This is a genomic window from Chryseobacterium gregarium DSM 19109 (genome assembly GCF_000430845.1).
In the GTDB taxonomy this organism is placed as follows: domain Bacteria; phylum Bacteroidota; class Bacteroidia; order Flavobacteriales; family Weeksellaceae; genus Chryseobacterium; species Chryseobacterium gregarium.
The window spans coordinates 1-57671 of record NZ_AUMU01000002.1 but is presented as its reverse complement, the minus strand read 5'-3'; the positions used below and the strand labels follow the sequence as shown (position 1 = coordinate 57671).

Genomic DNA, 57671 nt, shown 5'->3' with positions numbered 1-57671 from the left:
ATATTTTACTTTTCTGCTGCAGGGACATATGACGGAAGGAAACAAAAAAGAAATGTATGACTGTTCTGCAGGAACACTGCTCTACCATCATTGGGAAGATGCGCATTACAATATCAGGCCGGATATTTTCACGAGAGGATTCCATCTTGAACTTACGGAAGACTGGTTTAAACAGTTTGATATTTCAAAAGACTCCCTGGAAGGAAGCTTCAATGTAAAAGACCCTGTTATAAAATTGCTTATGCACCAGATTTTCAGGGAAACAAAAATGAATGCTCCAGGGATTGAACTGCCTGTTCATGAACTTTTACTCAATATTTTCAGTCAGTTATCCGGCAAGGCCAAAAATGCTGATAAAAAACCGCAATGGGTAAGTAAGATCGATGAAATACTCCACGGAAGTTTCACGGAAAAATTAAGCCTGACCGAGCTTTCAAAGACACTGGACGTTCATCCTGTTCATCTGAGCAGGGATTTTCAGAAGCATTTTCACTGCACTTTAGGAACATACATCCGGAAACTGAAGATCAGCAGATCCTTAACCCTTCTCAACACCCATAGGTCTTTAACGGAAATAGCACTGGAATGCGGTTTTGCAGATCAAAGCCACTTTATCAGGTCATTCAGAGAGAATATGGGAATTGCTCCGCTTCAATACAAAAACCTTCTGAAGAAATAAAAATGTTAATTTCATTCTATTTTTTATACCATCAGAGGCCTACTTTTGTTCAGATAAAATTTAACATGAAAACAATTCTTTTATCCGTTCTGATTTTTATTTCCGGTTTCTCTTTAAGCCAAAATCTGGTTGAGCCTGAAAAGATTGAAAATCCTGTTCAGAAAAACCATCTGAACAAAATTTTATTTTTAGATCAAATGATTCCTCTGGAAAATACGAAGGAAACCGATTTTCTGAAAACAATGACATTTCAGGAAGATAAAGACCTTGACCTCCGCATTTTTCTGGATAACTCACTGGTCAATTATTTACATCAGCTTGACTCCAGTTTATCGGCGGATGAATTGCTTAAAAAAGGAAATTACCAATTCAGTTTTTACATTGACGGAAAATTAATTTATACGGAGGACCTGAATCCGGGAGCCGGAACAGCGGAAAGCAAAAAGCTGAAAACCAATTTCAGAATTCCTTTATTAAGTTCAAAAAATGAAGATTCCTGGGGAAAATATATGTGGACAAGGTTTTATATGGCCCATGGCGGAATTGACGCCATGAGTGAAGGAAATCATGTGTTAAAGATTGAAATCAGACCTTATTTAAAAACTTCGTCAGTAAAAGTCGGAAATACCATGGCTTCCGGTGAAATTCACTTAACCGTTCCTCACAAAGACATTTCGGAGGATCAGATGGCTGTGCAGAAGATTCAGCCCGACAGCGGATGGAAAGTGTCTGATGAAAAATTTGATCAGGAAAAAATCAGGCTTTTAAATACAAAAATTGCAGAGAACAGGTTCAGGGATATTACCGGTATTGTAATCATCAAAAATGAAAAGCTTCTTTTGGAGGAATATTTCAGCCGGTCGGGAAGAGATTCCCTGCAGGACACGCGTTCGGTCGGGAAATCTTTTGCCTCCGCTCTGATGGGAATCGCCATCCAAGACGGTTATTTTAAAAGTGAAAACCGGATGCTGAAAGAGTTTTATGACCTGAAACAGTTCAAAAATTATTCGTCCCGCAAAGACAGCATTACCATTAGAAGCCTGCTGACGATGAGCTCGGGATTTGACGGAAATGATGCTGATGAAAGCTCTTCCGGAAATGAGGAAAATATGTACCCTACAGAGAATTGGGTGAAGTTTGCTCTGGATCTGCCTGCTACGGAAAACAAGCCCGGGAAAACCTGGAGCTATTTTACGGCAGGGGTTGTATTGACAGGCGATATTTTAGATAAAACAGTTCCCGAAGGTCTGGAAAAATATGCTGGTAAAAAGCTTTTTCAACCGCTCGGAATCACGAATTATCAATGGCAGTTTACCCCGCAGCAGAAGCCTTCACTGGCCGGAGGACTTCGGATGAAAGCGCTGGATTTTGCCAAATTCGGACAGCTTTATAAAAATAACGGAATATGGAAAGGCCGGAAAATGATCGACAAAAACTGGATAAAAAGATCTTTCACCAACTATTTCACCAGTGACCAGGATTTTGAATGGTACGGCTATCTATTCTGGAGGAAAGTTTATAAAGCGGGAAATCAAAGTTTTGAGGCCTATCAATCCAGTGGAAACGGCGGAAACAAAATTATTGTATTCACGGAAATTCCTGTCGTGATCGTGATCACAGCAAAAGCTTACAATAAATCCTATGCCCACTTACAGGCGGAAAAGATAGTGGAGGAGTATTTGCTTCCGGCGATTAATAAATGATAAGCAATGAATAATGTGTAATAAAAGATGAGTGATTCATGATATCGTCACTCATCTTTTTTACTAAAAGGCTTGGTTATTATAGTACTTTATATTTTTCAAAAAAATGTATCTTTAATAAAAATAAACCATGAGGATTTCACTTGTACTGTCGCTTTTCATTTTATCATCCTGCTATAGTCCTAAAACAGAGGTGGAAGAAGACAGGCATCCTGAAATTCCGGAATTTCCTAATTTTTCGGATAAAACAGTTGTTTTGGAGAAGGTCATGGAGCTTCCGCTTTCACAGAAAGACAACTGCAGCTATCTGGTGAAAGACCATTATTTTTTTATCTACAATTACCCGGTAACAGATTCCCATGAGAACCATACCAACAGGATTTTTATAATGCGTGAGGGCAGGCTGGCCATTGCTGAACAATGGAACAACAGGCCGAATATCAATAATCTTGCTTTCATAGATGATACAGGTAACCTGTATGCCAATGACCGGAAATATATCGCTCCGGATTTCCGTCATAAAAAAATTCTGCCTTTCTATGATCCGGATGATATCACGAAAAAATACGAGCACCTCTTTCACACGGGAGAACCTGAAAAAGATTCTGCATTAATAAAAAAAATAGCCGATGAGAAATCTGCTTTTCAACAAACCATTTTGAATAAGACGGATCGGATTCTGTTAATCCCCGATGAAGCGAGAACCGGAATTTTGAATTATGCAGCGTATGGTGACAATTACCTGGGTAACCCTGATCAGAAAGATCCTTATTTTATTTCTTCAAATCTTCTGAAATCCTTTGAAAAATTCTCTGAAAAAGATGATCCTTTATATATAACGCTTCATCCTAAGATACAGCTGTTGCGGAAAGGGAATGTCTTTTCAGCCGAAATCCGGAAAGAAAACAGGGATACCGTATTTTTTCAGGTGAAGGATAAGATTGTCTCAGGCAACCAATGGTTCAGCACCGGGAACCATTTTGTAGCATCGTTCGGCTATCATCCTGTGCATATGTATTATTATGATATAAAACTCGGCAGTAAAACGATTTCCACCAAAGAGGACCATAATAAACTAGCCGTCTCTGATCCTGTAAGAACCAAAGCGGGAAAATATTTTTTAGTAAGTAATATAAAGGAGGGAAAATTTCAGATCTATTATCTGAAAAACTGATGATGATTATTCATCTTTTTTAGAAGGAACCAGATAAACATCAATGAGTCCTTCAGGAAGAATCATTTTGATGAACCTTTCATCCCGGTCGACTTCAAGAACCCAGTCTTTGATCATAGGAATAACCACTTCCTTACCGTCCAGATTCGTTACGAAATACACCTGGGCCGTCTGATCATTTACCGAACGGATCACGCCACAGTCCTGACCGTTTTCGTCAAGGATGCTGTACCCGATGATCTCATGGTAATAGAATTGTTTGCCGGAAAGTTTCGGTAATGTAGCCAGCGGTAAATATACGTTTTTACCCAGTGACTGGTCTACCAGAGCCTCAGTAGAATTTTTAAAGGCAATATTCAGAGCGTCCAATTTGCTCCATGATGACTTTTCAATAAAAAAAGGAACCAATAATCCGTTGATTTCAACGAATATTGATTCCAGTTTATTGTAAAGCTCGGGCTGGTCGGTATCCAGTTTAAGGATAACGTTACCCGCAAGTCCGTGTCTGCGTGTGATTTTTCCTAATAAATAGCAATCTTCTTTACGCATACCGGGTTGTTTTTAAGCTTCAGTGTTTTCTTCAGTTTCAGCAGCAGGTGCTTCTCCTTCAGTCGTTTCTTCAGCCGGTGCGTTAGCAGCTTCTTCAGCAGCTTTAGCATCCGCTTCAACTTGTGCAGCAGCAGCAATTCTGGCTTCGTTTACTTTAGCTTCAGCATCCAGAGCAGCTTTCTTAGCGTCAGACTGAGCTTTGGTTAAACCTTCAACTTTACCTTGTACTTTTGAATCTTTAGCTTCTACCCATGCATTGAATCTTTTTTCAGCCTCAGCCTCATCAAAAGCTCCTTTAGCAACACCACCTTGTAAGTGTTTTTTGTAAAGTGCCCCTTTGTAAGAAAGGATCGCTCTTGCCGTATCAGTGGGTTGAGCACCGTTGTTTAACCACTTTACAGCAGAATCAACGTTTAAATCAATTGTTGCAGGGTTAGTAATTGGGTTGTATGTTCCTAGTTTTTCGATGAATCTACCATCTCTTCTTGCTCTAGAATCTGCAACCACGATGTGGAAGAAAGGCTTACCTTTTTTACCGTGTCTTTGTAATCTGATTTTTACTGACATAATGTTTGAATTTTACGGGAACTCGTCCCAGTTAAATATTTTAAGAGTGCAAAGATAGTAAAAAACTTTAAAGTAAAAAGATACGAACTAAAGTTTTGCAATAATACTTTTATTCCAGATTACCCATATAGAACAATCCGAGGCATTTCTGGTTTTCTTCAATGGTTAAAGATGCTTTCAGATGATCAACCAGTTTCGGAGAACTCCAGTAACACCCGATGCCGTTGGCAGTGCAGGTCAGGTACATATTCTGAACGGCCATAGAAACGGCTGCGATTTCCTCCCATTCGGGAAGCATTCCGCTGAAATTAACCACGATGGAAACCACCGTATCCGCTTTGTTGATCTTAAAACCAATGTCATTGTATTTTTTTTCCAGGAACAGGTTTTCAGGCTGGGAAGCTTTGTAGATTGCCTGCATTTCCGAGGCCAGAGCAGCCTTCTCCTGCCCTCTGAATATTTTAAAACGCCAGGGTTTTGTCCGTTTGTGATTGGGAGCGAATGTCGCCGAATTCAGAATCTCATCAATGATTTCCTGAGAAATTTCTGCTTCGGTATAATCTTTCGGAAAGATACTTCTCCTCTGTTCTATAATCTCTTTTAAAATGTCTGCTTTATTCATGATGCAAATTTACGGCATGTAATTCATTTATCATGCAGGACATTAAGTATTCAGTATTAATTTCTGACTTTTGTATGCCCTGTAATTACTTACTGCAAAAGTAGCCAGAACCATTAAAGCCAATACTCCCGAAAGCCATTTTGCATAAACACTTTCATTGACAGCTCCTAAAAGACAGAGCGCTATAAAGCAGATGGCATAAACGATTCCTGCATTGACCCATATGCGTGCGGGATCGGGAAACTCATTCATAACGGATCTTGTATCATAATTAATAACCGGCAGCAATTTGTGTTTGTCCCAAATCAGGAGCATCAGCACCGCGAACATCATTAAAGAAGTAATGATCCAGGTCCCCTTAAATGACAGGCTAAGGGTAATCATCCAGATATTCGTCAGGATCGCAAAAAACATCAGTGCGCCCAAAGTAGCGTAACGCTGGGTAATCAGCAGTATTCCGGCGATCACCTGTACCCAGCCCAGAAAATTCCAGTACATCCCCGACTGATATAAAGCTTCAAAGAAATAGCCGACCGGATTATCGGTCTGGATGGCGGTGAACCGTTCACCCATTACTTTGATCAGTCCGGACGGGATAAAGGCAAAGCCTACCAGATAACGGAGATGAATGATGATCCACTGATTAATTCTGTTTGTTCGTAACTGCTGAAATTTCATAAGTAAGTATTTTGCATTGCAAGGTACTGAATAAAAATAAAACTCCAAATTTAATTTGGAGTTTGTGATCAGAAATTATAAAACCTCTACGATTTTCTGGTAAATGTTATTGAGGGTAAACTCGTCGCCGGATTTCATGCCCATCATTTTTTTTGCCATCGGGCTTTCGGGGGAAATGGCGTAAAAGCGGTCGCCTTCAAAAAAGAATTCCCCCAAAGAAACCGAAATATAAAAGCGCGCTTTGTTGGTGATCACCAGAGATCCCAGCTGAACCCTTTCAGTGGAACCGTTTAATACTTTCGCCATATTCCTCTTCAGATCATTCAAGGCTGCCAGCTGCCGCTGCATCTGGTAAATTTCTTCCTGCATTTCCTCCCGCATGCTGTCGTATTTCGGAGTCTTTTTAATATCGCGGCTCGCTTCCAGGGTAAATTCCATAAAATTTTTAAGTTTCTGAATTTTTTCAGCGATGGCGGTTTTTACATAATTTCTTATATTATTTTTTTCAAATATGATCTTCTCCATGAATCTATTCTTTATATAAAGATAATATTTTTTAAATAATCTATACTTTTGCTTTTTAAAAAACAGCGGTCATATTTTAAAAATCTTTCTCTTTTAAAGAGCATCCACGAAAAAATTATAACGGAACCGGTAAAATATTTTATTTATTTCTCAACCAATGCTTTCAGATTGTCCAGGCCTTCTTCATAAGATTTTCCCATCTGGTAATCCATAACGGGCCTCATTATTTTGATCATGGCATCCTGTTCCGTATCCATAGTCCAGGTTACTTTCGTAGCATTTCCCTGAGGAGACAAGATAATTTCAGAAGCGGCTTCGCCTTCAAAAGGTTTTATAAAGGTCATTTCTGTTTTTTGCTTCTGATATAAAATCAATTCCTTGATTTCCTGGCATCCCGCTCCGGCATCGTCATTTTTACTGTCCCAGCAATACTTATCCCCTGCTTCCCCGGAATTTCCGGTATAGGTAATTTTCATGGCCGCATCCAATTTCATCCACGGATTCCATCGATTAAAAGCTTTCATCGAGCTTAGGTGCGGCCATATTTTTTCTTTGGAGGCATTCAGAACCACCGATTTTTCATAATGATAGTCTTTACTGAAGGCCAGTATGGCTACTACAGCATACCCAATCATTAAAAGGATAATGACACCAAGGATTTTGAATATTGTTTTCATCGTTTAATTGTTTTTACGTTAACACTTTGCTTTAGAGAATTTTACCGCTTACCGCCAAAATTAATCATTTGGATCTCCCCTTTGCTTTTCCTATGACAAGATTTATCAGGATCCATCATTTTGTCACATGTTTGTGCCGGGGCATTATTTTTGAGCCATTGAACGGTCGGATCATCTTGATTTATTACATTTACAATTATTAAAACCTGAAAAAAATGAATATTTTAACGCAACCCTTTACCACACCATATCATTCAGCACCGTTTACTTCCGTCAACAATGAAGATTATCTTCCGGCTTTTCAGGAACTGATCCGGAAATCGGAGGAAGAAATCGATGCCATTGTCAGCAATCCTGCAGAACCTGCTTTTGAAAATGTAATCGAAGCATTGGCCTATTCGGGAGAGCAGCTGGACCGGGCATCCAATATCTTTTTCAATCTGAATTCTGCAGAAACCAGCGATGAACTTCAGCAGATTGCTCAGGAAGTTTCTCCGATCCTAACGGAATATTCTTCGAAAATCTCTCAGAACGAAGCCCTTTTTAATAAAATCAAAAAAGTCTATGACCAAAAAGATCAATATGACCTGAACGAAGAGCAACAGATGCTTTTAAATGAGACCTATAAAGGTTTTGTGAGGAGCGGCGCGTTATTAAATGAAGAAGACAAAGAAAAACTAAAGAAAATCAGCATGGATTTATCTTTAAAGTCTCTTCAGTTCGGACAGAATGTACTAGCCTCGACCAATAATTATTTTAAGCATATCACCCATAAAGAAGATCTGGCAGGAATTCCCGATGCCATACTTGAGCAGTACGCCGAAGACGCTAAGGAAAGAAACCTGGAAGGCTGGGTGGTGACCCTGCAGTATCCGAGCTATATCCCTTTTATGACCTATGCGGAAAACCGCGAACTGAGAAAGGAGCTGGCCCTGGCCAACGGCAGAAAATCTTTTGACGGCGGCGAGTTTGACAACCAGAACCTCATCAAAGAACTGCTCCGGCTAAAACAGCAGAAAGCAGAATTATTAGGGTATAAAAATTATGCGGATTATGTTTTGGAAGAAAGAATGGCCAAATCCCCGACAAAAGTGATCGACTTTTTAAATGAGCTGCTGGTAAAAGCAAAGCCTTATGCTGAAAAAGAAATCGAAGAACTGAAATCTCTGGCAAAAAATGACGGAATTGATGATATGCAGGCGTACGACCATGCCTTCTATGCAGAAAAACTCCGGAAAGCCAAATATGACCTGAATGATGAAGAACTGAAACCGTATTTCCCTTTGAACCAGGTTCAGGATGCGGTGTTCGGGTTGGCAAAAACCTTATTCGGATTGACTTTTGAAGAAAGAAATGATATCCCGAAATACCATGAGGATGTGAAAGTATATGAGGTTTTTGAGGATGGAAACGGGAAAACGGAAGACGAAAGCGAACATCCTGAAAAAATATTCAAGGCTTTACTGTATGTAGATTATTTCCCGAGAAAAGGCAAAAGAGCGGGAGCATGGATGACGAGCTATAAAAGCCAGTATACAAGGTCAGGTGAAAATTCCCGTCCGCATATTTCTATCGTCTGCAATTTCAGCAAACCGACCAAAGATACGCCGAGCTTACTGACGTTTCAGGAAGTGACGACTTTATTCCATGAATTCGGCCACGCCCTTCACGGCATGCTGGCAGACACACAATACCCCAACCTTTCCGGGACTTCCGTGAAATGGGATTTTGTGGAACTGCCTTCCCAATTCCTGGAAAACTTCTGTTACGAACCGGAATTTCTGAAAACATTTGCCCGACATTATAAGACCGGTGAAATTTTACCGGATGATAAAATTGAAAAAATTGCCCAGTCTAAAAACTTTATGGAAGGGTACCAGACGATGAGACAGATTGGTTTCGGACTGCTGGATATGAATTACCACACGAAAGCTGAAGAACTGGAAGGTAAAAGCGTAAAGGAATTTGAAGATGATTATACCCAAGCAACGCAATTATATCCGGCCAATCCCGAAACGGCGATGAGCCCGAGCTTTTCGCATATTTTCCAGGGCGGATACGCTGCCGGATACTATTCTTACAAATGGGCGGAAGTTCTGGATGCCGATGCCTTCCAGTATTTCAGGGAAAACAGCATTTTCAATCCTGAGATTGCTTCAAAATTTAAAACTTTGCTTTCTTCCGGCGGTACAAAAGACCCGATGGAATTATATAAGAACTTCAGGGGAAGCGAACCGAAAGTGGAGAGCCTGCTGAAAAGGGCATTCGGATAAATTATAAAGCTTCTGAGGTTTCAGAAGCTTTTTTTGATATTTATTAATTTAATGCGATGGATGGGGTATTTTTTGTATTAAGAATCTGATGATTAATTATAAATTTATAAAATGGTAAAAAGAATTATTTTATTCGTATTGCTGTATGCTCTGTTCATTACGATTGTTACCCTGACCCTGTCGCAGGCCGGTGACATTTATTTTATTGTCATTGCCGTTTCAGGCCCCCTTTTAGGACTTGTGATTCTTCGTGAAATTTACAAAAAATACTATGTACCACTGCCTTTAAACCAAAATGTAAAGTACAGCCATTTAAGTTCCGAAGGCTTACAGAAGATTTCAGGAAGGCCGTTTTTATTGGGTCTTGAAAAAAAAGTGGTTTCTGCAGATGACTTTTATTTTGACCAGGAGTATTTTTATGCCGTCAATAAGAATAACCAGACCGCAAAGTTCAGTTTAAAAGACATTAAGGAACTCAGCAAAACGGCTTATCAGATCAATAACAGCAGGATTTGGCAGGTTAAGATCAATGATCAGGGGGAAGAAGTGGTTTTCAATTTTGCCCATAATTATTCTATCTGGAACAAGAATTTCCTCACCTTTTATCATAAATTAAAAGAAGTGAATCCTTCCGTAATCCAATCCAAATGGAGTGTCTGGAGTATGTAATTTGTATGTTTAAAGCATCAATAATATGATTAAAAAATTTAAAAATTTCACAGATACTTTTTTTACGTTTTTAGGATTTATATGTATTGCTGCTTTGGTGGTCTTTTGTGTATTTATAGAAAACCCTGTATCCTATTTTTTATATGCTTTTTTTATAACCGTTGCTGTGAATTTTAAGGGTTTAAGATATTTGAAAACCGGATTTCGTTATGTAATCAGAGATTTTTCAATAATTCTAAGTGCCGTTTATCTGGTGCTTATTACCATGATGTCTCTTTCTCCTTTTCTCAGCATTCAGGAATTCAAAATATCCCACTGGAACTGGAAAACGATTGATGCCAAAGAAATAAAAGCACTACCTTCCTGGGACAGCGGTTACAAACGGATGGGAAATTCCTATACTGATGTGTATTACGCCTATCAACCGGGCAGGACATTATACACGAAAACAGAATCCGAAGCTTTAAAAAAATATTACCCATTCTGGAACAGCCAGAAACGTGATGAGCTTGTTAATGAGTTTTCCCAATCGGTTTCAGAGAAAATCGAAAAGAAAGATTTTGTCGTTTTCTACCATCCGGGAAACCAGGAGAAAAGCAAACTGTTCCTGTCTACGGATCTGTTTTACTTTCAGGGCTCTTTATTTTACAATTTCATAACAAGCTTCGCCATGATGATCTTAGCTATGTTAGGGTTAGTATCGGCCATTGTATTATTTTCACTAGTAAAAAATCGAGATAAAAAACAAAAACAATGAGAGAAATAACCATGGTAGGGAAATAATCAGGTATCAGGCTGATCTTTTATTTTAAGGATATTAAAACGTTTCTATCACCACCCGTCAAAGCAATCCTATCACCTTAAAAAAACCGGCAGAGAACTTAATTTCTTCAGTATCGATAACAGTTAATCATTGTAATCGGAAAGCAGCTGAATCCGATCCTGGCACTATCACTCCTTAATTAAATTGTAAATTGCAGAATCAATTTTTTAATTTTAAACAATGAATACCATTACGAAACGATTAGAAAACGTAAAAAAACTCCAGGCCAAAAGGTGGGACAATGAAGATCACTGGGATGCGATCAATGATCTTTTGATTAAGGAACTGGATGAAATTCTGCTTATCGAGCCTCAGAATACGGCAGCTTTAATCAATATCGGGGCGATTTATTCGGATATGGGAGAAAATGAAACGGCCCTGAAATATTTAAAGACCGCATTAAGCCTGGGCTCAGAAGACAAAAACCTGTTGATCAACCTGTCCATCGTGATGGTCTATATGGAAAAGCACCCGGAAGAATACCATGAATACCTCGAAACATCCGAAGGCAAAACAGAAGACCCTCTGACTTTTAAAGCCTACTTCGATCCGCAGTCGCAGTAAATAGTACTTGAAAGCCACTACCGGATCATCGGTAATAGAAAAATTAAATATTAGATCAAATGCAATCCAGAAAAGGATTATGAATGCAAGAATGAAGTAATGGTATTCCTTTGATGTTCATGGTATAAATTGGTTTTTGCCTGTTAATTCATTAAAAAATTACATATAAAATAATTATATCACTTTTATGTTGAATTTTTCGTTACCTTAGTAGGGACAATACCAAAACCGAATCGTTCACATCATATTATGGCAGAAAAGCTTTATTTCATAAAAATTAATCCTGTTGCCGCAAAGATCAATTTGTATAACAAGCTCTGCCGTGAAGAGGATCAGGTACTGGAATTTCTTGAGGAAGATAAAAAGACCAGCCTGGAACTTATCCGGAAAAAAGTTCAGGAAGATATCCAAACCCTTTCAAAAGAGGAGCTTCTGTGTATTTTCAGTTGGTTCAATACCCAATATGCTTCAGATCCTGAGGAAATAAAAACCCAGCTTTTTGTACATGGCATTGACCTATTTTATGAAATTACCTCTTCTGTGCCTATTGAAAATATACGGCAGATCATGTCAGACTATGAAAAACATGCACCCGTAAAGATCAGCCGGATTACCGATTCGGAAAATTTCAACCAGTTTCTTATTTACGGAATATTCTTTACCAGTTTAATGAATAAAACAACCAACGGAGATTATCTGTTTGACGCTCTGAAATCCCAGCATGCAAAAATATATTCATTGGCAGAAAATGAATACCATGCAAAGAATTCAGAACCGCCTATTTCTAAAGACACTTATGAGGATTTCAAGGATTTATTTGACTGTACCAGATTCTATAAAGGACCTATCATTGAGCTTTACAGCAGTAAATAGATGGCCTGCGGCTTTCACCTAATATGTATAGGGTGCTAAAACATCGATAAAATTATCCGTCTGATAAGGTTCGCCGATGGCACGGAATTTCCAGTCGCCGTTGTGACGGTATACTTCCGCAAAAACCATCGAGCACATCCCGTTCAAACCGACATCCCCGGAAAGGCTGAACTTTGTAATTTCCCTCCCTCCCGCATCCACTGCTCGGATAAAGGCATTTTCAATCATCCCGAAATGCTGCCTGTTTATATTCCCCTTATAAATTGACACGACAAAAACAATTTTCTGATAGCGTTCATCCAACTGGTCTAATTTCACAATAATCTGCTCATCGTCACCATCCCCTGCACCGGTTCTATTGTCGCCGGTCAGCCATATTTTCCCGCTGGGATGCCGCATCGAATTGAAATAGACAACATCACTCTGATACAGCACCAGGTCCATGCCGGAAGCTGAAGGCACCGTTTTCCCCATATTGGCTACTTTTCCGTTCTTATCCAGAAGGAAGGCAATGGCATCCAGGTCATATTCAGGATCATTGTTTCCGTTAAGTATCCTGTTCCAGAAACCTCCCTGTCTGCGGACATCCCATCCCAAACCGATGGTTACGCTCGAAAGATCATAGACATTGTCTCCACGCTCATTTTTACGGAGGTTAATGGTCTGCCCTTTTTGTAAATTGATTGCCATAGGATTTATTTAATAATTTGACCTTTATAATATTTTTCAAGAAAGAAAGACAGGTCTGCACGGTAACCGATTCCGGAAGCTTCAAATTTCCAGCTTCCGTTCTTTTTATACAACCTTCCGAATTCTACGCCTGTTTCAATAGAAAAATCCTCATCCAGCTCATATTTCGCAATTTCCTGATGACTGATATTATCGATAATTCTGATGTATGAATTTCTTACCTGCCCGAAATTCTGTTTTCTTCTTTCGAAATCTTCGATGGTTACTACAAAAAGGATTTCAACCACCTTCTCGTCCACTTTATCAAGATCAACAATAATGGCTTCATCATCGTCACCATCGCTGTTTTTTCCGCTCGGATCATCACCGGTATGGGTAAGTGCTCCATCGGGAGAATGTAAATTATTGTAAAAAACAAAGTAATCTTCACTCACCAGCTTGCGGTCTCCATCAATCATAATTGCGGAAGCATCAAGGTCAAAATCATATCCTCTTCCTTCATTCGGATCCCAGCCGAGACCAATGGTCATTTTTGAAAATCCGATTTCTATTCTTTGTCCTTTCTGTAAATTAATTGCCATAATAATGTTCTGTATTGTATTGCTTCCTCTAAGTTATGGCTGTTTTAGAAATTTTCCAACATATTTTATAACGAATAATGATGTAAACGGTAAATCAATCATGAAGACTACCGGGAGTTACCGATCCGGTACGGGATGTATTCTGTCCATAAAAAAATCCGGCCTCACGGCCGGATGTTATACTGAGAGATTAAAAATATTTGTATAAATTTATTTTTCCGCCATCTTTCGGTTTCTTGCTTTCGCCAGCATAGGAATAGAAATCAGCCCCATCGTAAGCATGATAATAATCTGCAGCGGCAAAGAAATGAACGAATAGGTCAGGCCTATCTCGCCTCCCAGTTCACCGCTTTTTCCCATAGAAATAAACAGGGCCATAAAGCCGTATTTCATGGCCAGGTTAAAAGCTCCGATCCCGCCGCTGGCCGGAACGATCATGCCCAGGGTTCCGACAACAAGAATAAGGAAGCCGTCATCAAACGTAAATCCTGAAGTTTCAGGCAGGGCAAAACATACCAGATAGGCGGCAAAGTAATAGGAAATCCAGATTCCCGCTGTATATACTATGAATTTACCTTTCTGTTTCAATTTAAATATGGAGGTCAGGCCCTGAAGAATTCCATCAATAAAACTAATCACTTTATCCAGAACCGGTACTCTGGCTAACTTTTTCTTAAACAGGAAAAATAAAACAGCCCCTGCGGTTAAAATTAAAAGAATGATAAGGATTTTATTAGGATTAAAATCGATTCCTGAATTTTTATAAAAAGAATAAATGACTTCACCTTTAAAGATAATCGTCAGTCCCAAGAAAATGATCATACACATTAAATCCACGACCCTCTCCAGAATAATGGTCCCGAAAGACCGGTCAACAGGAACTTTCTCAACTCCGTACAAGGCCGTTGCCCTGGCCACTTCCCCGCTTCTGGGAATGGTAAGGTTCATTAAATATCCGAAAGATATGGACCACAGTGAGTTGGAGTTGGAAATATGATGCCCCATCGGCTCCAGCATCAGGTTCCAGCGGATGGCCCTGAACCAGTAGGCCGATATCCCGAAACATGCAGCCAGCAGTACCCACCAGTAATTTGCCCTGGATATGGATTTATGAAAAGATGCGTAGTCAAAATCCTTTAGGGCCAGCCATAAAAAAAAGCCTGCAAAAGCAAGCGAAATTACTATTGTAAGAATTGATTTTAACGGGTTATTGTTTTTCTTCTCCATTGAATTATGTCAGAAGATTGGTTGTTTCATCAGGAAAAACAATTTTCGGCTGGAAATTCCGGGCTTCTTCAGGCGTCATCTGGGCATAGGCAATGACTATAATAATATCATCCCGCTGCACTTTTCTGGCAGCCGGCCCATTCAGGCAAACTTCTCCGGACTTTCTTTTTCCTTTGATGACATAGGTGTCAAAACGCTCTCCGTTATTTACATTCACTATATAAACCCTTTCTCCTACTACCAGGCCGGCGGCATCAATAAGGTCTTCATCTATGGTGATACTTCCGATATAATTAAGGTCAGAAGCCGTAACTCTCACCCTGTGAATCTTGGACTTAAAAACTTCTATTAACATAGTGCAAATTTATTAATAAAAATTTATAAAACAGATTTTTGCAGGAAATTTAAAACTCACAGAAACACAGTCATTTAATTTTATAAACCGTAATATTTAAAGGCTTTATTTACTAAATTTATAATATATAATGGGAAGCCTTAATAATTTAAACAAAATTCAGGATTTAATAAATATAAAAAATAATTCACAATTATTGCTAAAGTCAATGATCATAAGCATTTGGCATGATTTTAGTAACCGGTAACGTAGATTTTACGTTATATTCTGAATTATCATATTTTAACTGATTTCGCCAAAAAACAAAAAAATTATTTATTTTTTTTCATTAAAATTGCACATTTACAAAATAGTATTATATTTGCTATAATTACGAACTAACTTTAATATTAAAAAAATTATGAACAAGTCTGAATTAATCGACGCAATTGCTAAAGATGCGGGAATATCTAAAGTTGCGGCCAAAGCTGCTTTAGAATCATTTATTGATAACGTAATGACTACGTTAAAAAAGAAAGACGGAAAAGTATCTTTAGTAGGATTCGGTACTTTCTCAGTAGCAGAGAGAGCTGCAAGACAGGGTATCAATCCTGCCACTAAAAAGCCGATCAACATCGAAGCTAAAACTGTTGCCAAGTTCAAAGCTGGTGCTGATCTTTCAGCTGCCGTTGCTTCGGCCAATACGCCTGCAGCTGCACCCGGAAAAAAGAAAAAATAATCAAACACCGATTATAAAAAAGGCTGTTTCCATTGAAACAGCCTTTTTTATGCCTATGAAATGATCTTCTACTGTAAAATCAGTCTGTATTTTATGACAGAGAGATTGAATGGTTAAATTCAAGCTTCCTCAAATCTCGGTTAAGGCGCCAGTCGGGATATTTTCCAGTCGATACCGTTCACCAGCTGATAGACCATCCTGTCATGAAGACGGTTGGGCCTGCCTTGCCAGAATTCAATCTCATAAGGCTTTGCGATATATCCGCCCCAATTCGCGGGCCTCGGCACTTCAGTATTTTCATACTGTTCTTCCATCTGTTTCAGCTTTTTCTCTAAAAATGCCCTGTCGGGGATTTCCCGGCTTTGCGGGGAAACCGCGGCACCCAGCTGGCTGCCCTTCGGCCTGGAATGAAAATACCCGTCACTCAGATTTTCCGCAATACGCTCAAGACGGGCCTTGATAATAATCTGCCGCTCTAAATTCGGCCAGAAAAAATGAAGACATGCCGTATGGGTCTTCTCAATTGATTTCCCTTTTTTGCTTTCGTAATTGGTGTAAAAAATAAACCCTTCATGTGTATAGGCTTTAAGCAGAACCATCCGGGTACGCGGACATCCGTCTTCTTCTACTGTAGAAACCGACATGGCATTCGCTTCGGAAATATCAGGATTTTCACCGGCTTCCAGGAACCAGTCCCGGAACTGCTCGATCGGATTTTGTTTTATCTCACTTTCAATAAGTTGGGATTTCTCATACACTTTTCTTTTATCGTGCAGGTTTTCCATAAATATTTTTTATTAAATTTGAGTATGAATTACTCATACAAAGGTAAAATATTAATTTCCACACCTGACATTTCCGGTGATATTTTTTCCAGATCGGTTGTATTGGTTGTTGAACATAATGAACAGGGCGCATTTGGTCTGATATTAAACAAAAAAAACGGCCAGATGAGTAGTAAGTTCAAAGATTTTTTCGATTTCAAAATTGAGGTCTATGACGGCGGGCCGGTAGAGAATGAAAAGGTTTTCTTTATTGTAAAAGGAAAAAAAGTGACTGAGGCTTTTACCGAAATCAACCATGAATTTTATCTTACCGAGGATATTGAAAATATCATCAGTGCAGTCCTCAACGGTGAACTTAACATTATGGATGTGAAAATATTCTCAGGCTATTCCGGCTGGTCTCCTCTACAGCTTGATGATGAGATCCAGAAAAAAGTATGGACCGTAGTGGATGTGTATAATCTGGATTATACTTTACCCAATGACCAGACCTTATGGAAATCAATCATGCAGAACCTTGGCGGAGAATATTTGCTCTGGGCCAATTCTCCTGAAGATATCTCCTTAAACTAAACATACCGTTAATAAATTTTAAAAATCTTAACAATATTTAAGAGACTATTAACTTTATTTAATCCTGCGATTACCTTTCTTTGTTAAACCAAAAATTAACAATATGAAAGCAATACAATTTTTTGCCTTAGCTGTTTTTTCTGCAGCTTTTTTATCCTTCACCCCTCTCCATAAAAAGCTGATTATTATTGATGCCGGGCATGGCGGAAACGATATGGGAGCCAGACGGGATGCGTTAACTGAAAAGGAAATCACCTTACAGATTGCGAAAGAAATTCAAAAATACAATCAAGGTCAGGATGCTTTTGAAATCGTTTTAACAAGGGATTCCGATAAAGACCTGAGCTTACCGGAGCGGGTTGCAAAAATTAATGAACTGCAGCCGGAAATGATGATTTCTTTACATATCAACAGCAGCCCGAAGCCTGAAACCCCGAATACAGGACCTGAAATTTATATCCAAAATTCAGAAGGATCAAAAAAACTCGCTCAAAAAATTTCTGAAAAATTCGATGTCCGCAGCATTCAGGAAAAAAATCTTCACATTTTAAGGGAATCAAAAGTTCCGGCTGTTCTTGTGGAGCTTGGGTTTATCAACAACACAAATGACAGGGAATATATGGTCAGCGAAAAAGGCCAAAAAGAAATCGCGCAGAAATTTGCAGAGGTTTTCACAACCTACAAATAATCAATACGGTACAATTTCTGATGTATTCATAATAAAACCCGGTAAAGGACTTGAAATTGTTGTTTACCGGGTTTGTCAATTTATGAGAAGCTGTTTTTCCAGCTGTGTGTCAGTTCAGGGAAACGGGTGTTTCCGAAAGTTTTATTCCTGATTTTACCTACCGAGAAAAGGCCTTTTTCATCGGAAACCAGCATGATTTCTTCAGCTTTCTGGGATTCAAAAGCGATGATTTCATGTTCCTGGATATCAGCCAGGCTGTTTTTATGCAGGAATGTGACAAAATTCTCCAGCAGCGGCGAAATATAGGCTCCCTCAGACTGTTTCGGAACTTTGATGACACTTCCTTCCAGAAACAGCAGGTTGCCGGATGTAGCACGGGCAATTCTTTTGTTCGGATTCAGGAGGATTACGTCGTCCAGATCATTTTCCTGTGCATAGATCCCTCCGTAGATATTTTCCGGGCTGTGAACCCGGATGTTGCTCAGAAGATTGTTATTCACATTGATTTCTTTGATCAGGTCTAATTCCAACGGCCTGGAATGAATGGCCAGAAAATCTTCCATTTCCGTCACTTCATAGAAGTATGATACGGAAGATTTTGATAAGGTGGCAGCATCCGAATTCCGGAAGACCTGAAAATTGATAATTCCGTTGCTGATTCCTTTTGTCTCAATCACATCCTTCCTAAAAAGGGACTGAAAAAACTCCAGCGTATAAGACAGAGGAATATTCATCCTCATCTTTCTCATGGAGGCCATCAGGAAGAAATAACATTCTTCGTCCATGATCAGTTCAGCATTTGTGATAAAAAAGGAAACCTTTACGGCGTCGCCCATTAAAAATGCCCGGTTCCTTACCTGTATTTCTTCCGATGTGAAATATTGATTTTCCAATGTTAACCTGATTTATTTATAAAAAAATAATGAACGATAAATCGTTCATCAGTTTTATCATTCAGCACGGCTTACGTTTAAGCGGCACCTAATTTTATTCTAAGATTTTCAATAAGATTCTCCCAGTACAGGGCATTTTCCTCTTCATCCCCTTCTTCACAGAAATCCGTAATATTCAAGGCCAGATCTTCCGTAATATCATCAATGGTGATGGTCATTTCAAAAAAGTTTTTGGTCCCTTCGTCTTCCTCCCATCTGAAACGCACGAAACCTTCAGGCTTATACCTGATCAAAGTCGCTTTCTCGGCAGGACCGCCACCCCAACTGAAAAAGAAATCATCGCCCTTTTCTGTTACATCATCCGCAAACCATTCAGACAATCCTTCCGCAGTAGCCAGATATTCATATAAAATCTCTGATAAACAGTGCATTGGAAATTCGTAATGGACTTTATGTTTCGCCATATAATCTTTGTTTTATCGTCCCGCAATATATAAATTAATTTTTTTATTACACAAAATTGTATTTATTTTTTTGCATAATCTTTATGATATTTATCAGAGATTTTTAAATACGTGTTTAATTATAATTTTCATGAACTATTCCTCTACTCAGAACAAAAACTCTTCGGAATGAAGGGTTTATGATGCTTTAAATTAATTTCCAATTTTTTAAGATCAATAGTCCTTATTCCTGAGCAGATATGTACAGTTTCAAAGATCATTCAATGCCTCAAGGATAATTTTACAACCTTCTGTAATTTCATCCTTTGAAATGGTCAGCGGAGGAGAAATTCTCAGGTATTCATTCCGGTACAGCTGCCAGAAAACGATCAGCCCTTTTTCCATACATCTTTTTGCCACTTCCAGAGTATATTCCAGTGAGCCGAGGTTAACTGCCAGCATCAACCCTTTGCCGTTGATATTTTTTATTTTAGGATGAACCAGAAGTTCACGGTATAATTTTTCTTTTTCATTGATCTCCTCCATCAGTCCGCTTTCCAGGACTTCTTTTAAAGTAGCATAGCTGGAAGCCGCAATCAGGGGATTCCCTCCGAATGTGGTAATATGGCCCAGCTTAGGGGAATGCGCCAGTGTTTCCATGATTTTTTTTGAGCTCATGAAGGCCCCTACCGGCACGCCGCCCCCCATTCCTTTACCCATCACCAGAATATCGGGAACTATTCCGTAATGTTCAAAAGAGAACAGTTTTCCGGTTCTTCCGAATCCGGGCTGAATTTCATCAAGGATCAGCAACGCACCGACTTCTTCACATCTTGTTTTCAATCTAATTAAATAACCATCATCAGGCACCAAGAAACCGGCTGCTCCCTGAATGGTTTCAAGAATTACACAGGCCGTCTTTTCAGTAATTTTATCAAAATCATTTTCGTCATTGAATTCAATGAAAGAGACCATCGGCAGCAGCGGGCGGAATTCTCTTTTATGAGCTTCGTTTCCTGAAACACTCAAAGCGCCATGGGTATTCCCGTGGTAAGAATTTTTAAAAGAGACGATTTCTTCTCTCCCTGTATATCGTTTGGCCAGCTTCAGGCTTCCGTCGATAGCTTCCGCTCCGCTGTTCACCAGGTACGTAATTTCCAGAGGATCGGGAATAGCTTCAGCAAGCAGCTTGCATAAAGCCACCGGCTTTTCCTGGGCATACTCTCCGTATACCATGACATGAAGATACTTTTCTGCCTGTTCTTTGATTGCGTTTACAATTTTCGGATGGGAATGGCCTAAGGTATTGGCTGAAACGCCTGCCACGAAATCCAGATATTTCCTTCCATCAGTTCCATAAATATAACTGCCCTCCGCTCTTTCCACTTCAAAGCCTGCCGCAAACCGTGTAGTCTGCGCCTGGTATATAAAAAAGTCTTTTTGCATGTCCATCTTCTTTAAATTTCAGCAAAACTAAAAAACATTCGGCAGACTCCGAAATTAAACCGATAGAATAAAAAAATCGCTTACAGTAAATCTGTAAGCGATACCACCAAATCACAAAATATTAATATAATTTCAATATTACACAGTAAATATATACAAAAAATTTAATCAAAATGCACATTCGGCAAACAAAACCAGAATATTGTGATTTTATCCTCAGCCAATTCAATAACTGTTGAATATTTAACACCATAGAAAATCAATTCTAATAAGGATTCCGCATTCACTACATATTGAAAAAATATTCCGAAAAAAATATTTTATTTTTAGAAAAATGCCTGGGATTAACATTACTAAATGATAGGATAAAAAAAATTCACCATTTCTGCATTGGAAATGGTGAGTAATATCTTTTTAAAACTTGATGTAAACAGGGAATTATCTTCTTACCCGTTTAGGCTTTTTGGCTTCTTCTTTGGCTTTTTCCTTTTCTACCACTTCTTTAGCCTTATCATACAGCGTGGTATCCGATTCATATTGTATCTCCGGATAATTCGGGGTATCAACCAGAATGTCCTGCCATTTCAGAATCCGGTCTTTTGTATTCCAGTTAAAATCGGGAAATTTACGCCTTTCAGGTTCTATTTTGCTCATCGGATAGGTATCCGAAGTGGCACCGATATTACAGGCAACAATATACAGGGCCTTTTCTTCAAAAAGCGCATCAATAATTCCGCAAGATGTTAGTGAAATCCCTATTCTTTCTTTCTTTTTTGTCTGGATATTGACATCGTCAGAATATGTAATCGCCTGTGCATTCCCAATCACCTTTGCTTCTTTAATGCTGTTATCTTCACCGTAATAAATGGTCATCAGCTTCCCTTTCACCTGGTTGAATTCATCTTTCATGTCAAGAGAATCCACTTTGCTGATGGCAAAAGCATTTCCTATGACTTTCAGAGAATCGATATTCTCTGTCTGGGTGTTGAAATAGGCCTCTATTTTATCACCGGTCACCTGTTTCCCGTTGCTCCAGAGAACAGGCTTGGTATACATATGAAGTACGCCGTCCGTTTCATTGAAAGCAATAGAATCCGCCCTTCCCTGTGCATTGGATTTATAAAGCCTGCCTTTTTTAAATGCCCGGAGAAAACTTTTCTTCACGGTTATATTTCCCGGATCTGCTTTCTGGTAAGAAATAATTTTTTCTGCCGCAAAATACATCGAGTCTTTTTCCAGAGCTTTTACCGCATAAGGATTTTTGGTCATCATTGCAGAATCCTTTTTTTCAAAAATCTCTCCGTATCCGCCTTTGATCCATCTCCTTTCCTTCGGGTCATCCAGGGTTACATTGCCTGTGGCCTTTCCGAAGCCGGACAGCTGGTTGAAATACATCTCATCACCGGTCAGGATTTTATCATTATAATGAACACTTGAATTCTTATACAGAAAGGCTTCTTTGGAATTCATATTATAATTTCCCTTTTCGGTAAAGATGTAATTTTTCGGATTTTTTTTGTTGGTGATGGTCGTCGGCCCGTTGATGTCGACAATATTCGTATTCTGGTTCTGGATCACATTCCTTCCTTCCAGCGTATAATCTTTATCTTCAATTTTCACATTTCCCGTAAGGTCAATGGTCCGAGTTGTAAGAAAATAAGTAGCCGCTTTGGCGTAGGTTGTACTTTTGCCGTCATTAATGGTTCCTCCTGTATTGTAATAGGCCTGGTTCGAAACCCTGTCATAATACATGGTTTCGGTTTTAATGACCGTTCCTTTCGGATCGGTAAGCACCACATTTTTCCTGGCAATCCCCCGTTGTGTATTGCCGTCATATTCCATTTCTTCTGCCGTGATAACAGAGCCGTCCGCATTCTGAAGCTTTACATTCCCGACTGCCTTTACAAAGTTCTGGCCTTCATAAACAATCACCAGATCCGCATTTAACAATGACCCCTGATGCTCGAACTGAACATTCCCTGAAAAGTAATTGTTCCCGTCATACTTTTCATCTTTCCGCAGTTCATCAGAATGGATATGTTTTACTTTTTCTGCAGGAGGGGCGTTCTTTTTAGGAACTGCCGAAGGTGTAAAATACGGATCTTTCTGCATAGGTTTCGGTTTATCCTGTGCAAAAACAAACGTAGAAATAAAGACCAATACAACAAAAACCAGTCTCATGGATGATTGTTTAGTCATTCTTCGTGCCATAGAAATACAGCGAATGGGAATCGATCTTTACACCGAATGCCTCTTCAATGCCCTCCTTAATTCCCTGGATCCTGGGATCACAAAACTCAATGATCTCCTCTATTTCCTTATCTGAACCCTTTTTATAAATCACCAGATGATCATGCTGTTTATCGAAATAAGACTTCTCATACGATGAAGAAGTAAGGGTTTTTTCACCGAACTGATGCTTACGGATTAATCCTGCATCAAGAAAAATCTCAATGGTATTGTAAATGGTAGCCTTTGAAACATGGTATTTTTTCTGCAGCATCAGCAGGTACAGATCATCTACATTGAAGTGATGATCCATACTGTAAATTTCCTCCAGTATGGTATATCGCTCGGGCGTATTCCTGAAACCTTTCTCCAATAAGTAGTTTCTTAAAACGTCCTTTATCAGTGTAATATTCTTTTCTTTTTGTATTGTATCCATCAAAAAAATTATCTACAAATTTATTGATTTTTATTTAAATACGTATTGTACCTCACTGTTAAAGAATTTAACTGTTATGACGGATATATTCGCATTGCTGAATTTTAGATTTGCCTACACAATCTTCTGTCATAGGCGCAGATTCCACCACTACATTGTGTGAAGTAATTCCCCATGCCTTGAAGTCATCACTTCCTACATATTTAACAAAATTATAGATATTGAGGATTATTTTCTCTTTTACGGTAAGCAATATATCGTTAATATAGGTATTATCGATAATGACATACTTCAGATCGGGCGGAATATTATGGGCTCTCAGTGAAGGATGGCTGCTTCGTGAAGGGATGGTTCCGTCTGCCATTAAATCCCGCAGTACCATGTCGAAATAATCATTGATCCTCCTGTCCATTTTGAATCCCAACATGAAATTAACCTTATAAATGGTACCCGGAAGCACTTCATCCACTGAATATTTGAAGGTATATGGATCTTCCTGATTGGTAATGCTCAGAATAAAATAATGGTCGGCTCTCTTAGGCTGTTTTTTAATAATGGAATAAATAATTTTTGATTCTATTTCATCATTTCTTTTTGCCCTGCTCAGATAAGCCAGGTTGGTTGCATATTTAGGAATGGTTTCATCAAGCTTCATATCCTTTATAATCGGGATATAATTCTCCAGCTTAATGAATTTGATGAACTTTGTTTTGATCGATCTGCCATTGTACCAGGCGTACATACATACTCCGATGAAACCTGCCAGGATAACCGTAATCCAGCCCCCTTCAAAGAATTTGATAATATTGGCACTGAAAAACCCAAGTTCAATGGCCATATAAACCAAAGCAAAAAACAGAATGACTACTTTGTTGACCCTTCGCTTCAGCAGCCAGAAAACCAAAAGAATAGTGGTCATCAACATTGTTACCGTAATGGAAAGACCATAAGCCGCTTCCATTTTACCCGATTCCCTGAAATGGAGAACGACGACGATGCACAACAGCAAAAGCCCCCAATTGATTCTCGGAATATACATCTGGCCTTTTACCCCTGACGGATAATCAATCTTCTGATTCGGCCACAGGTTAAGCGACATCGCTTCAGAGAAAATGGTAAACGAGCCGGTAATCAATGCCTGGCTCGCAATGATGGCAGCCGCGGTGGCCAGGATAACTCCCGGAATAACCATCCATTCTTCCATGATTCCGAAGAAGGGGTTAACTACAGAAAAACCGGGCGTATTGTAGTTCGTCAGCAGCCACGCACCCTGCCCAAGATAGTTCAGAATCAGCATGATCTTTACGAATGCCCAGCTTACCCTGATGTTTTTCGCCCCGCAGTGACCCAGATCGGAATACAGTGCTTCCGCTCCGGTTGTACAGAGGAAAACAGCTCCCAGGATGACAATGGCACTCGGTGAATTGGCAATCAGCTTATAGCCGTAATAGGGATTGAAAGATCGTAAAATCTCAAAGTTTTCGCTCAGATGCGACAGGCCTAATCCGCCTAACACCAGGAACCAGATCACCATCACCGGCCCGAAGAACTTTCCGATAAAACTGGTCCCGAACTGCTGAACCACGAAAATAACGATTAAGATGGCAATCGTAATAGGGACTACCGGTGTATGCGGATTATATATTTCCAAACCTTCAATTGCCGACATCACGGTAAGCGAAGGGGTAATTACACCATCGGCAACCAGTGCTGCCGCCCCTATGATAGCGATAAGGTAAAGCCATCCTTTTTTAAGATTCTTGACCAAAGAAAACAAAGCTAAAATTCCGCCTTCGCCCTTGTTGTCTGCCCTGAGGGCAATGATCACATATTTAATGGTCGTCTGGAGGGTCAGCGTCCAGATAATACAGGAAAGTGCTCCCTCTATATATTCATTGAAAGGCATCGTGCTTCCGCTTTCTCTGGCGTTGACGATTGCTTTCATTACATAAAGCGGTGAAGTACCTATATCTCCGAAAACGATCCCAAGAGAAACCAAAATTCCAATGAAAGAAAGCTTCTTAATGTCAATATGATGACCGCCTTCTATACCTTCTGCCATATCAGCTAATTTTATTTTTGAAAGCGCAAATTTAAATCAAATTTACAACCCCGTGAACTATTCTTCATGAATAGAATAAATGAAAAAACTTCCTTTCGGAAGTTTTTCTCTATAATCATTGTATTATTTTACGTACATCGCTTTTTTAATTTCCTCTTTCACTTTTTCAAGTTTCGGGAACCATTCGGCAAATAAAGCGGAAGAGTAAGGTGCAGGAGCATCAGGAGTGGTAATTCTCTTGATCGGCGCATCTAAGTAATCGAATGCTTTCTGCTGTACCATATAGGTAATTTCAGATGCTACTGAACCGAACGGCCATGCTTCTTCCAATACCACCAAACGGTTGGTCTTTTTAACTGAGGTCAGAACCGTATCATAATCCAAAGGACGAACCGTTCTCAGATCAATCACCTCCACAGAAATGCCTTCTTTAGCCAGATCTTCAGCAGCCTGGATCGCCAGCTTCATAATTTTCCCGAAAGAAACCAACGTAACGTCAGTCCCTTCTTTCTTGATGTCTGCCTTTCCGATCGGTAAATAATATTCTTCTTCAGGAATTTCCATTTTATCGCCGTACATCTGTTCAGATTCCATGAAAATAACCGGGTCATTATCCTGAATAGCTGTTTTCAGCAATCCTTTTGCATCATAAGGGTTGGACGGAACCACAACTTTAAGGCCCGGAATATTGGCAAACCAGTTCTCAAAAGACTGAGAGTGCGTTGCTCCCAACTGACCTGCCGAAGCGGTAGGTCCACGAAAAACGATAGGGCAGTTCCACTGTCCGCCGCTCATCTGGCGAATTTTCGCTGCATTATTGATAATCTGATCAATCCCTACCAGTGAGAAATTGAATGTCATGTACTCTACAATTGGCCTGTTACCATTCATCGCAGCCCCAACAGCAATCCCTGTAAAACCAAGTTCCGCAATGGGTGTATCGATTACTCTTTTAGCACCAAATTCATCCAGCATTCCTTTTGAAGCCTTATATGCACCGTTGTATTCTGCTACTTCCTCCCCCATTAAAAAAATGGATTCGTCTTTACGCATTTCCTCGCTCATTGCCTGTGCAATTACCTCACGAAAAGTATATTCTGCCATATTTATTTGAAAAATTTAGAGTACAAAAATAGTGTTTTTTTATTATGTACATAAAAAAACGGCATCTCATTTAATGAAATGCCGCTGATTAATTTTATTTAATGCTAAATTAATTCACTTTCTGCCATGTCTGGGATCTACCAAACATCGAAACACCCATATATCCTCTTACGTTCAGTTTATCACCGCTTCTTGTAACGGTACATCTATACGTTTTACCTGATTTAGGATCGGTAATGGTTCCTCCGGTAAATTCATCCCCTTCTTTTTTAAGCCCTCTGATGATCTCCAGTCCTAAAATCGGCTTCCCTTTCCTGTCACCTTTACATTCCGTACAGTTAGCATTGGCAGGCTTTATAAGCAGCTGGGAAATCTTACCGTAATACTGGTCTCCCTTCTTATAGATTTCCACGATAGATTTGGCCTGCTTGGTTTCATCATCTATGGTTTTCCATTTTCCTTCGATCTGAGCAAATGACATGACTCCAAACAGAGAAAGGACAAATGTTAATAATAATTTTTTCATATTTCTTATAGTTTTGATTTCAATAATAAATTTCTGTTGTTAATTTACCGCTAAAAATATAAATTAATTCTAAATAAACAAAAAAATTTATTATCCGGAGCATATATATCAAAAACTGTGCGGGATTTTAAAATCATCTGAATTCAAGGGAAACCTAATCAGCTCTTAACAGATTATGATTACAAAAGACCATTGATAACCGTTCATTTAAAATTATTCATTTATTTCAGACGGATAATCAATACATTTTCCTGTTGATCACCCTGTTCATATAATCCTGATACCAGGCCTTCGCGATCTGTTTTCCTTTTTCAGCTTCGGGACTGGTCTTAAGCTGGTCCATCAGATTTTTTTCCAGACCCAGGTCTTTTTTATCAAAAATCCCCACTACGTCTTTCCCGTCGAAACGGTAAATATAGTTTCCGATAATAAACTGCTCCACGGCACCGTCTGAATTGGCAATAATCGGCGGGTATTGATTTTCACTGACCAGGCTTCTCCCCCAGCTTCTTATTTTTTTGTTGTACCCGATTAAATCCGCCAATGTCGGATATATATCAATCTGCTGGGCAAATTCCTGACTGACTCCTTTTAAATGATAGTCCTGATTGGGGGAATAAAAAATCAGCGGAACGGCAAAACGGTTCATGGCTTTTTCATATTCCGGGTAATAAATTTCATTCGTATGATCTCCGGTAAAAACAAAAATCGTATTATGGAACCACGGCTGCTTCTTTGCCGTTTCAAAATATTTTTTAATGGCATAATCGGTATACTGCATCGGTTCATGCATCTGGTTTTTCCCTTTTTTGAACTTCCCGTTATACTTTTCAGGAATTTTAAAGGGGTGATGCGATGAAGCCGTGAAAACCGTAGCCATAAAAGGCTGTGTCCCGCCTGCATTTTTAGCAAAATACTGGAGAAACGGTTCATCCCAGATCGCCCACATGCCATCAAAATCTTTATCGTTATTGTATTCGGTCTTTCCGAAGTAATGTTTGAAACCCAAAATATTACCAAATCCTAAAAACCCCATCGAACCGTTCGGAGCACCGTGATAAAAAGAGGTGTCATAGCCCATTTCATTACATACCGAAACAATGGACTGTATTTTCTGGTTGGAATAAGGTGAACTGGTAAATGCATCCGTTAAGCTAGGTATTCCTGCCAGAACGGAACTCATTCCATGAATCGATTGCCTTCCATTGGCAAAAGTATTGGGGAAAATCAGGCTTTCACCCGCTAAGCTGTCAATGAACGGTGTGTAAGACACATAGTCTTTGATATGCGTATCTTTATTGAAAGCGCCGGAATATTCCCTGCTGAACGATTCAACAATAAAAATTACGATGTTGGGTTTGGTGGTAATATTTCTTTGATAGAGTTTATACGGGTGAACCTGGTCATTAATGAACTTTTCATCCACAAAATGAACTTCTTTAAAATTATTCGTATTTAATGTCCTGAAAAATGAAAATGTGCTGTTCAGCACCATATTTCCCTGAGAAGGAAGCTTTACAAAGCGGTTGGCATCGACCAGATTAATCGGTCTTGTGCTGTGTTTAAAATCCCCCCGGATCCCGCCGATTGCCAATACTGCCGTCAGGCACAGAACAACTATCGACCAGATAAAATAAGGTACGAGTTTTACCGGCTTTTGTCCCCTGACTTTTACTTTCCCGTAAAGAAAAACCCAAAGCACCATCAGCCCTGCAAACCACAAAAGGACAAAAGGGTTCTGCATGACAGAAACAGTGAACACTTTAAAAATATTATCTTCATGCTGCGCTACTTGAAGTGCTGCAGACGTCAGCCTCATCTGGGAAAATTTGAAATAAACCATATCCCCGAAATTCATCGCATAGGTAATCCCGTTAGTTATAAAATACAGCCAGAAAAGGAATTTCTGATATCCTTTCTGGGTATTGATGATTACCGGAACAATGCTTAACAGAATAAACAGCGCATTGACGTATAAGATGGCAGTGGTATCAAATGCAATTCCGTGGTAGGAAAGGCTGAAATAATCGGAAACGGAATCGACCTTTATCAGGCCTTTATTAAAGTACCAGAATAGGAACCTGGCGATCTGATAGAAAAAATAGGCTAAAAAAATCCGGTACAGCAATACCAGAACTTCCTGTGTTCTCAATTCTTTAAACAATTTCATGGTGTAAATTTACATCAAATTCAAATTAATTTAACAATTTATCAGTCTGACATGCCCTATTATAATGATACCATACATCAGCCATGAATGCTTAACATGTTCAACCTTAATGGGCCATTTTTAAATTGATATATTGTTAAATTGGTATATTGCTGCATTGATATATTGTTTTAATTTTGTGACTATGAATTTTATTAAAAATAACCTTGCCAACGCCATTACATTGGGAAACCTTTTTTCAGGCTGTGTAGGCGCGATCCATCTGATTCTCGGTGACTATGAAACCACAGCGGTCTGCCTGGTTTTTTCCCTGATTCTAGATTTTTTCGACGGTTTTGTGGCAAGAGCTTTAAAAGCAAATTCCAATCTGGGGGTCCAGCTGGATTCCCTCGCTGATATGGTAAGCTTCGGATTGATTCCTGGATTAACGATGTTCAAGATGCTGGAACCATTCGGAAGTGACATTTCAGGATTCCATCTTCCTTTTGAGACTAAGTATTTCGGTTTGTTGATCACTTTGTTTTCGTGCCTCAGACTGGCGATTTTCAATCTGGACGAGGATCAGAAATATTATTTTAAAGGGTTGAATACGCCTTCCAATACGATTCTGATTTTCGGTTTGTATTATGCTTTTAAAGAAAACGGAAGCTTCGGATTTTTATTATCCAATGAAATTTTGCTCATTATGTTAACGCTTCTTTCATCATGGCTTCTGATCAGCCCTATAAAAATGATCGCAATGAAGTTCAAATCGATGAAGCTGCAGGACAACTATCCTAAGCTTGCTTTGCTGGCCGGTTCGGTCATTATTTTAATATTATTTAAAACAGTCGGGATTCCGCTGGTGATTCTTTATTATATCCTGATTTCAATGATCTTTCAGAAACAGCTTAAATAGAAAGAATCCGGAAATGAAGACCCTTTCAAATCAATACATTCTCAAATTTTCAAATTAAAAAAATGAACTTAAAATTATATAAGCCTCTTTGTATTTTTGACTTAGAAACCACAGGAACGAATATCGGAAAAGACCGGATCGTAGAAATCTGTATCTTAAAGGTGAATCCCGATGCTTCCCGCGAAAGCAAAACATGGAAGGTCAATCCTGAAATGCCGATCCCGAAAGAAAGCAGCGAGATCCACGGAATTTATGATGAAGACGTAAAAGATGCGCCTACTTTCCGAGAAATTGCATCAAAAGTACTTGAAATGATCACCGGTGCAGATCTGGGAGGTTATAACTCCAACCGGTTTGACGTTCCGTTGCTGGCTGAAGAATTGCTGCGTGCTGATTTTGATTTTGATTTGAGCAAATTCAAATTGGTAGACGCACAGACCATTTTCTTTAAAAAAGAACCGAGAAACTTAGGCGCTGCCTATCAATTCTATTGTGGAAAAGCCCTGGAGAACGCCCATTCTGCGGAAGCTGACGTGATGGCGACCTTTGAAGTTCTGGATGCCCAGGTTGGAAAATATGATGATGTTCCAAAGGAAATTACAGATCTAAGCGAATTTTCAACCCAGAATAAATTTGCAGACCTGGCAGGCATGATTCATTTCAATGAAAAAAATGAAGAAATCTTTGCTTTCGGGAAGTACAAAGGCCAAAGCGTGAAGTCCGTTTTCAAAAAAGATATCGGCTATTACGGATGGCTTCAGAATGCCGATTTCCCTTTGTATACCAAAAAAGTTTTTACAAAAATCCAGTTATCCAGTAAATTTTAAAAAATGAGCGAGCTTGTTAAATTCAGATTTTACGAAACGGCCCTTCAGGCGAACAGGGACAAACAGATCCTTGCTGAAAGCGGCATCAACAGCTTCATTGCGAATGAACAGCTGATCCAGTCGGACTGGCTGCTTTCACAGGCTGTGGGCGGTATCCAGCTGCAGGTTTTTGAAGACGATCTGGAGAAGGCAAAGCAGGTGTTACAGGATTATAAGGAAAATGAAGAATTTCCGCTGGAAGTGGAGCATATGATCGAGGATCCGGAATTTGATTTTGTGTGCCCGAAATGCGGGTCCAACCATATCTACAGAGACGACAGTGCTACAAGCTTCTTCGGGATTTCGATTCTGACGAGCCATAAGTTTATCTGTTATTACTGCGGGAACGGATTTGAACATTAAAAGCGACAATTTCCTGTTATTCTGAATAAAGCAACATGCCGGTTCTTATTAAATGACAGATGCCTTATTGTTCCTGACATTGAAATAACAGACATAAGCCTTAGCCCCGATTGCAGTGGAAATCCTTTTTTGAAGAAAAAGATTGCAACGGAAAGCGGGAAACAGCTCCTGAAAAAAATAAGCAATACATAATTAGTAATAAATAACATTATGAAAATAATCTGCATCGGAAGAAATTACGGCGAACACGCCAAAGAACTGGGAAACGAAATCCCTGAAAAACCGGTCATTTTTATGAAACCAGATACGGCTGTTCTGAAAGGCAACGATTTTTATATCCCCGAATTTTCGAATGACGTTCATTACGAACTGGAAGTGGTCGTTAAAATTTCAAAAGGCGGAAAATACATCCAGAAGGAAACGGCACACAAACATTATGAAGAAATCGGGTTGGGAATTGATTTTACCGCACGTGATCTTCAGAGCGAGCTGAAATCCAAGGGCCTGCCCTGGGAGCTCGCCAAAGGGTTTGACGGTTCTGCAGTGGTAGGGGATTTCTTTAAAAAAGAGAAGTACAACCTTGAATCCCTATCTTTCAGCTTACTGAAAAACAAAGAGAAAGTGCAGGACGGAGATACAAAAGATATGATCTTTACAATTGACGACATTATCGCATTTGTTTCCCAGTATTTTACGTTAAGGGTCGGAGACCTGATTTTTACAGGAACTCCTAAAGGGGTCGGAAAAGTTGAGGAACATGATATTCTTGAAGGCTATCTGGAAGATCAGAAGATTCTTGACATCCGGATATTATAAGTAATTTAACATCTGTTCTGGCATAATTTTCTTATCTTTAGTATACAAAATGAGAGGTCATGATAAATATTGTATTACCCGTAGATTTTGGGGATAGAACAGAAGAGCTGGTCAACGGAGCGGTTAAATTTGCGAAGCAGGTAAAGGGGAGGATTTTCCTGATTCATGTTGCGCCTTCAGACATTGGTTTTGCCATCGGTGATATGGGCTTTCAGTATTTCCCGGAAGTGGAAGAAAATGAAATCAGAGAAGAGCTGGTACAGCTGAATGCGATACAGCAGAGAATCCTGGCTCAGGATGTAGAGTGTGAGCACCTTCTGAAACAAGGCATTGCCAAAGACATTATCCTTGAACATGCCAAAAACAAAAATGCGGACTTCATCGTCATGGGTTCCCACGGAAGAAGCGGCATCTATGATGTATTTGTAGGAAGCCTTACCAAAGGAATTACCAAAGACTCTGAAGTTCCTGTCCTGGTGCTTCCGATACATTATCACCAATAAGTTAATCATCAATACCTATAAAAAAGCCGACCAAATAAAATCATTTGATCGGCTTTTTACTATATAACCAATTAATTAACCTTCTCTTTTATAGATGTTCGGATCATAATACGGGTTCTTACCCTCCGTTGGAGAATAATAGTCTTTGTCTTTGTTTCCGCCTAAAGTAGCTACCAAAACGTAGCACCAGTACGTAAACAATACGCAGCAAACGAAAAACAGAATCCAGTTTAGCACATTACCGAAAGTATCAAAGAAACTGAAAGACCATTTGAAAACTTTGCTCAAGAATAGAAAGAAAGACGTCATTATTTTCCTTTTTTAAATTAACTTTGTACAAATTTATAAAAAATGTTTAGATTACTTTCAAAAGAAAGCAATATTTTTTCAATCCCTGTTTATATTGGTTTTCTTCTGTTAATAGTAATATCTTTTAACCTTTTGAATTTCAACACTTATGAGGCTGTTATCGCAGGAATTACTTTTCTGGGAATTGCCTTGGGATATTTCTGTTTTCACAGCATTGCACTGAATTACCAGACGCATCTGCCTTTATTTTTATATACATTTTTTATTTTCGGGCTTTATCCCGGTAAAATAGATGTCGGACTTGCCGTTGCCCTGCTTACCAATTCTTTTCTTTTACTGCTGCTCACCAGCACCAATGAAGACATCAGAAAGAAATCTTATGTCTTGGTAGGCTCCATTGTAGCCCTTAATTTTATTTTCCTTCCAACGACCTGGCCCATGGCGGTTTTCGTGATGATTCACCTGGTAGCCACTTCGGAAAGAATCGGACTGAATATTTTTAGATTCTTATTAGGGGTTATTCTGATTGCCCTCAGTTATTTTTCCGTGATGTTCTTCCTAAATTATACCTCCTGGAATACGGATTACTTCCCTTTCGGAAAGATGAAAATGGTAACGGATTATGAAGAATTAATCCCTTTAGCCCTGATTGCCGGTATGCTGGCTTATGCCGTATACGACCATTTTAAAAATTATAATAAGAAGAGCCCGGTCAGCAGGTATAAATATACGTTCCTGCTGGTGTTCTCCATAGCACAGCTCATTACGATTGTTCTTTACATGAATAAAAGTTATGAATACCTGCTGCTGCTTGCCTTTCCTTCCACGATTATCATCAGCAGGATGCTGAAGTTCCTGCCCAAGTATTGGATGCAGGAAGTAAGCCTATGGGTAATTATTTTCAGTTTAATCGGTTTTAAAGCCGGAACTTATTTTGATTTATTTTAAAGATTATGATTCAGATAGACGATAAATTGATCTCCGAAGAAATTTTTTCTGAAGAGTTTGTATGTAACCTCACGAAATGTAAAGGCGCATGTTGCGTGGAGGGAGATGTTGGCGCCCCGCTGGACAAAGATGAATTGGTTATTTTAGATAATATTTTTGATAAAATAAAACCTTATCTTACCCAGGACGGCATTAAAGCGCTGGAAGAACAGGGAACATGGACCACGGATCCGATGGACGGAATGTATGTAACCCCCATGGTGGAAGATGCAGAATGTGCATATGTTACTTTTGATGAAAGAGGGATTACCAAATGCGGTATTGAAAAAGCTTATGAAGACGGTGTCATAGACTGGCAGAAACCCATTTCCTGCCACTTATACCCGATCCGGGTAACGGAATACTCTACTTTTACCGCATTGAACTACCACGAGTGGAGTGTTTGCAGTGATGCCTGTACACTGGGAAGGGAATTGCAGGTCCCTGTCTATAAATTTCTGAAAACCCCTCTGATCCGAAAATATGGGGTCGATTTTTATGATGTTATGTGTGAGGCCGCTGAAGAATGGAAAAGTGAATATGGCTCTTAATACATAGAAACCTAAATTTAGTTTAATTTTGATCATCTAAAAAGGTTGTGTTTTGTGTTTTTAAAACGCAGCATTTTAAATAAAGAAAGCCGCAAAATTTGCGGCTTTCTTTATTGTAGCAATTGTGCTTATGAATAAAAACAGACGTCTCCTGTACTGGCAAATTATTCGTTAAACATAATATTATCATATATTAAAATCCCAGTCAGGTTATTGCAAACCAAGAAAGGATACTTAACATGGATTGTATTAATTAATTAATTAAAATATCTGCCAGTTATTCATACTATAAAAAAAGCCGGGCGGACCCGGCTGATCATATTGATTTATATGGAAGTAATAACTTTTATTTGAAATCGGCTTCTGTAACCCCTGAATTAATGGTGACTTTAGTCGTTTTGATGGTTACTTTCTGTCCGTTCCCTTCTGCTTCAATTTCCTGCGGGAATTTCATACCGTCAACTGTCATGTAGCTTTTGACCAGGGCACTTCCTTCTGCAGCAGAAGATTTGTACAATAATCCTGTGGAAGCATCAAAATAAAATTTCCCTTTGTCTGAACTCAGGACATTATAGTCTTTCCCGTCCAGTTTTTCAACCGTAACATTTGTATAATTGGCCGGTTCATAAGCCAATGCGTCAATGACGGTACTTTTCCTTAATTCTGCAATTTTATCGGCAGGAATCTCTTTTTTGCTTCCCATCTGATCAAAATATCCTTTTTCGCCGTCAAAAGACTGGATCATTTTCTGACCCATTACGGATTGTTCAGATTTGAATTTGTTCCCCATTTTCTTAGTCACCATGGTCACTTCAGCAGGTAGTCCCGGTACAGTAAGGGTATTTTCAATAACCGTTGTCTTAACAGCCTGCAGCTTATCTTTACCTCCAAGCGCTTTCAGGTAATTATCAATTACTTCTTTGGAGGAGAGTTTCGATTTTACGGCTTCCGTCTTAGCGGGAGCAACAGTCGTCGTCTGCTGTGCCGCTGCCGGAGCAGCAAAAAGTACAGCGCAAAAAAACGGGATGATGATCTTTTTCATATATTAAGTTTAGAGCGTAAATATAGGAATATTGAATGATAAACATTTATGCTTTTTCAATAAAAAGCCACCGGGTGACCGATGGCTTTTCAAAATATCTATAGCAAATAACTTATTTCTTAAGTTCTTCCAGGAACTCGTCGTGGGATATTGCCGTTTCTTTCTTCGTTGCTTTTTCAAGAATAACATCTTTCAGCTTCGTCATGGCCACTTCGGAAGAGATCTGTCTTACCTGCTCCTGGTCTTTCAGCATTTCAACAGCATATTTCTGGATTTCCTCGTCACCTAAGTGGTGGATTCCGTAAATAGCCAATTGATTTCTCACCAATTGTTCAGCCTGCCCTAAAACATCAGCATAATCCAACTGGATATTGTTATCGGTCATCAGTTTTCCTTCGATGATCTGATGCTTCAGCTGGTTTTTCTCAGCTTCAAGGATTTCCTTAGCCTGGTCTTCAGACTGGATATTCTGATTAGAGAACAATAACCATTTCACAAGGAATTCTTCAGGAAGCTTCACTTCTTCTTTTTCGGAAACCTGCTCCAATACTTTATTCACAAAGTGAACATCAGCATTTTGCTGGAAATATTCGTCTAATTCCGATTTTACTTTTTCTTTAAGCTCTTCCTCAGACTTAATGTTCCCTTCTCCGTATACTTTGTCAAAAAGATCCTGGTTAAGTTCGCCAAGGTTTAAAGAATAGAAATCTTTTACTTTTACCTCTACTTCGTTGTGGTGTAAATGTTCAGCTTCTTCTTTGGAGAATCCTAATTCTTTGGCCAACTCTTCATTCCCGGCAAGCGTTTCTTTGCTTACTTTTACAGAACCGTCCATTTTCAGATCTTTCACCAATGGGAAAGCTTCTTTGTTTTCAGCAGTAACGGTAACATTTTTCGGCTGGTGGTGGTGCTCTCCTTCAGCATTTTCTTCAACAACCTGAGAAATTTCCAATACGATATAAGAATCTTCAGTGATTTCTTCCTGAGGAACCTGCTCCGCGAAACGCTTTTGCATGTTCTCAATACTCTTGTTGATTTCTTTTTCAGAAGCTTCCACTTTGTAGTGAGGGGCTTCGTATTTAGCTAAATCTATAGTGAATTCAGGCTCATATCCAACTTCGAAAGCAACTTCAAGCTGGTCAGCATTGTAATCAAATTCGTTTACAGGCTGAGGAACAGGCTGGCCCACTAATCTTAACTTGTTTTCGTTAACATAGCCGTTCAAAGCATCAGAAACCTGTTTGTTGATTTCTTCGAATGCAATCCCTGCTTCATATTGTTTCCTAACCATACTCAAAGGCACTTTCCCCTTTCTGAAACCGGGAACCTGTGCGTTCTTAGCATAATTAATCAATTGCTTTTCTACTTTATCTTTGTAGTCAGATTTCTCCAATGTTACTGTAAGCAATGCACTTACATCATCATGGTTTTTTGCGGTAACCTTCATTATTGATTAAAATTTTAGGTTGCAAAAATAGGAAATTTTTATCAAAATCACCCATTTAAAATCAACTTAAAAGCTAAATAATGTTAAATTAAAACCCCATTGAATTGTTTCAATGGGGTTTTGTTAACAAGATTAAAGAATATATTAATTGATAATATTATAATTTGCCTGAGCATCTGTTTCGCCTCCGGTGTGAGCACCGTACACTACTCCGTTTCCGCTTACTGAAGAAGCTTCAGAAACGGTTGTGGGCTCATGATACAGGGTAAGAACCAGCTGGGCAGGTGCAGATGCATTTTTTACTGCCGTATTTACCACCCATTGTGTTTTTAATCCCACATGTTTTCCGTCTGCCCTTGTAGAAGACGCATCATCCGTACGGGTCAAGCTAACATCTGAATTCGGGAAATTATATACCAAAAAGTGTTCGTCTTTCGCATCCCTGATCTCCTGTGTAGCATCTTCATCCCCATTTTTGAAGATTACTTCCACGTTGTACATATGACCGTTGGTCAGCTTTACATTAGGATTTGTTGTACTGTTTACCTGGTAATCATATACTACCGAGGTTCCGGTAGAGGCATCCGTTACTTTCAGCAAGACATCAGAAAGTTCTTCCTGAGGAAGGTCATCTGCCTCATCATCGCTTCTGTTACATGAGGTTACGCTAAAAGAAGCTGATAAGAATAAGAGTCCTGCGATCAATGTTGTATTTTTAAAAATATTTTTCATTTTTTTGATTTAAGTAATTAAAATTGATATTTAAGTGTTAAAATAAAGTTTCTTCCCATATCATCGGAAAAGAAACGAAGCCTGTTCAGATAGTCCCTGTATGGCTTATTAAAGATATTTCGGACTGAAAAATCAACTCCGAAATTTTTAGACAGGCCTACCCCGGTCTGAAAGTTCCAGAGCGAATATCCGTTCGGAGGCGTGGAAATATCCACTTCCTGGTTATAGGCATTCCCGTTTGAATCGAATAACCTGATCGGAACATTGTAAACCGGGAACCTCGTCTGCTTCAGGTAGGTGTTGTTGCTTACATTGAAATAAAATTTCCCCCATTCCTTTTTACTGAATTCCAATGCATTATTAAAATTCGGCGGCATCATCATAATGAGGGGCACATCATGGGTAAGATCCTGTCCGTAAACGTACGATGCACTTCCTTTATAGCCTAAATTATCGGTAATTTTAAGCTGAACATCAAGGTCTGCCCCATACATCTTTGCATCAATCTGCTCATATTTGTACACGACAAAAGCACCGCCCCACTGCGTATTCTGGTATCCTGAAGGAATTTCGTTAATGAAATTTCTGGTGTAAAAGAAATATGGATTAACAGAAATATTCAGTCCCTTTAAAAAATTGGCCCTTACATCAGCCACCAAATTAAACTGATTTCCCGTTTCGTTCTTAATTCTGAGGTCTCCCCTTTCAATAATCGCTGCCGAATGATGCAGGCCGTCTGCAAAAAGCTCAGCAACATTCGGGGATCTTGAAACCCTGGCATAATTGAATTTCAGGTCAAAATTTTGGAAAGGTCGGTATGCGATTCCTGCATTTGCCGAAATATTGTTATAACTCAATGACGGCTTTGTAAGAATCCTATTCTGGTTCACTCTTACTTCAAAATCTGAATAATCTGAGGCATAGAGCTTATTCCAGTCGCTCAGGTCATACCATTTCGTGACTTCGTAATGATCAAAATCATACCTTCCGCCCACTTCCAGATCCAGTTGCGGAGTTATTTTATACTTCAAAACAGAATAAATCCCGGCATAATACCGGTCGTAATTCGGCACAAGACGCCGTGCTTCAGTCTCCGTATTGGAATAATTATTCTGATACCCCACATTAACTCCGGATTCCAGGTTCCATTTCCCCCTTTCTATGATATGATCAATATTCAGATCATTGGTGATCAGCTCCAGATCCAGTGCAGGCTTCTTGCTGAGTTCTTCTCCCCTACGGATATCAAACTCTTTCCTGTGGTTGTACTGGAAGCTGTAGGTGGCCGTAATTTTTCCAAAATCCTTAAACCTCTGATATGCGGAAATTTTAGCAATATGATGTTCAATATCCTGCCTCGGGTTATCAATATGATAGCTGAAGTCTCTCTGATAGATCGGCTCCGGGGCAGTAAGTGCGAGAAACAAATCTTCAGAATTTCCCACATGGGAGCTCCTGAGAATCCCTACTGAGCTTTTTGTAAGATAATAATCAAAAGAAAAACCTTTGTTAAAAGTCATCTTCTGAACCCCGAAATTAAATCCCGAGCTCTGAAGCCCGGCATTCATCAGTCCGTACATCGGCGCATCAAGATCTCCGAGTTTCTTAAAGCTTCCGTTTGTTTTAACGGCCCAGCCGTCTTCCCATGTTTTTGCCAATCTGACGTTGAGACCTGCACCGCGCCCATTTGAAATTCCCGAAAGCGAAACGGCTCCCATAATCGTATCTTTCTTAGGCAAGACCTGCGGCTGCAGAACCACCACGCCCCCCACGGCACCGCTTCCGTATTTCAGGGCGGAAGCTCCTTTTACGACATCAATGTGTTCAAAATTATTCACATCTACGTTGGGAGCATGCTCAACGCCCCACTCCTGCTCTGCCAGCTTAACGCCGTCATTAAGAATGGCAACCCGGCTTCCGTACAGTCCATGGATAATGGGTTTGGCGATATTATTCCCTGTCTTCAGAACACTTACACCCGAAATATTGGTTAACAGATTCCCCAGGTTTTCTGTAATATTCCGTGAAATGGCAGACTGATCGATTGTCTTTACCACCATGCTTCCGTTATTCTTATGACTTCCGTGCAGGGTCACGGTTTCAATATCCTGAATATGGTGTTCAAGCGTGATCTTCAGATGCAGATCCTGTGTAACTCCTACATTTTCAGTATAATCATTACAGTCAGGATGCTTAGCCACCAGTATATATTTCCCTGCGGGAATCTTATTGAATGAAAACGCACCGTTCTTGTCTGTCCGTGCAGAAAAATCCCCGATTTTAACTACTGCATTTTCCAGCATGGTCTTATCGTGAAAATCCTGAACGGTTCCTTGAACGGTATACGTCTGCTGTGCGCTTGTCAATGCAAATCCACAAAGGATGAGCATAAAACTATAGATCAGTTTCATTGTTAAATAGATTGATGATGTACTTTATCAAGTACTGTTGCGTAAAAAATAGTTGAATGGATTTATTGATATCCGTGTCATATACGGTATACCCATGCCATGGTGTGTGATAAGAAAACTACAACCTAAAACATTAATTATAAATCCCGAAAAATCTATAAACTATGAAACGGCGGGAGGCCCCCGCAGGTGAAAGGTGAATTTGGTCTGTGACCAGATTTTTTCCTGAACAACAATAATCTGCCTTACTTCGTGCGTATAGCTTCCGAAAGAAAAACTGAATTCTTCAGGAACCAGCGTATGGCCGGTAGCCAGGAAATGACAGGCCAGACAGTCGCCGGCCTTCTCTTTTGCTGCGTTTTCGGCTATCTTGCTTTCCGTGTTTTTCAGGTTGAATCCTTTAAAAACATCGGTTGAGTCATGATGGTGAAAACTTTGGGAAAACAGCGCCAGAAAGTATATCCCAAACAAGAGTTTGGAAATAAAACTTTTCAGATTTCTGCTTTCTTTAAAAATCATGCATCAAAATTATAAAAATAATTCATAAAAGCACATTAAAGTTTCCTTAAAATACTTTTATGAATTATTAGTAATATACTGTAAAGATCAATACTTTATTATGGCATTCAATAAAAAATAAATTTATTATCAAACCGCTAAACCAGCTGGGTCCCTAAATACTCCCATTCCTGCAGAGCCACATCCAGCTCTTCTTTCTTTTTATTATAGGATTCCAGGGTTTCATCAGAAGGGTTTTCTTTGGTAAAGGAAGCTTCCATTTCTTCTATTTTCGTTTCGAGCTCGGAAATTTGTTCTTCTACTTTTTTAATCTTATTCTGAATGTTCTTCTGTTCCTTGCTCACAATGACAGAAGACTGAGTGTTATTTTCCGCAGGCTTTTCGGCTTTTTTAACCTCAGCTTTCGGTTCATCACCTCGGAGCTTTGCTTTCTCGGCAGAAATTTCCCTGATGCTTTCTTTTTGTCTGAATTCAAGGTATTCATTGATATCGCCCAGGAATTCTTTCATATGCCCGTCACGGAATTCGTAAATCTTGTCACAGAGGCCCTGTAAAAATTCCCTGTCGTGAGAAATTACGATCAGTGTTCCTTCAAATTTCTGAAGCGCCAGCTTGATGATCTCTTTAGACTGAATATCCAGGTGATTGGTAGGTTCATCCATAATCAGCGTATTGAACGGACGCAGAAGCAACTTACACAATGCCAGACGGTTTCTTTCCCCTCCTGAAAGCACTTTTGTTTTCTTGTTTACCGCTTCACCCTGGAAAAGGAAAGACCCTAACAGATCCCTTACCCTAGGTCTGGTTTCTTCGGTGGCCGCATCTTCGGCTTCTTCCTGAACGGTTTTATTAGGCGTTAAAACTTCCTCCTGGTTCTGGGCAAAGTAACCGATATTGACGTTGTGGCCTAAATTCCAGTTTCCGGAATAATCTTTAATATCTCCGGCAAGAATTTTCGCCAGCGTTGTTTTACCCTGTCCGTTTTGCCCCAGAAGCGCAATCCGGTCGCCCCGCTGAACAATAAAGTCCACGTCATCAAAAATCTGTTTCTGCCCATACGCTTTCCCCAGGTTTTCAGCCTCGAAGATTACTTTTCCTGGAACCACAGACTGAACGAAACGGATATTGAATTTGGAAACATCTTCATTATCCACTTCAATACGGTCGATTTTATCCAGTTTTTTAATAAGCGACTGTGCAAAAGAGGCTTTGGTGGCACTGGCACGGAACTTATTGATGTTGTCTTCCATCTGCTTGATTTCCGCATCCTGATTCTTTTTAGCCTGAATCAGTTTTTCACGGCGGTCTTCACGCATCAACAGGTATTTGGAATAATTGGCTTTATAATCATCCACTTTCCTGTTATTCACATCAAAAGTACGGTTGCAGACTGCGGTCATAAACTGTTTATCGTGACTTACCAGAAGGATGGCTCCGGGATAATCTTTCAAAAAGTTCTCCAGCCAGATGATGGATTCCATATCCAGGTGGTTGGTAGGCTCATCGAGAAGCATTAAATCATTTTTCTGAAGCAGCAGTTTTGCCAGTTCAATCCTCATTCTCCATCCTCCGGAAAATTCGTCGGTGATTTTATGAAAATCATCTGCTTTAAAACCTAACCCAAACAAAACTTTTTCGATATCCCCTTCCAGATTATAGGCATCGTGGTGCATGAGAAGATCATTCAGATCCGTCATTCTGTTGATCAAATCCGTGTAAGAGTCGCTTTCATAATCGGTTCTTACCGTCATCTGATGGTTGATCTCTTCCAATTCTTCTTTCCATGCATTGATCTGTTCAAAGGCCTGCATGGTTTCATTCCAGACCGTTCTTCCTTTCACAAAGTCAAGGTCCTGCTTAAGGAATCCAATCGTGACATTCCCTTCCGGAACCACACTTCCTTCATAAAATGTAATTTCTCCGGAAAGCATTTTCAATAAAGTGGATTTCCCGGCACCGTTTTTACCGACCAATCCAATTTTATCATCTTTTTTGATCGTGAAATTCACGTTTTGAAACAGATAATTTCCCGAATGATGTAATCCTAAACCTTGAACCGAAAGCATGTGTAAATGAATAATTAAAAGTGAATAATGTCTATTGAATATTTCAAGGCGCAAAAATACGCAAAAAGAAATGAATCACGGATATTAAGATCAGCGATCTGCTAATTAACATTAAGAAAATAAAAGAGCTGCCTATTAAAGACAGCTCCAACCTAAATTTAAAACTGAAAAAGTACTAATATTTATTATAAAGGGATTCTTTACTCAATATAGTACGGCTCCAATTATCGTTATTCGGAATATTCATTCCGAAGGCATAGTCCACTACATAATTTTCCACATAATGTATTTCCGAGTGTAATTTTGCCTGATTTGTACTGAACCTATCGTCGGAACGAGTAGGCACATTCAGTCCGTTGTTGATGAATTCCGCATGGGCACCGGATTTTGCCTCCATCACTCCGGGAGGAAACAGACCGAAATTCGCTGAAATATGGGTATAATCCATCAGCCTTTCGTAATGGTAATCCGGCTTTAATTCCGGAGAAAAATTTTCCGCATACCGCTCCAGTTCATGATAAAGTTCTGCCAGGTACGGATGCTTTTCCGGATCTATTAAAAAATCGGATTCACTAAAATCAGTCATAAAGACCTGCTGTTTAAAATTCGACTCTTTCAGCATTAATCTCCCGTAAACTTTGGACATATCCATGTACACCCGCCTTCTTTCTGCATATGCCTGGGAAAAGATATCTCCATGGTCCGGCCTTGCCTGCTGTAAAAGAGAATCCCAGATCCTGTTTTCTTCTGTAGCGGCAGCTGTTTCCCTTATATTGTGTAGGTATGAAAGGAGTTCGCCGTTGTTGATGAACTCGGGAGAAAGATATACCGATTCTGAGCTTTCCAGATATCCTCCGCCAACATCCGCATGGGCTCCCGGGACAAAAATTTCTTTCCAGACCGTTTGTTCTGTTTCATATTTTGAATCTCCCGCTTCCGGGGAATCTTCAAAAAAACCCGTCAACGGGAAGAAATACCGGCATTCGTTTATGGCACACAGATGAAGTGCCCTTTCTATGGCAGGTAATAATGTAACATCATACTCACTGAAAGCAGAAGATTCCACCGTATCAAAAACTCCCAGGAACTTTATTGTCATATCTGCCTGGATAGACGATTCCGGTTTCAGCAGTTCGTGGCAGAAGTGCCTTGCCAGCATAGCGCCTCTGCTGAATCCATACACATAAAGTTCATATCTGCGGGTTTTATCAGCCGTTAGTTTTTCAATAAAGGAAAAGGCTCTGTTCAGCTTATCATCGGAAGAATATCCCTCTGATTTCCCCGGATTCCGGCAGGTAGCCATAGCGAAATCGCTGTCTTCCTGATCCGTTACCGTCCCGATTCCTTCAACATATAATTTTTCGTCACCCCCGAACAGCCCGAACAGCCTGTAAATATTGGTTGTATTGCCATAATAGCTTTCACTGTTTGCCGGAGGTTTCCGGGAAGACGTTGCATTAATCCCGTTGTTTCCGGTTCCATCGAAGAAAATTCCGACAGTGATGGTATTATTTTTCATACTCCTTGGTGGTTTTATCTTTACTCTTCATTAACAATAGGTTATCTATTAATGAATTCTTCAAAGTAACGATGAAAAAAAAAAGGAACGTAGCGTAAAAAGTACCAAATAAAAAATTCCGTATTTGTACGGAATCAGATTTTTTCTAAAGAATATATATTATTGATAATGGCATAAATGACAATGCCGACCGTATTTTTGGCCCCTATTTTATCAACGATTCTCTGCCTGTGACTTTCTACGGTTCTCGGGCTGATGAATAATTTTTCCGCAATTTCGTTGTTGGTATATTCCTGGCAGATCAGTTTCACGACGTCTTTTTCACGGTCAGAAAGTTCGTCATCCATATCAAAGAGTGTTCTTTTCTTGGCAGGACTGTTCATATAGGAAAAAATCATCTGATGGTCCTCCGGGGTGAAGAAGATCCCGTTTTTATACACCATCGTAATTGCTTCTATAAAGGCATTTCTGTTCGAATTTTTAGGAAGGAAAGCCGATACGCCCAGTTTTACCATATATCCGAGGATCGTGGTTTTATAGTGTGAGGAGAGGATGATAATTTTAAGATCCGGATATTTTTCTTTCAGGATTTCCACCAGCTCAAAACCGTTCATGGGCTGCATCTGAACATCTACCAAAGCGATATCGGGAAAATCTTCCCCGGAGGTATGCTCTAAGGTCTGTAAAAAATCCGGTCCGGTGTTAGACGTAAAGTCTACCGTAATATTCTGTTCGGATGACAGGAGCATCTTTACCCCTTCAACGATCAGCTGTTCGTCATCAACCAGTGCTATTTTGATCTGGGAATTCATTGTTGTATGGAATTTTAATAATTAAACGGCTGCCTTCATTTAAAACATTTTTCCATTTGTAGGCCGCATTCATAGATTTTATTCTGGATTCGATATTCTTTATACCCATCCCTTTTTTCACTTCTTCGTATTCAAAACTCTGCCCGTTGTCTGAAATGACTACGCAGAGATAATCCTTATGATCTTTAATGTAGATCCTGACTTTTGACGCTTCCGAATGTTTGAGAACATTCGTAGTGAATTCCTGGATGATTCTGTATAACTGTACTTCTATAAAAATATTTTTCTTCTGAAACTTCGGGCTTACCGTCAGCGAGATATTGATTCTTCCTGCCAGATTTGCAATCAGCTCTTCTATGTATAATACCAATCCCACAGCCTCAAGATTCACAGGATACAGTGAATGCGAAATGCTTCTTGCGGAATCGATCAAAGAAGAGATCTGCGTGGTAATATTTTTTTTAATCAGTTCATCCCCTTTTGTATCAAGGTTATTCAGCCATAATGAAAGGATATTCAGGCGGTTGCCAATATCATCATGAATCATTACCGCAATTCTTTTCCTTTCCGATTCCTGCGCCTTGATATTTTCCAGTGCCAGCTTTTTCTGATGTAACACCTCTGCTTCATACTGTGTATTCTTTTCCCTGACAATCCTCTGGATAAAGCTTCTGTATGCCAGCAGAATAAAAGACATGATGATCACCAGGACGACGATCAACGCTATAAAAAAGGTGATATTTAATGTTATTTCTTTAATTTTAAAAAGGTATAAATGATGGATAAATAAAGAAAACTGCAGAGAATATTATTCATACCCCAGATGAGCTGGGCTTCCTCCTTTCCGAATGCCGGAAGCTGCCGCAGAAGGAAAAACAGAAAAACCGACAGCGCATAATACAGAAAAATAAAACTGTCTGCCAGTATAAACCGGTCATTGATCTTACTGTTCTTAATTTCGGTAAGCAGTGCATATCCTGCAAAAGAAATCACCACAATATTGGATATGACCTTCTTTACCTCATTGGTGATACCGTCAGCATCAATTAAAAAATAACCTGCCATTAAAACAATCGGGATACCCCAGTAATACGGCAATTTGAGCTTCCTGATAAACAAAATCCCCAAAAGAAGCAGCTCTCCGGAAACATAATAAGGAAAAATAAAGCCGAGGTCTTTTACCTCAAACTGATAAAGCGCAATTTTAACAATAGCTTCTATTAAAAAAAGAAAAATGATATAATATACATACCATTTTTCTGTATTTTTAAAAGATCTGTACTTTAAAAGTCCGATAAAAGCACAGATTAACAGTAAACTATTATTGAGATAAATTATTAGATGATAAATATCCACAATATATTGGGGTTAAAAAATTACATATACTTACAAAGCGGCGGACACGCTTCTGACCAGTCGTAGGTATTGGAAATTCTCTCGACGCTCCCGCCATTACCAAGTTCATGGTAAAAAGAAATAAAAATAAGGGTAGGCAAAACCCGCTGGTACACTTCTGAAAATTTAAGCCCGAATGAACAGATGATATTCGTCAGCCCGGGTTTTGAAGGAATCAGGTCATCTGAAGGCACATAGAATTTTTTAAAAATCCTGGCTCCGGCAAACTCGGAACTCTCTCTGTAAAACCAGCTCATGCCGTCATTTCTCCACGACTCGATTGCTGTTACGGCTTTATCCTGATCCAGCATCGTCTTTCCGGATACCGGCAGGTACATATCGGCATTATTATTTATTTTTCTGAGATCTTTGGAGAGGTACGCATTTTTCACAAGGGTGTATTCTTCTATTTCCGTCAATGCCAGATCCCGGTCCAGTTCACCAAGAGAACTGTAAGGATAATTGTCTACGGTTATTGTTTTGCCATCTGCATCCATCGGGCAGAGAACGGCCACCAGCTTACTCTGATAAATTCCTATCTGCGTACAGAAGTCCGTATTTTTATTCTGCCTTCTCACCCATTCCACGGTATCAGCATCAAAATTAAAGACATAGTTGGTACGGATCAGGTTTTTAATGGTGGTATAACTTCCACAGGATTTGGACCAATCTGCAACCGCAGTATTCAATTGTTCCCGGTTAAGTGTGTTCATATTTTTCACGGTTTTTGTGGGATAAAATTATGTAAACTAAATTATCTGTGCAAGTATATCACGCAGAATTGAGAAGCCGTTAATAGTTCCTTACCGTTATGTGGAAACAGCTCTGCTGTTTTTCTTTGATATAATAAATTTTACCGGCATCGGCATAATATTTCAAAACCTTCTCTAAAGCAGTTTCCAGCCTATTATTATACTTTAAAACATCATTAAACCGTACATAGGAAATATCGAAAGCGTTACCGTAATTATGTGAACTGATCCCCAAAGAGGCATTGGTATTAACTTTTCTTAATCTGCACTGGTCTTCCAGCGTTCTGGTAACAGAGGAAACGGTAAACACATTCCCTTTGGTCTCCTTACTGAAACGCGACCCTATTTTTTCCAGCATCAGCTTCCCTTTGGACACCATCCACGGCCTGCTGTAATCCAGTTTATAAACGCGGTATCCTTTTCCTGTTTTTTTAATCCTGTGAAGCTTCCCGCTGTTAATGTATTTCGTCACTGTTTTCGGATCCTGAAGAAGCCTGATCCCGAAATTTCTCGAAGCGTCGAGGTGAGGTTTATAAAGAGCTGTCGGCTTTACTTTTAAAACTTCTTCAAGATCATAGCAGGGCAGTGATTTTTTTGATGCCTGAGAAAAATAAGATCCGTGGATACCTGCTGCAATCACCACACACAAAAACTTTTTCATGAAAGCCATTTTAAATTATTCAATTAAAAATAATCATTTCTTGTATACCGACCCCTATAACCATGATATAGGCAGTATATTTTACAATCATGATAACTCCGGGTGTAGTATTGTTATGAAAGCAATGCCTGTTCACATCAATTGAAGATTAACAGGGAAACCGTTCATTTCTAAACAGTCAGTTTTATAATCTACTTAAGCTTTTTAAGGTCAAAAGGATTTCTGAAAATCAGTTCTTCATGTTTTCCTTTGATTTCCAGTTTTCGCTGCAGTAAATTCAAAGCCATTTTCCGGATGAAAAAATCCTTGTCAATCAGTTTCCAGTAAGAATCTTCATGCACGCGTTTGGGGCTGCGAATTACATAAAATTCCGTATCCCAGGAATCTACATTATGGTAAAACTCAATAATCCCGCAATGCTCAGGAATAAGCGAGTGGTCCACCATCCCCATCGGGAGCAGGAAACTGAATGCATTACAGATGTAGTCTCCGCAGCAGATTTTGTCATGTTTTAAAAACTTTTCCCCCGTATTGACATTAGTATAGGATTTTTTAAAATCATTTTTAAAGTCGCTTTTTGACAGCTTAATCTCAATCTCATGGCTGAACCCTTCGGCATCAACAATCAGGATATCCGCTTCCCAATCGGCATGGAAATGATTAGTCAAGACAATTTCCTTCTCAAAATTACATTGAGAATGGATGAATGCATGAACTAACTCTTCAATCTTTAACTTCATAAACCTGATTCTGAATCTGAAATTTTAAAACTCTGTTACGAAACCAAAAGGCTGCATCCGCGGATGTCTGAATGGTCTATCCTTCCCAATACCTGGAATTTATTTCCAATGATTTTCCCTAAATCCTGGGTTGCAATAAACGAACAGGAATGAATGTTGGCGAGATCGATGATGTTGATGGCCCCGGTCCTTCCCTCTTTTTCATAAGCCAGGGGATCTTCGGCATTCCTGATCCTGATTCTCATCCATTTCGGGCATTCATATTCATTATTCCCTAACGAATAGGCCTGTGAAAGCAGTTCGGTCATGGAATATTCGGAATAGATTTTATCTGTTCTGAAGCCTTGCTGTAGAATTTTCAGCAGTTCGTCTTTGGTCATTTCTTCTTTCCTGCCTTTCATGCCGCCTGTCTCAATCACGACTAAATTTTTAAGAAATCCGAGCGGCTTCTCGTTTCTTTCAGAATGGCAATAGTCCAGGAAATCCAGTAAGGCAAAGGAAACGCCGAAAAGAATGACTTTTTTGTCTTCCAGCGTATTCAACAGCCTGAATAAATCTTCATGATTGTAGAGAAAATATCCGTTTTCAGGCTGACCGGACTTTTTCATCAGGTAATCCACCATGTAAATCAGAGAAGAGTTTTGTTTTTCCAGATAGCTGGGCAAAAGCCCCAGGAAAATGAAATCCTCGGGTTTCCCTATAAACTGCTCAAAACTTTTATAAATGCTCTCTTGGTAGATGTTTTCATCAGCGATCCAGTGTTTGGACAGGTTCATCTTCGTGGTCCCGGAACTTTGGAAGAACAGATCTGATGTCTTATTTTGATCTAAAATATGATGGTTTTTAAACATCTCAATCGGCAGAAAGGGAATTCCTGCCAGGCTGTTCACTTGTTCAGGGCTGATCTTTAAATAGTCTACGAACTTTCTGTAGATTTTTACATTTTCATACTGATACCGGAACGTCTCCAGCGAAGCTCTTAAAAAATCCTGTTCTGTCTGTATATTGAATATATTGTTCACTTCTTAAATACTAACTTAGGTGATCTTATTATCCGGTTAAACCCTAGATCCGGTTTTATTTTTTTATAGACAACAAAATCCTGGTCAATTATTGTCATCAGATAGACGGAAGACGGATTGAAACAAAGATAAATTTCGGTTCATCCGGAAAATTACCTCTTTATAAGGTCGTTTTTACCGTGCTCTTCCCAAAAGTCTTGAGTTCAAATTCATGCTCAAAAACACCATACGTAAAGTAAGAAATCCAGTCTCCGAGATTGATATATTTGGCATCCTGCCCCAGGTCAAGAACCATCGGAAGATGCCTGTGGCCATAAATAAAATAGTCAATCTGCTGGGTCTTAAGCTTTTCTTTGGAATAAATGATCAGAAATTCTTTGTCTTCCCCTAAAAACTGCTTGTCTTCATCCCCGGAAATCATCTTGTTTTTCTGGGACATGTATAACGCGATCTTCATCGCCACATCGGGATGAAGCCATTTGAAAAACCACTGTGCCACAGGATTCGTAAAAACTTTTTTCATCCTTTTATATCCTTTGTCTCCCGGGCCCAGGCCGTCTCCGTGGGCCAGTAAAAACTGCTTCCCGCCCATTTCAAAATACTGTTTTTTATAGAACACTGTACACCCGATCTCTTCTTCCAGATAGTCTTTCATCCAGAGGTCATGATTCCCCACAAAAAAATAAATATGGATCCCACGGTCTTTCAGCTCTGCGATTTTCCCCAAGACCCGCACATACCCTTTCGGGATCACGTGTTTCCATTCATGCCAGAAATCAAAAAGGTCACCCATTAAAAACAGTACCTGTGCATCATGTTTGATCTCATCCATCCAGCGGATAAAGCGCTCTTCCCGGATTTTACTCTCCTTGGGGGTAGGCGCGCCGAAATGCTGGTCTGAAGCAAAATATACTTTTTTCCCGGGTTCTAAATTAATGGTTGTCTTTAACACCTTTTACGTTTTTGCTGAATAGAATTACTGGTTATCTTCCGCAAACCATTCCCCGTAAGAGTTTTCGGTTTCATGAAGTTTCAGGTAGGCCAGAGAAACCCCTTCCGGAAGGCTCCGCTTTATTTTTGAGGCAATGGCATACAGCATATTTTCGCAGGTCGGCTGAAAACTGCAATAGATCACTTTATGCCCTTTATCTTCAAGGTCTTCTCCCAATTCGCGATGCGGAGTCAGCGCGTTGATTAATACGGCATGATCCCACACATCCACAATCTCGGATTTTACGATACTCTTGATATCACTAAAATCCACCACCATCCCGTTTTTCGGGCTATCCAAATCATTAACAGGCTTTCCTTTCACCGTTACAAACAGCTTATAGGAATGTCCGTGCATATTTTTACATTTCCCGTCATAGTTATACAGCACGTGAGCCGTCTCGAATGTAAAAATTTTTGTAATACGTATCATAAGGCAAAGATAAGGAATTTGGTTTGTTTCATTGATCTATTACGTAAGGTGAAAATCTGATCCGCAATAATAATCAACATCTACCCGTTACTTGAGAATAAAAACAATAGCCGTATTACTGATAATAAGCTTTTCATCACTCAATGCCCAGCAGAGAGTATTCGGGACCCATCCCAGCCTTGAAAATAAGATCGGAACCCGTTTCCCTATTGAAGATTATACCAATCAGAAAGGTGAGAAGTTCACACCCGATGCGCTTAAAGGAAAAAATTCTTTAATTAATTTTTGGTCGGCTTCCTGTGAGCCCTGCATTGAAGAACTTCCGTATTTAAACAGATTAAAAGAAAGGTTGGGCAATAAAGCCAATTTTATCGCGATTACTTATGACAGCCATGAAAAGACAGCACAGTTTCTGTCAAAAAGGGAATTTAATTTTCTCCACATTACCGATTCCGGAAAACAGCTGAATTCTTACTTTCCGTTGATAAGAAATCTGATGACCTTTATTCTTGATAATAGAAATCACAGGAATTGTTGATGAAACAAAAACGGAAACGATTCTGAAAATCCTGAACGAATAATTACAGCTTATCCAGCCAGGCGCTTTCCAGCCTCTTAATTCTCTTCGTTTTATAATCAATAAAAACCCAAAGCGTCAGTGAATCCACGACCAGTTCACCATTACAGTAAAATTCGACTTTCCTCGGCTGGCGGATTCCTTCGGGAGGTTTGGGATACGTTTTGACCGTTATAATATCTCCCAGGTAAACCTGCTTTTTATACTGTATATGATGATCAAGGAGCATCCAGAGGTCCTCAGGATATCCTAATTTATCTTTTACAGCATTCCAATGTTCAACGGCAATCTCTTCTACCCAATGCACATACTGAACATTATTGACATGATTATGCCCGTCAATATGCTGCCCCGTTACCTGTATTTTCTTTTCATAAATCAAACTCATTATCAAATATAAAGCTTTTAAATTTTATTTTCCGGTTTTATTCGGGAGTCAATAAGGGATCCACAGAAACCGGTTATGATAATATTCAGGCTGATTTTTGCTCTGATTAAGGAAAATCTTTAATTTTAGGATTAAATACACACAGATGATTTTAGACCTGCTCTTCCCGAACCGCTGCCTTGAGTGCAACCGGATTATTGACGATAATTTACTGGTTTGCAGCCTTTGTTTTGAACACATCCAGTTTACCCACAACACCTATGCTGATCATAATTACATGCAGGAACGGTGTAAGCTTCTGTTTCCTGTAGAGCATGCTTTTGCCCTCATGAAATTCGAAAACGAGAATATCAGCAGGAAAATCATCCATGAATTAAAATACAAAGGCAGAGAAAAAGCCGGAAAAATTATGGCCGGCTGGACGACGGAAAGGCTGGATTTCCAGCATGAAGCACCGGATCTCCTGATAACCGTACCGCTGCACCCGAAGAAGCTGAAAGAAAGAGGCTACAACCAGCTGCATGCATTTGCGGAAACCCTGTCGGAATTCTACCATATCCCTTTTGACCATCATCTGGTGAAGAGAAACCGGTATTCGAAAGCACAGGCTTTAAAGGACAAACGGCACAGACTGGAAACTGAAAATACATTTTCCGTTACTAAAGATATTTCAGGAAAACATATTTTACTGATTGATGATGTATTTACCACCGGAAATACGGTAGCCAACATAGCCTGGGAAATCCTTAAAGCAGGAAATAACAGAGTGAGTGTTCTGGTAATGGCAGTAGATATGTAATTTTAATTCTGAAATGACTCACAGAAATTATTCATTGATAAACCAATGAATCAACTACACATAGAATTGTGTACATGCATTTCAAAAATAATTCCCGCAGATCTTATGAAGGTGGATCTTATATATCCAAAAATCAGTAGTCATAGAATTAAAAATAGGCTTTATACAGCTTTAAGACTAAAGTGTAACGGCTCTTGATCCGGAATAAATCTCCGGAAGTTTTACATTCCTTATTATCTCTGAAGTTTTTCTCCGTAGCTTAAATCTCCTGCATCGCCCAGGCCTGGGGTAATGTACCCTTTTGTCGTTAAGTCTTCATCAATGACACCTACCCATATCCTGGCATCAGGATAAGCTTTTCCGATGGTTTCAACGCCCTGTCTTGAAGCGATGGCCGCCACCACATGAAGCTGAGTAGGGGTTCCGTTGGTTAACAGATCTTTGATGGCTTCGATTAAAGAAGCCCCGGTGGCCAGCATCGGGTCGGCAACAATCAAAGATCTTCCGTCAATATTGGGGCAGGTCAAATAATCCTGCTTGATTGAAAAATAATCATTGGCATCATGCTTCCGGTAGGCTGCTACAAAACCGCAGTCGGCTTTATCAAAATAGTTCAGTATCCCTTCGAACAGAGGAACTCCTGCTCTCAGAATAGTGGTGATCACCGGCTGAACAGCAATTTCCCTTGCTGTAACAGTATCTAAAGGGGTGCGGATTTCAATTTCTTCATGCTCAAGGCTTTTACTGATCTCGAAGGCTGCAATTTCCCCGATCCTTTCCAGATTCCTGCGAAACCTCATCCTGTCATGCTGGATTTCCACGTTTCTGAGTTCATTGATCCAGGAATTGACAAGCGAAAATTGTTCTGATAATACAACGGTATTCATTATTTGAAAAGCTTTGTATAAAATTATGAAAATTTAATGAAAACAAATCCCTTTCAGAAAACCTGAAAGGGAAGATACTATTATTTTTGTCTGAAATACACTTCGATCGGAACTCCGGTAAACCCGAATTCTTTCCGCAGCTGGTTTTCAGTAAATCTTTTATACGGTTCCTTTACATATTGCGGCAGGTTACAGAAGAATACAAACTGCGGTGACGGCGTCGGAAGCTGTACACAGTATTTGATCTTGATGTATTTCCCTTTGTTGGCCGGCGGCGGTGTCCCTTCGAAAATCGGCAGCATGACTTCATTTAATTTGGAAGTCTTGATTTTCTTTCTGCGGGCTTCGTACACTTCCATGGCCAACTCAACGGCTTTCAGGATCCTCTGCTTGGTCAGCGCTGAAATGAATAAGATCGGAATATCATTAAACTGTCCGATTTTATCTTTGATCTGGTTTTCGAAATCACGGATGGTGTTGGTCTGCTTATCTTCAATAAGGTCCCATTTGTTAACAAGGATAACAATCCCCTTACGGTTCTTCTGGGCCAGCCCGAAGATATTCATATCCTGGGATTCCCAGCCCTGTGTGGCATCTACCATGATAATCACCACATCAGAATACTCGATGGAACGGATCGAACGCATCACGGAATAGAATTCCAGGTCTTCGGAAACTTTGGATTTCCTTCTCATTCCCGCCGTATCCACCAATACAAACTCGTGTCCGAATTTATTGTAAAGGGTCTGGATACTGTCCCGGGTAGTTCCTGCAACATCGGTTACGATATTTCTTTCCGCATCAAGCAAAGCGTTTGTCAAAGTGGATTTCCCTACATTCGGACGGCCGGCAATGGTAATCTTAGGCAGCCCTTCAAACGGATCTTTATAATCGGTAGTCGGAAAATCTTTAACGATATCATCCAGAACTTCACCGGTTCCTGAACCCGTTGCAGAAGACAGCGTATAGTATTTTTCAATGCCCAACTGGTAAAATTCCGTAGCCGCCACTTCTTCTTTTGAAGAATCCACTTTATTGATCACAATGTAAACCGGCTTGTTGGATCTCCTTAACATCTCATGGATTTCGTAATCCGTATCGGTAAGGCCTTCTTCCACGTTCAGCATGAAAATAATTGAAGTAGCCTCATCAATGGCCAGCTCTACCTGTTTGGAGATTTCACCCTGAAACACGTCATCGTTATTCACATCATACCCTCCGGTATCAATTACTGTGAAATCGACTCCGTTCCAGTCGGATTTCCCGTAGTGGCGGTCTCTGGTCACACCGGCTGTAGAATCTACAATAGCTTCTCTTCTTTCCAGTAAACGATTAAAAAGTGTGGATTTTCCTACGTTGGGACGCCCAACGATTGCGACAATATTCGACATAAAAATGTTTAATAATCCTTCGGTTCTCCTCCGGATGAGTTATTAATGGGTTTCTCCAACTTTTGGAGCCCAATTTTTTGCAAAGATAGGATTTTTATTTAAACTGATTTTCAATGATCAAGAGAAATAACCGGCCTGATGAAAATCAAGCATATACTATCAACCCTCTGATGAAGAAACCCAGCCAGAAAAATTCTTATTCTGAGCCAGAAAATTTCCTTAATAATAATAATTTGACTATCAATACATAACACTGAAACCCCTGCGTTTCCCTAATGGACACCGGATTTTTATTTTTGTATATAAAATAATTTCTATAATTTTGGATCATTGAAACAAAGACCCATGGTGTAACGGTAGCACTCTGGTTTTTGGTACCATCAGTTGGGGTTCGAATCCCTGTGGGTCTACAAAACCGGAGAAATGATTAATCATTTCGCCGGTTTTCTTTTTTAGCAACTCACTGTTAATCTGAAAATACGATGTGCCATGATGTTGATTCTGTTAGTTTGGTCATATTGGTTTTGTAAGCGGTCCGGAAATAAGTTTCCAGAGATATTTTCTTCTTTTTGATAATAGGTAAAAGATCGTTTTGTGGGATTTATTACTACTATCATTGTACAATCAGGTCTTTCAGATTAGAAAATAAAATCAATAGAACGCATTTTTGTTTGTCATCAGCTATTAATGAGAATAAGCATAATATAGTAATTATCAAAAGTTTTGTCTTATTATATCGTCTTCTAAAATGTTCTTCACTTATACAAATATAACACTTAACAAGCTCCAAAGTACAATGACTTTGGAGCTGAATTTAAAAAGGTAACCTTTTAGCTGACCTACTATTGTTTGCTTATTTTAGTGAGAATAGTATCACCTTTTAAGAAATAGTCCCCTGACGGATATTCAGTAAGATCGATCGTGTTTTTCCCTTTTCTAAACATCACATTTTTAATGAAGTTACCGTTGATATCATATAATTGAACATTTTCGTCTGCTGCGGATTCCACATTGATCACTCCTGTCGTTGGATTAGGATAAGCGGAAGTTTTAGTTTTTGCTGAAACGTCTCTTGTTGACAGAAAACAACCGGAAATATAGGAATCTCCAATAATATTAAACCCTTTGTTGATCAGTTGGGCTCTGGCCAGCATAGCTTGCGGTGTAGAATAAACAAGTCCTGTTGCATCTATAGTTCCGGATGTTATTGTTGAGTTCGTCCATGTAGGATTATTATTCAGAGCAATGAGAAAATTACTGTAATTCGTACATGATAAGCCAGCATTTTTAAATCCGAAATAGATTGCATTCCATTTGAAGTTTTGAAGCTTGATATTCCATGCAGAAATGTCCTGGTCAAAATGTGAAGCATCAGAAAACATATTAAATCCCGCAGTATAATCAACCTTACTTACATCCCAGTTCCCAATGGGCTGATTGAATGATACTGCATTTTCAAACATATGCTCAAAGTCTGTTGCTTTACCTGTATTCCAGTTATCAAGTGGCTGATTAAATGCTGCCGCATTATAGAATGTATAACGGAAACTGGTAGCATTTTCTGTATTCCATGAATTTAATGGCTGATTAAAAGCAACAGCATCCGAAAACATGGAAGAGAAATCAGTTCCGGATATTGTGTTCCAGGCAGAAATATCTTGATTGAAAGAAGAGGCAGAAGAAAACATGCCGCTAAAATCTGTTACTTTTGATGTATCCCAGTTTCCAATATTCTGATTAAACAGAGTCGCTCCGCTGAACATACTGCTCATGTTTGTAATATTGTAAGGATTCCAGTAATAAAATGAAGTGTGCCCTATCAAAGATGAACAGTTGAGGAACATTTGTGATAAACTGTTTATCTGTGTAAGATCAGGAGCATCTGCAGCCGTTACGTCAAGATTGGGACAGTTTGCAAATGCACTGTCGAATTGCTGAAGCCATGTAGTATTTCCCCATTGGCTGAGTTCTATGAGTTCCTGATTTCCACCGGGAGGCATAATGCCGGTATTGGCCCTGAACCCATAAAATCCGTTACCGCTGGATACTTTCACTTCGTAGGTGGCCTCCAGGGGATCTGCTTGTAATGATGGCCCGAAATTTATGGTTATAGGATTATTGCTGTTAGAGGTTACAGAATTCAGGATTCCGTTATGCTGAGGATATCTGACCTTCTCCCAAAAAACTGGAACAATTAAAAGTAGAGATTTTTCGAGAAATAATTAAATTTAAATAAAGAAAAGTCTAATGAAAAAGAGCAGATTTACAGAGAGTCAGATTATTTTTGCATTGAAACAGTCTGAGACAGGAGTGAAAGTCGAAGAAGTTTGTCGTAAGATGGGTATAAGTGAGGCCACTTTCTACAATTGGAAGAAGAAATTCGGAGGTTTGGGGATTACAGAACTCCGGCGTTTACGTCAATTAGAGGAAGAAAACAGTCAACTCAAGAAGTTGGTAGCCGACCTAAGCCTGGATAAGCAGATTCTCCAGGAT

General features: G+C 39.4%; 62 protein-coding genes and 1 tRNA gene (1 of these 63 running past the window's edge). 22 read left to right on the top strand and 41 right to left on the bottom strand.

Annotated features, from left to right (window positions below):
* From H561_RS0102965 to H561_RS0102955, 3 genes are all read left to right on the top strand, one after another.
* Positions 1-679, top strand: partial view of a helix-turn-helix transcriptional regulator gene (locus H561_RS0102965; protein WP_027385665.1) — the 3' portion only. 125 nt of this gene lie to the left of the window's left edge; 679 of the gene's 804 nt are visible here — the last part of the coding sequence; the start codon falls outside the window, past its left edge; the stop codon is at positions 677-679.
* A gap of 65 nt (positions 680-744) precedes the next feature.
* Complete coding sequence (locus tag H561_RS0102960; RefSeq protein ID WP_027385664.1) at positions 745-2382, top strand: serine hydrolase domain-containing protein; 1638 nt, start codon at positions 745-747, stop codon at positions 2380-2382.
* Positions 2383-2512: 130 nt separating this feature from the next.
* Positions 2513-3556: a hypothetical protein gene (locus tag H561_RS0102955; protein WP_027385663.1), complete on the top strand. Its 1044-nt coding sequence runs from the start codon at positions 2513-2515 to the stop codon at positions 3554-3556.
* Positions 3557-3562: 6 nt separating this feature from the next.
* Here H561_RS0102955 and rimM read toward each other — a convergent pair whose 3' ends face one another.
* From rimM to H561_RS0102925, 6 genes are all read right to left on the bottom strand, one after another.
* The gene (gene rimM, locus H561_RS0102950; RefSeq protein ID WP_027385662.1) at positions 3563-4105 is read right to left on the bottom strand and encodes a ribosome maturation factor RimM; all 543 of its coding nucleotides are present in this window, start codon (positions 4103-4105) and stop codon (positions 3563-3565) included.
* A 12-nt stretch (positions 4106-4117) separates the two neighbouring features.
* Positions 4118-4672, bottom strand: coding sequence for a 30S ribosomal protein S16 (locus H561_RS0102945; protein ID WP_027385661.1), 555 nt, complete (start codon positions 4670-4672; stop codon positions 4118-4120).
* A gap of 109 nt (positions 4673-4781) precedes the next feature.
* Positions 4782-5294 (bottom strand): nitroreductase family protein, encoded by a 513-nt coding sequence (locus tag H561_RS0102940; RefSeq protein WP_027385660.1) that lies wholly within the window; start codon positions 5292-5294, stop codon positions 4782-4784.
* 42 nt (positions 5295-5336) lie between these two features.
* A complete protein-coding gene (locus H561_RS21950) occupies positions 5337-5972 on the bottom strand; it encodes a DoxX family membrane protein (protein WP_034761272.1) in 636 nt (211 codons plus the stop codon).
* 75 nt (positions 5973-6047) lie between these two features.
* The gene (locus H561_RS0102930; protein WP_027385659.1) at positions 6048-6497 is read right to left on the bottom strand and encodes a GreA/GreB family elongation factor; all 450 of its coding nucleotides are present in this window, start codon (positions 6495-6497) and stop codon (positions 6048-6050) included.
* A gap of 143 nt (positions 6498-6640) precedes the next feature.
* Positions 6641-7174: an SRPBCC family protein gene (locus H561_RS0102925; protein WP_027385658.1), complete on the bottom strand. Its 534-nt coding sequence runs from the start codon at positions 7172-7174 to the stop codon at positions 6641-6643.
* Between the two features lie 215 nt (positions 7175-7389).
* Here H561_RS0102925 and H561_RS0102920 point away from each other — a divergent pair, with 215 nt between their 5' ends.
* The 5 genes from H561_RS0102920 to H561_RS0102900 all read left to right on the top strand — a co-directional run bounded on the left by H561_RS0102920 (position 7390) and on the right by H561_RS0102900 (position 12376).
* A complete protein-coding gene (locus H561_RS0102920) occupies positions 7390-9447 on the top strand; it encodes a M3 family metallopeptidase (RefSeq protein ID WP_027385657.1) in 2058 nt (685 codons plus the stop codon).
* 111 nt (positions 9448-9558) lie between these two features.
* Entirely contained in the window at positions 9559-10116 is a 558-nt protein-coding gene (locus H561_RS0102915; RefSeq protein WP_027385656.1) for a hypothetical protein, read from the top strand.
* 190 nt (positions 10117-10306) lie between these two features.
* Positions 10307-10873 (top strand): hypothetical protein, encoded by a 567-nt coding sequence (locus H561_RS0102910; RefSeq protein ID WP_155845718.1) that lies wholly within the window; start codon positions 10307-10309, stop codon positions 10871-10873.
* A 246-nt stretch (positions 10874-11119) separates the two neighbouring features.
* The gene (locus H561_RS0102905; protein ID WP_027385654.1) at positions 11120-11503 is read left to right on the top strand and encodes a tetratricopeptide repeat protein; all 384 of its coding nucleotides are present in this window, start codon (positions 11120-11122) and stop codon (positions 11501-11503) included.
* A 249-nt stretch (positions 11504-11752) separates the two neighbouring features.
* Positions 11753-12376 (top strand): hypothetical protein, encoded by a 624-nt coding sequence (locus H561_RS0102900; RefSeq protein ID WP_027385653.1) that lies wholly within the window; start codon positions 11753-11755, stop codon positions 12374-12376.
* Between the two features lie 18 nt (positions 12377-12394).
* Here H561_RS0102900 and H561_RS0102895 read toward each other — a convergent pair whose 3' ends face one another.
* From H561_RS0102895 to panD, 4 genes are all read right to left on the bottom strand, one after another.
* Positions 12395-13066: a TerD family protein gene (locus H561_RS0102895; RefSeq protein WP_027385652.1), complete on the bottom strand. Its 672-nt coding sequence runs from the start codon at positions 13064-13066 to the stop codon at positions 12395-12397.
* A 5-nt stretch (positions 13067-13071) separates the two neighbouring features.
* Positions 13072-13647: a TerD family protein gene (locus tag H561_RS0102890; RefSeq protein WP_027385651.1), complete on the bottom strand. Its 576-nt coding sequence runs from the start codon at positions 13645-13647 to the stop codon at positions 13072-13074.
* A 210-nt stretch (positions 13648-13857) separates the two neighbouring features.
* Entirely contained in the window at positions 13858-14874 is a 1017-nt protein-coding gene (locus H561_RS0102885) for a lysylphosphatidylglycerol synthase transmembrane domain-containing protein (RefSeq protein ID WP_027385650.1), read from the bottom strand.
* A 4-nt stretch (positions 14875-14878) separates the two neighbouring features.
* The gene (panD, locus tag H561_RS0102880) at positions 14879-15229 is read right to left on the bottom strand and encodes an aspartate 1-decarboxylase (RefSeq protein WP_027385649.1); all 351 of its coding nucleotides are present in this window, start codon (positions 15227-15229) and stop codon (positions 14879-14881) included.
* A 400-nt stretch (positions 15230-15629) separates the two neighbouring features.
* Here panD and H561_RS21945 point away from each other — a divergent pair, with 400 nt between their 5' ends.
* Complete coding sequence (locus H561_RS21945; RefSeq protein ID WP_051349287.1) at positions 15630-15947, top strand: HU family DNA-binding protein; 318 nt, start codon at positions 15630-15632, stop codon at positions 15945-15947.
* Between the two features lie 140 nt (positions 15948-16087).
* On the opposite strand, the gene pdxH is transcribed toward H561_RS21945, so the two are convergent.
* Positions 16088-16732, bottom strand: a complete 645-nt coding sequence (gene pdxH / locus H561_RS0102870) for a pyridoxamine 5'-phosphate oxidase (RefSeq protein ID WP_027385648.1) — start codon at positions 16730-16732, stop codon at positions 16088-16090.
* A 24-nt stretch (positions 16733-16756) separates the two neighbouring features.
* On the opposite strand from pdxH, the gene H561_RS0102865 reads away from it, so the two are divergent.
* Both H561_RS0102865 and H561_RS0102860 read left to right on the top strand, forming a co-directional pair.
* A complete protein-coding gene (locus H561_RS0102865; RefSeq protein WP_027385647.1) occupies positions 16757-17305 on the top strand; it encodes a YqgE/AlgH family protein in 549 nt (182 codons plus the stop codon).
* A 103-nt stretch (positions 17306-17408) separates the two neighbouring features.
* Positions 17409-17993, top strand: a complete 585-nt coding sequence (locus H561_RS0102860; RefSeq protein WP_027385646.1) for an N-acetylmuramoyl-L-alanine amidase family protein — start codon at positions 17409-17411, stop codon at positions 17991-17993.
* Between the two features lie 80 nt (positions 17994-18073).
* Here H561_RS0102860 and H561_RS0102855 read toward each other — a convergent pair whose 3' ends face one another.
* From H561_RS0102855 to H561_RS0102815, 9 genes are all read right to left on the bottom strand, one after another.
* Positions 18074-18886: an aminotransferase class IV gene (locus H561_RS0102855; protein WP_027385645.1), complete on the bottom strand. Its 813-nt coding sequence runs from the start codon at positions 18884-18886 to the stop codon at positions 18074-18076.
* 77 nt (positions 18887-18963) lie between these two features.
* The gene (locus H561_RS0102850) at positions 18964-19350 is read right to left on the bottom strand and encodes an START-like domain-containing protein (protein ID WP_027385644.1); all 387 of its coding nucleotides are present in this window, start codon (positions 19348-19350) and stop codon (positions 18964-18966) included.
* A 249-nt stretch (positions 19351-19599) separates the two neighbouring features.
* On the bottom strand, positions 19600-20775 hold the full coding sequence (locus H561_RS0102845) for an aspartate aminotransferase family protein (protein ID WP_027385643.1): 1176 nt from the start codon (positions 20773-20775) through the stop codon (positions 19600-19602).
* Between the two features lie 438 nt (positions 20776-21213).
* Positions 21214-22956: an OstA-like protein gene (locus H561_RS0102840; RefSeq protein ID WP_027385642.1), complete on the bottom strand. Its 1743-nt coding sequence runs from the start codon at positions 22954-22956 to the stop codon at positions 21214-21216.
* A gap of 10 nt (positions 22957-22966) precedes the next feature.
* Positions 22967-23440, bottom strand: a complete 474-nt coding sequence (locus tag H561_RS0102835) for a Fur family transcriptional regulator (RefSeq protein WP_034761267.1) — start codon at positions 23438-23440, stop codon at positions 22967-22969.
* Positions 23441-23507: 67 nt separating this feature from the next.
* Positions 23508-25502, bottom strand: a complete 1995-nt coding sequence (locus H561_RS0102830) for a KUP/HAK/KT family potassium transporter (RefSeq protein WP_027385640.1) — start codon at positions 25500-25502, stop codon at positions 23508-23510.
* 123 nt (positions 25503-25625) lie between these two features.
* Positions 25626-26606 carry a pyruvate dehydrogenase complex E1 component subunit beta gene (locus H561_RS0102825; protein ID WP_027385639.1) on the bottom strand — a complete coding sequence of 327 codons (981 nt, stop codon included), beginning with the start codon at positions 26604-26606 and terminating at the stop codon, positions 25626-25628.
* A gap of 109 nt (positions 26607-26715) precedes the next feature.
* Positions 26716-27132 (bottom strand): DUF2147 domain-containing protein, encoded by a 417-nt coding sequence (locus H561_RS0102820; protein WP_027385638.1) that lies wholly within the window; start codon positions 27130-27132, stop codon positions 26716-26718.
* Positions 27133-27370: 238 nt separating this feature from the next.
* Positions 27371-29302, bottom strand: a complete 1932-nt coding sequence (locus H561_RS0102815) for an LTA synthase family protein (RefSeq protein WP_051349286.1) — start codon at positions 29300-29302, stop codon at positions 27371-27373.
* Between the two features lie 184 nt (positions 29303-29486).
* Here H561_RS0102815 and H561_RS0102810 point away from each other — a divergent pair, with 184 nt between their 5' ends.
* From H561_RS0102810 to H561_RS0102790, 5 genes are all read left to right on the top strand, one after another.
* Positions 29487-30200 (top strand): CDP-alcohol phosphatidyltransferase family protein, encoded by a 714-nt coding sequence (locus H561_RS0102810; protein ID WP_027385636.1) that lies wholly within the window; start codon positions 29487-29489, stop codon positions 30198-30200.
* Between the two features lie 62 nt (positions 30201-30262).
* Positions 30263-31027 carry a 3'-5' exonuclease gene (locus tag H561_RS0102805; protein ID WP_027385635.1) on the top strand — a complete coding sequence of 255 codons (765 nt, stop codon included), beginning with the start codon at positions 30263-30265 and terminating at the stop codon, positions 31025-31027.
* Positions 31028-31030: 3 nt separating this feature from the next.
* On the top strand, positions 31031-31429 hold the full coding sequence (locus H561_RS0102800; RefSeq protein WP_027385634.1) for a putative signal transducing protein: 399 nt from the start codon (positions 31031-31033) through the stop codon (positions 31427-31429).
* Between the two features lie 210 nt (positions 31430-31639).
* A complete protein-coding gene (locus tag H561_RS0102795; protein WP_027385633.1) occupies positions 31640-32245 on the top strand; it encodes a fumarylacetoacetate hydrolase family protein in 606 nt (201 codons plus the stop codon).
* A gap of 59 nt (positions 32246-32304) precedes the next feature.
* The gene (locus H561_RS0102790) at positions 32305-32748 is read left to right on the top strand and encodes a universal stress protein (protein ID WP_027385632.1); all 444 of its coding nucleotides are present in this window, start codon (positions 32305-32307) and stop codon (positions 32746-32748) included.
* Between the two features lie 75 nt (positions 32749-32823).
* Here the strand turns inward: H561_RS0102790 and H561_RS0102785 are convergent, their stop codons facing one another.
* Entirely contained in the window at positions 32824-33057 is a 234-nt protein-coding gene (locus H561_RS0102785; RefSeq protein ID WP_027385631.1) for a DUF6341 family protein, read from the bottom strand.
* A gap of 42 nt (positions 33058-33099) precedes the next feature.
* Between H561_RS0102785 and H561_RS0102780 the strand changes: the two genes are divergently transcribed.
* Positions 33100-34005, top strand: coding sequence for a DUF6427 family protein (locus H561_RS0102780; protein WP_027385630.1), 906 nt, complete (start codon positions 33100-33102; stop codon positions 34003-34005).
* Positions 34006-34010: 5 nt separating this feature from the next.
* Positions 34011-34595, top strand: a complete 585-nt coding sequence (locus H561_RS0102775) for a DUF3109 family protein (RefSeq protein ID WP_027385629.1) — start codon at positions 34011-34013, stop codon at positions 34593-34595.
* Positions 34596-34941: 346 nt separating this feature from the next.
* On the opposite strand, the gene H561_RS0102770 is transcribed toward H561_RS0102775, so the two are convergent.
* From H561_RS0102770 to queD, 16 genes are all read right to left on the bottom strand, one after another.
* Complete coding sequence (locus tag H561_RS0102770; protein WP_027385628.1) at positions 34942-35637, bottom strand: hypothetical protein; 696 nt, start codon at positions 35635-35637, stop codon at positions 34942-34944.
* 112 nt (positions 35638-35749) lie between these two features.
* Positions 35750-37084 carry a trigger factor gene (locus tag H561_RS0102765; protein ID WP_027385627.1) on the bottom strand — a complete coding sequence of 445 codons (1335 nt, stop codon included), beginning with the start codon at positions 37082-37084 and terminating at the stop codon, positions 35750-35752.
* Positions 37085-37228: 144 nt separating this feature from the next.
* Positions 37229-37816 (bottom strand): hypothetical protein, encoded by a 588-nt coding sequence (locus H561_RS0102760; RefSeq protein WP_027385626.1) that lies wholly within the window; start codon positions 37814-37816, stop codon positions 37229-37231.
* A gap of 17 nt (positions 37817-37833) precedes the next feature.
* On the bottom strand, positions 37834-40227 hold the full coding sequence (locus H561_RS0102755; protein WP_051349285.1) for a TonB-dependent receptor: 2394 nt from the start codon (positions 40225-40227) through the stop codon (positions 37834-37836).
* Between the two features lie 162 nt (positions 40228-40389).
* Positions 40390-40746, bottom strand: coding sequence for a hypothetical protein (locus H561_RS0102750; RefSeq protein WP_027385624.1), 357 nt, complete (start codon positions 40744-40746; stop codon positions 40390-40392).
* Between the two features lie 137 nt (positions 40747-40883).
* Positions 40884-42812 carry an ABC-F family ATP-binding cassette domain-containing protein gene (locus H561_RS0102745; RefSeq protein ID WP_027385623.1) on the bottom strand — a complete coding sequence of 643 codons (1929 nt, stop codon included), beginning with the start codon at positions 42810-42812 and terminating at the stop codon, positions 40884-40886.
* A gap of 175 nt (positions 42813-42987) precedes the next feature.
* Positions 42988-44331, bottom strand: a complete 1344-nt coding sequence (locus tag H561_RS0102740) for a T6SS phospholipase effector Tle1-like catalytic domain-containing protein (RefSeq protein WP_034761260.1) — start codon at positions 44329-44331, stop codon at positions 42988-42990.
* Positions 44332-44465: 134 nt separating this feature from the next.
* The gene (locus tag H561_RS0102735; RefSeq protein WP_027385621.1) at positions 44466-45143 is read right to left on the bottom strand and encodes a response regulator transcription factor; all 678 of its coding nucleotides are present in this window, start codon (positions 45141-45143) and stop codon (positions 44466-44468) included.
* Positions 45112-45840: a sensor histidine kinase gene (locus tag H561_RS0102730; RefSeq protein ID WP_051349284.1), complete on the bottom strand. Its 729-nt coding sequence runs from the start codon at positions 45838-45840 to the stop codon at positions 45112-45114. The genes H561_RS0102735 and H561_RS0102730 overlap by 32 nt, the downstream gene beginning before the upstream one ends.
* Before the next feature lie 50 nt (positions 45841-45890).
* On the bottom strand, positions 45891-46499 hold the full coding sequence (locus tag H561_RS0102725) for a hypothetical protein (protein ID WP_034761257.1): 609 nt from the start codon (positions 46497-46499) through the stop codon (positions 45891-45893).
* Between the two features lie 20 nt (positions 46500-46519).
* The gene (locus H561_RS0102720; protein ID WP_027385618.1) at positions 46520-47251 is read right to left on the bottom strand and encodes a hypothetical protein; all 732 of its coding nucleotides are present in this window, start codon (positions 47249-47251) and stop codon (positions 46520-46522) included.
* Between the two features lie 79 nt (positions 47252-47330).
* Positions 47331-47951, bottom strand: coding sequence for a DUF5715 family protein (locus H561_RS0102715; RefSeq protein ID WP_027385617.1), 621 nt, complete (start codon positions 47949-47951; stop codon positions 47331-47333).
* Between the two features lie 191 nt (positions 47952-48142).
* Positions 48143-48691 carry a hypothetical protein gene (locus H561_RS0102710; RefSeq protein ID WP_034761253.1) on the bottom strand — a complete coding sequence of 183 codons (549 nt, stop codon included), beginning with the start codon at positions 48689-48691 and terminating at the stop codon, positions 48143-48145.
* 35 nt (positions 48692-48726) lie between these two features.
* Positions 48727-49713, bottom strand: coding sequence for a LuxE/PaaK family acyltransferase (locus H561_RS0102705; RefSeq protein WP_027385615.1), 987 nt, complete (start codon positions 49711-49713; stop codon positions 48727-48729).
* 160 nt (positions 49714-49873) lie between these two features.
* The gene (locus tag H561_RS0102695) at positions 49874-50665 is read right to left on the bottom strand and encodes a UDP-2,3-diacylglucosamine diphosphatase (RefSeq protein WP_027385614.1); all 792 of its coding nucleotides are present in this window, start codon (positions 50663-50665) and stop codon (positions 49874-49876) included.
* Positions 50666-50689: 24 nt separating this feature from the next.
* Complete coding sequence (gene queD, locus H561_RS0102690; protein ID WP_027385613.1) at positions 50690-51136, bottom strand: 6-carboxytetrahydropterin synthase QueD; 447 nt, start codon at positions 51134-51136, stop codon at positions 50690-50692.
* Between the two features lie 91 nt (positions 51137-51227).
* Here queD and H561_RS23190 point away from each other — a divergent pair, with 91 nt between their 5' ends.
* Positions 51228-51674, top strand: coding sequence for a TlpA family protein disulfide reductase (locus H561_RS23190; RefSeq protein ID WP_051349283.1), 447 nt, complete (start codon positions 51228-51230; stop codon positions 51672-51674).
* 43 nt (positions 51675-51717) lie between these two features.
* Here the strand turns inward: H561_RS23190 and H561_RS0102680 are convergent, their stop codons facing one another.
* The gene (locus tag H561_RS0102680; protein WP_027385612.1) at positions 51718-52101 is read right to left on the bottom strand and encodes an acyl-CoA thioesterase; all 384 of its coding nucleotides are present in this window, start codon (positions 52099-52101) and stop codon (positions 51718-51720) included.
* A gap of 145 nt (positions 52102-52246) precedes the next feature.
* Here H561_RS0102680 and H561_RS0102675 point away from each other — a divergent pair, with 145 nt between their 5' ends.
* The gene (locus tag H561_RS0102675) at positions 52247-52900 is read left to right on the top strand and encodes a ComF family protein (RefSeq protein WP_027385611.1); all 654 of its coding nucleotides are present in this window, start codon (positions 52247-52249) and stop codon (positions 52898-52900) included.
* Positions 52901-53133: 233 nt separating this feature from the next.
* Here the strand turns inward: H561_RS0102675 and upp are convergent, their stop codons facing one another.
* Positions 53134-53787: a uracil phosphoribosyltransferase gene (gene upp, locus H561_RS0102670; protein ID WP_034761250.1), complete on the bottom strand. Its 654-nt coding sequence runs from the start codon at positions 53785-53787 to the stop codon at positions 53134-53136.
* Between the two features lie 80 nt (positions 53788-53867).
* On the bottom strand, positions 53868-55178 hold the full coding sequence (gene der, locus H561_RS0102665; protein ID WP_027385609.1) for a ribosome biogenesis GTPase Der: 1311 nt from the start codon (positions 55176-55178) through the stop codon (positions 53868-53870).
* 339 nt (positions 55179-55517) lie between these two features.
* On the opposite strand from der, the gene H561_RS0102655 reads away from it, so the two are divergent.
* A tRNA-Gln gene (locus tag H561_RS0102655) sits at positions 55518-55588 on the top strand.
* 432 nt (positions 55589-56020) lie between these two features.
* Here the strand turns inward: H561_RS0102655 and H561_RS23185 are convergent.
* On the bottom strand, positions 56021-57232 hold the full coding sequence (locus H561_RS23185; protein WP_051349282.1) for a BspA family leucine-rich repeat surface protein: 1212 nt from the start codon (positions 57230-57232) through the stop codon (positions 56021-56023).
* A gap of 193 nt (positions 57233-57425) precedes the next feature.
* On the opposite strand from H561_RS23185, the gene H561_RS0102645 reads away from it, so the two are divergent.
* Positions 57426-57671, top strand: a 246-nt coding sequence (locus H561_RS0102645; RefSeq protein WP_027385608.1) for a transposase, incomplete at its 3' end; no start/stop codon positions are given.

What these genes read in the sequence shown, in the direction of transcription:
- H561_RS0102960 (WP_027385664.1), top strand. Translation starts at nt 745, where the DNA reads ATGAAAACAATTCTTTTATCCGTTCTGATTTTTATTTCCGGTTTCTCT.
- H561_RS0102955 (WP_027385663.1), top strand. Translation starts at nt 2,513, where the DNA reads ATGAGGATTTCACTTGTACTGTCGCTTTTCATTTTATCATCCTGCTAT.
- rimM (WP_027385662.1), bottom strand. Translation starts at nt 4,105, where the DNA reads ATGCGTAAAGAAGATTGCTATTTATTAGGAAAAATCACACGCAGACAC.
- H561_RS0102945 (WP_027385661.1), bottom strand. Translation starts at nt 4,672, where the DNA reads ATGTCAGTAAAAATCAGATTACAAAGACACGGTAAAAAAGGTAAGCCT.
- H561_RS0102940 (WP_027385660.1), bottom strand. Translation starts at nt 5,294, where the DNA reads ATGAATAAAGCAGACATTTTAAAAGAGATTATAGAACAGAGGAGAAGT.
- H561_RS21950 (WP_034761272.1), bottom strand. Translation starts at nt 5,972, where the DNA reads ATGAAATTTCAGCAGTTACGAACAAACAGAATTAATCAGTGGATCATC.
- H561_RS0102930 (WP_027385659.1), bottom strand. Translation starts at nt 6,497, where the DNA reads ATGGAGAAGATCATATTTGAAAAAAATAATATAAGAAATTATGTAAAA.
- H561_RS0102925 (WP_027385658.1), bottom strand. Translation starts at nt 7,174, where the DNA reads ATGAAAACAATATTCAAAATCCTTGGTGTCATTATCCTTTTAATGATT.
- H561_RS0102920 (WP_027385657.1), top strand. Translation starts at nt 7,390, where the DNA reads ATGAATATTTTAACGCAACCCTTTACCACACCATATCATTCAGCACCG.
- H561_RS0102915 (WP_027385656.1), top strand. Translation starts at nt 9,559, where the DNA reads ATGGTAAAAAGAATTATTTTATTCGTATTGCTGTATGCTCTGTTCATT.
- H561_RS0102905 (WP_027385654.1), top strand. Translation starts at nt 11,120, where the DNA reads ATGAATACCATTACGAAACGATTAGAAAACGTAAAAAAACTCCAGGCC.
- H561_RS0102900 (WP_027385653.1), top strand. Translation starts at nt 11,753, where the DNA reads ATGGCAGAAAAGCTTTATTTCATAAAAATTAATCCTGTTGCCGCAAAG.
- H561_RS0102895 (WP_027385652.1), bottom strand. Translation starts at nt 13,066, where the DNA reads ATGGCAATCAATTTACAAAAAGGGCAGACCATTAACCTCCGTAAAAAT.
- H561_RS0102890 (WP_027385651.1), bottom strand. Translation starts at nt 13,647, where the DNA reads ATGGCAATTAATTTACAGAAAGGACAAAGAATAGAAATCGGATTTTCA.
- H561_RS0102885 (WP_027385650.1), bottom strand. Translation starts at nt 14,874, where the DNA reads ATGGAGAAGAAAAACAATAACCCGTTAAAATCAATTCTTACAATAGTA.
- panD (WP_027385649.1), bottom strand. Translation starts at nt 15,229, where the DNA reads ATGTTAATAGAAGTTTTTAAGTCCAAGATTCACAGGGTGAGAGTTACG.
- H561_RS21945 (WP_051349287.1), top strand. Translation starts at nt 15,630, where the DNA reads ATGAACAAGTCTGAATTAATCGACGCAATTGCTAAAGATGCGGGAATA.
- pdxH (WP_027385648.1), bottom strand. Translation starts at nt 16,732, where the DNA reads ATGGAAAACCTGCACGATAAAAGAAAAGTGTATGAGAAATCCCAACTT.
- H561_RS0102865 (WP_027385647.1), top strand. Translation starts at nt 16,757, where the DNA reads ATGAATTACTCATACAAAGGTAAAATATTAATTTCCACACCTGACATT.
- H561_RS0102860 (WP_027385646.1), top strand. Translation starts at nt 17,409, where the DNA reads ATGAAAGCAATACAATTTTTTGCCTTAGCTGTTTTTTCTGCAGCTTTT.
- H561_RS0102850 (WP_027385644.1), bottom strand. Translation starts at nt 19,350, where the DNA reads ATGGCGAAACATAAAGTCCATTACGAATTTCCAATGCACTGTTTATCA.
- H561_RS0102845 (WP_027385643.1), bottom strand. Translation starts at nt 20,775, where the DNA reads ATGCAAAAAGACTTTTTTATATACCAGGCGCAGACTACACGGTTTGCG.
- H561_RS0102840 (WP_027385642.1), bottom strand. Translation starts at nt 22,956, where the DNA reads ATGAGACTGGTTTTTGTTGTATTGGTCTTTATTTCTACGTTTGTTTTT.
- H561_RS0102835 (WP_034761267.1), bottom strand. Translation starts at nt 23,440, where the DNA reads ATGGATACAATACAAAAAGAAAAGAATATTACACTGATAAAGGACGTT.
- H561_RS0102830 (WP_027385640.1), bottom strand. Translation starts at nt 25,502, where the DNA reads ATGGCAGAAGGTATAGAAGGCGGTCATCATATTGACATTAAGAAGCTT.
- H561_RS0102825 (WP_027385639.1), bottom strand. Translation starts at nt 26,606, where the DNA reads ATGGCAGAATATACTTTTCGTGAGGTAATTGCACAGGCAATGAGCGAG.
- H561_RS0102820 (WP_027385638.1), bottom strand. Translation starts at nt 27,132, where the DNA reads ATGAAAAAATTATTATTAACATTTGTCCTTTCTCTGTTTGGAGTCATG.
- H561_RS0102815 (WP_051349286.1), bottom strand. Translation starts at nt 29,302, where the DNA reads ATGAAATTGTTTAAAGAATTGAGAACACAGGAAGTTCTGGTATTGCTG.
- H561_RS0102810 (WP_027385636.1), top strand. Translation starts at nt 29,487, where the DNA reads ATGAATTTTATTAAAAATAACCTTGCCAACGCCATTACATTGGGAAAC.
- H561_RS0102805 (WP_027385635.1), top strand. Translation starts at nt 30,263, where the DNA reads ATGAACTTAAAATTATATAAGCCTCTTTGTATTTTTGACTTAGAAACC.
- H561_RS0102800 (WP_027385634.1), top strand. Translation starts at nt 31,031, where the DNA reads ATGAGCGAGCTTGTTAAATTCAGATTTTACGAAACGGCCCTTCAGGCG.
- H561_RS0102795 (WP_027385633.1), top strand. Translation starts at nt 31,640, where the DNA reads ATGAAAATAATCTGCATCGGAAGAAATTACGGCGAACACGCCAAAGAA.
- H561_RS0102790 (WP_027385632.1), top strand. Translation starts at nt 32,305, where the DNA reads ATGATAAATATTGTATTACCCGTAGATTTTGGGGATAGAACAGAAGAG.
- H561_RS0102785 (WP_027385631.1), bottom strand. Translation starts at nt 33,057, where the DNA reads ATGACGTCTTTCTTTCTATTCTTGAGCAAAGTTTTCAAATGGTCTTTC.
- H561_RS0102780 (WP_027385630.1), top strand. Translation starts at nt 33,100, where the DNA reads ATGTTTAGATTACTTTCAAAAGAAAGCAATATTTTTTCAATCCCTGTT.
- H561_RS0102775 (WP_027385629.1), top strand. Translation starts at nt 34,011, where the DNA reads ATGATTCAGATAGACGATAAATTGATCTCCGAAGAAATTTTTTCTGAA.
- H561_RS0102770 (WP_027385628.1), bottom strand. Translation starts at nt 35,637, where the DNA reads ATGAAAAAGATCATCATCCCGTTTTTTTGCGCTGTACTTTTTGCTGCT.
- H561_RS0102765 (WP_027385627.1), bottom strand. Translation starts at nt 37,084, where the DNA reads ATGAAGGTTACCGCAAAAAACCATGATGATGTAAGTGCATTGCTTACA.
- H561_RS0102760 (WP_027385626.1), bottom strand. Translation starts at nt 37,816, where the DNA reads ATGAAAAATATTTTTAAAAATACAACATTGATCGCAGGACTCTTATTC.
- H561_RS0102755 (WP_051349285.1), bottom strand. Translation starts at nt 40,227, where the DNA reads ATGAAACTGATCTATAGTTTTATGCTCATCCTTTGTGGATTTGCATTG.
- H561_RS0102750 (WP_027385624.1), bottom strand. Translation starts at nt 40,746, where the DNA reads ATGATTTTTAAAGAAAGCAGAAATCTGAAAAGTTTTATTTCCAAACTC.
- H561_RS0102745 (WP_027385623.1), bottom strand. Translation starts at nt 42,812, where the DNA reads ATGCTTTCGGTTCAAGGTTTAGGATTACATCATTCGGGAAATTATCTG.
- H561_RS0102740 (WP_034761260.1), bottom strand. Translation starts at nt 44,331, where the DNA reads ATGAAAAATAATACCATCACTGTCGGAATTTTCTTCGATGGAACCGGA.
- H561_RS0102735 (WP_027385621.1), bottom strand. Translation starts at nt 45,143, where the DNA reads ATGAATTCCCAGATCAAAATAGCACTGGTTGATGACGAACAGCTGATC.
- H561_RS0102730 (WP_051349284.1), bottom strand. Translation starts at nt 45,840, where the DNA reads ATGTCTTTTATTCTGCTGGCATACAGAAGCTTTATCCAGAGGATTGTC.
- H561_RS0102720 (WP_027385618.1), bottom strand. Translation starts at nt 47,251, where the DNA reads ATGAACACACTTAACCGGGAACAATTGAATACTGCGGTTGCAGATTGG.
- H561_RS0102715 (WP_027385617.1), bottom strand. Translation starts at nt 47,951, where the DNA reads ATGAAAAAGTTTTTGTGTGTGGTGATTGCAGCAGGTATCCACGGATCT.
- H561_RS0102710 (WP_034761253.1), bottom strand. Translation starts at nt 48,691, where the DNA reads ATGAAGTTAAAGATTGAAGAGTTAGTTCATGCATTCATCCATTCTCAA.
- queD (WP_027385613.1), bottom strand. Translation starts at nt 51,136, where the DNA reads ATGATACGTATTACAAAAATTTTTACATTCGAGACGGCTCACGTGCTG.
- H561_RS0102680 (WP_027385612.1), bottom strand. Translation starts at nt 52,101, where the DNA reads ATGAGTTTGATTTATGAAAAGAAAATACAGGTAACGGGGCAGCATATT.
- H561_RS0102675 (WP_027385611.1), top strand. Translation starts at nt 52,247, where the DNA reads ATGATTTTAGACCTGCTCTTCCCGAACCGCTGCCTTGAGTGCAACCGG.
- upp (WP_034761250.1), bottom strand. Translation starts at nt 53,787, where the DNA reads ATGAATACCGTTGTATTATCAGAACAATTTTCGCTTGTCAATTCCTGG.
- der (WP_027385609.1), bottom strand. Translation starts at nt 55,178, where the DNA reads ATGTCGAATATTGTCGCAATCGTTGGGCGTCCCAACGTAGGAAAATCC.